General features: G+C 65.7%; 48 protein-coding genes and 5 pseudogenes (2 of these 53 running past the window's edge). 31 read left to right on the top strand and 22 right to left on the bottom strand.

From position 1 onward, the window contains the following. From G205_RS22445 to G205_RS03470, 11 genes are all read left to right on the top strand, one after another. Positions 1-190, top strand: partial view of a sugar ABC transporter substrate-binding protein gene (locus tag G205_RS22445; RefSeq protein WP_235046771.1) — the end only. It extends 503 nt beyond the left edge of the window; only the last 190 of its 693 coding nucleotides appear in the window; the start codon falls outside the window, past its left edge; it ends in the stop codon at positions 188-190. 59 nt (positions 191-249) lie between these two features. After that, entirely contained in the window at positions 250-894 is a 645-nt protein-coding gene (locus G205_RS22450; protein WP_235046763.1) for an ATP-binding cassette domain-containing protein, read from the top strand. Positions 895-917: 23 nt separating this feature from the next. Beyond that, positions 918-1832 carry an ATP-binding cassette domain-containing protein gene (locus tag G205_RS22455; RefSeq protein WP_235046764.1) on the top strand — a complete coding sequence of 305 codons (915 nt, stop codon included), beginning with the start codon at positions 918-920 and terminating at the stop codon, positions 1830-1832. A gap of 37 nt (positions 1833-1869) precedes the next feature. Then, positions 1870-2940 carry an ABC transporter permease gene (locus G205_RS03435; protein ID WP_035751928.1) on the top strand — a complete coding sequence of 357 codons (1071 nt, stop codon included), beginning with the start codon at positions 1870-1872 and terminating at the stop codon, positions 2938-2940. Between the two features lie 45 nt (positions 2941-2985). Then, on the top strand, positions 2986-3936 hold the full coding sequence (locus G205_RS03440; protein ID WP_009356751.1) for an aldo/keto reductase: 951 nt from the start codon (positions 2986-2988) through the stop codon (positions 3934-3936). Positions 3937-3978: 42 nt separating this feature from the next. Next, positions 3979-5631 carry a GMC family oxidoreductase gene (locus G205_RS03445; RefSeq protein ID WP_009356752.1) on the top strand — a complete coding sequence of 551 codons (1653 nt, stop codon included), beginning with the start codon at positions 3979-3981 and terminating at the stop codon, positions 5629-5631. A gap of 38 nt (positions 5632-5669) precedes the next feature. Continuing rightward, a complete protein-coding gene (locus tag G205_RS03450) occupies positions 5670-6383 on the top strand; it encodes a gluconate 2-dehydrogenase subunit 3 family protein (RefSeq protein WP_009356753.1) in 714 nt (237 codons plus the stop codon). A gap of 149 nt (positions 6384-6532) precedes the next feature. Beyond that, entirely contained in the window at positions 6533-7525 is a 993-nt protein-coding gene (locus G205_RS03455) for a LacI family DNA-binding transcriptional regulator (protein ID WP_009356754.1), read from the top strand. A 177-nt stretch (positions 7526-7702) separates the two neighbouring features. Continuing rightward, complete coding sequence (locus G205_RS03460; RefSeq protein WP_009356755.1) at positions 7703-8794, top strand: nitrilase-related carbon-nitrogen hydrolase; 1092 nt, start codon at positions 7703-7705, stop codon at positions 8792-8794. Positions 8795-8997: 203 nt separating this feature from the next. Beyond that, positions 8998-10731 carry an ABC transporter ATP-binding protein gene (locus G205_RS03465; RefSeq protein ID WP_009356756.1) on the top strand — a complete coding sequence of 578 codons (1734 nt, stop codon included), beginning with the start codon at positions 8998-9000 and terminating at the stop codon, positions 10729-10731. Then, positions 10728-12746, top strand: coding sequence for an ABC transporter ATP-binding protein (locus G205_RS03470; RefSeq protein ID WP_009356757.1), 2019 nt, complete (start codon positions 10728-10730; stop codon positions 12744-12746). Before G205_RS03465 ends, G205_RS03470 begins: the two co-directional genes overlap by 4 nt. 81 nt (positions 12747-12827) lie before the next feature. Here G205_RS03470 and G205_RS03475 read toward each other — a convergent pair whose 3' ends face one another. Next, positions 12828-14189, bottom strand: coding sequence for an aspartate aminotransferase family protein (locus tag G205_RS03475; RefSeq protein ID WP_009356758.1), 1362 nt, complete (start codon positions 14187-14189; stop codon positions 12828-12830). 29 nt (positions 14190-14218) lie between these two features. Next, positions 14219-15277, bottom strand: a complete 1059-nt coding sequence (locus tag G205_RS03480; RefSeq protein ID WP_009356759.1) for a phosphotransferase — start codon at positions 15275-15277, stop codon at positions 14219-14221. 254 nt (positions 15278-15531) lie between these two features. Here G205_RS03480 and G205_RS03485 point away from each other — a divergent pair, with 254 nt between their 5' ends. Next, positions 15532-16206 (top strand): haloacid dehalogenase type II, encoded by a 675-nt coding sequence (locus G205_RS03485; protein WP_009356760.1) that lies wholly within the window; start codon positions 15532-15534, stop codon positions 16204-16206. 56 nt (positions 16207-16262) lie between these two features. Here G205_RS03485 and G205_RS03490 read toward each other — a convergent pair whose 3' ends face one another. The 6 genes from G205_RS03490 to G205_RS03510 form a co-directional block, all read right to left on the bottom strand. Further along, positions 16263-16937: a GntR family transcriptional regulator gene (locus tag G205_RS03490; RefSeq protein WP_009356761.1), complete on the bottom strand. Its 675-nt coding sequence runs from the start codon at positions 16935-16937 to the stop codon at positions 16263-16265. A gap of 167 nt (positions 16938-17104) precedes the next feature. Then, the gene (locus G205_RS03495) at positions 17105-18028 is read right to left on the bottom strand and encodes an ABC transporter substrate-binding protein (protein WP_009356762.1); all 924 of its coding nucleotides are present in this window, start codon (positions 18026-18028) and stop codon (positions 17105-17107) included. Between the two features lie 341 nt (positions 18029-18369). Continuing rightward, the gene (locus G205_RS03500) at positions 18370-18900 is read right to left on the bottom strand and encodes a class II aldolase/adducin family protein (protein ID WP_338058366.1); all 531 of its coding nucleotides are present in this window, start codon (positions 18898-18900) and stop codon (positions 18370-18372) included. Then, the gene (locus tag G205_RS22025) at positions 18882-19352 is read right to left on the bottom strand and encodes a nucleotide-binding domain containing protein (RefSeq protein ID WP_009356764.1); all 471 of its coding nucleotides are present in this window, start codon (positions 19350-19352) and stop codon (positions 18882-18884) included. The genes G205_RS03500 and G205_RS22025 overlap by 19 nt, the downstream gene beginning before the upstream one ends. After that, positions 19349-20164, bottom strand: coding sequence for a four-carbon acid sugar kinase family protein (locus tag G205_RS22030; RefSeq protein ID WP_009356765.1), 816 nt, complete (start codon positions 20162-20164; stop codon positions 19349-19351). The genes G205_RS22025 and G205_RS22030 overlap by 4 nt, the downstream gene beginning before the upstream one ends. Before the next feature lie 28 nt (positions 20165-20192). Continuing rightward, positions 20193-20870: an aspartate/glutamate racemase family protein gene (locus G205_RS03510; RefSeq protein WP_009356766.1), complete on the bottom strand. Its 678-nt coding sequence runs from the start codon at positions 20868-20870 to the stop codon at positions 20193-20195. Positions 20871-21264: 394 nt separating this feature from the next. Between G205_RS03510 and G205_RS03515 the strand changes: the two genes are divergently transcribed. Next, on the top strand, positions 21265-21537 hold the full coding sequence (locus G205_RS03515; protein ID WP_009356767.1) for a cupin domain-containing protein: 273 nt from the start codon (positions 21265-21267) through the stop codon (positions 21535-21537). Between the two features lie 82 nt (positions 21538-21619). On the opposite strand, the gene G205_RS03520 is transcribed toward G205_RS03515, so the two are convergent. Beyond that, positions 21620-22522 (bottom strand): LysR substrate-binding domain-containing protein, encoded by a 903-nt coding sequence (locus tag G205_RS03520; protein ID WP_009356768.1) that lies wholly within the window; start codon positions 22520-22522, stop codon positions 21620-21622. A 169-nt stretch (positions 22523-22691) separates the two neighbouring features. Here G205_RS03520 and solA point away from each other — a divergent pair, with 169 nt between their 5' ends. The 6 genes and pseudogenes from solA (at position 22692) to G205_RS03550 (ending at position 32387) form a co-directional block, all read left to right on the top strand. Next, the gene (gene solA / locus G205_RS03525) at positions 22692-23873 is read left to right on the top strand and encodes an N-methyl-L-tryptophan oxidase (protein ID WP_009356769.1); all 1182 of its coding nucleotides are present in this window, start codon (positions 22692-22694) and stop codon (positions 23871-23873) included. A 55-nt stretch (positions 23874-23928) separates the two neighbouring features. After that, entirely contained in the window at positions 23929-24603 is a 675-nt protein-coding gene (locus G205_RS03530; RefSeq protein ID WP_009356770.1) for a haloacid dehalogenase type II, read from the top strand. Between the two features lie 76 nt (positions 24604-24679). Next, positions 24680-25361: pseudogene (locus G205_RS03535) on the top strand (ABC transporter ATP-binding protein); the annotation flags it as partial. A 228-nt stretch (positions 25362-25589) separates the two neighbouring features. Next, entirely contained in the window at positions 25590-27137 is a 1548-nt protein-coding gene (locus G205_RS03540; RefSeq protein ID WP_009356772.1) for a TIR domain-containing protein, read from the top strand. Between the two features lie 346 nt (positions 27138-27483). Next, positions 27484-31125 (top strand): methionine synthase, encoded by a 3642-nt coding sequence (metH, locus tag G205_RS03545; RefSeq protein WP_009356773.1) that lies wholly within the window; start codon positions 27484-27486, stop codon positions 31123-31125. 29 nt (positions 31126-31154) lie between these two features. Next, positions 31155-32387, top strand: coding sequence for a saccharopine dehydrogenase family protein (locus G205_RS03550; protein ID WP_009356774.1), 1233 nt, complete (start codon positions 31155-31157; stop codon positions 32385-32387). A gap of 16 nt (positions 32388-32403) precedes the next feature. On the opposite strand, the pseudogene G205_RS03555 reads toward G205_RS03550, so the two are convergent. From G205_RS03555 to G205_RS03565, 3 genes and pseudogenes are all read right to left on the bottom strand, one after another. After that, positions 32404-33155, bottom strand: a pseudogene (locus G205_RS03555) (alpha/beta fold hydrolase). Positions 33156-33356: 201 nt separating this feature from the next. Then, positions 33357-36223, bottom strand: a pseudogene (locus tag G205_RS03560) (ATP-binding cassette domain-containing protein). Further along, positions 36220-36768 carry a hypothetical protein gene (locus G205_RS03565; RefSeq protein ID WP_009356775.1) on the bottom strand — a complete coding sequence of 183 codons (549 nt, stop codon included), beginning with the start codon at positions 36766-36768 and terminating at the stop codon, positions 36220-36222. Before G205_RS03565 ends, G205_RS03560 begins: the two are co-directional and overlap by 4 nt. A gap of 119 nt (positions 36769-36887) precedes the next feature. Here G205_RS03565 and G205_RS03570 point away from each other — a divergent pair, with 119 nt between their 5' ends. Further along, positions 36888-38183, top strand: coding sequence for a wax ester/triacylglycerol synthase domain-containing protein (locus G205_RS03570; protein ID WP_235046767.1), 1296 nt, complete (start codon positions 36888-36890; stop codon positions 38181-38183). A gap of 93 nt (positions 38184-38276) precedes the next feature. On the opposite strand, the gene G205_RS03575 is transcribed toward G205_RS03570, so the two are convergent. Further along, entirely contained in the window at positions 38277-39872 is a 1596-nt protein-coding gene (locus G205_RS03575; RefSeq protein WP_009356777.1) for a phospholipase D family protein, read from the bottom strand. A 260-nt stretch (positions 39873-40132) separates the two neighbouring features. Here G205_RS03575 and G205_RS03580 point away from each other — a divergent pair, with 260 nt between their 5' ends. The 3 genes from G205_RS03580 to G205_RS03590 all read left to right on the top strand — a co-directional run bounded on the left by G205_RS03580 (position 40133) and on the right by G205_RS03590 (position 42713). After that, the gene (locus G205_RS03580) at positions 40133-40993 is read left to right on the top strand and encodes a phosphatidylinositol-specific phospholipase C/glycerophosphodiester phosphodiesterase family protein (RefSeq protein WP_009356778.1); all 861 of its coding nucleotides are present in this window, start codon (positions 40133-40135) and stop codon (positions 40991-40993) included. Positions 40994-41020: 27 nt separating this feature from the next. Then, positions 41021-42070 carry a metallophosphoesterase family protein gene (locus G205_RS03585; RefSeq protein WP_009356779.1) on the top strand — a complete coding sequence of 350 codons (1050 nt, stop codon included), beginning with the start codon at positions 41021-41023 and terminating at the stop codon, positions 42068-42070. A gap of 169 nt (positions 42071-42239) precedes the next feature. Continuing rightward, positions 42240-42713 (top strand): SRPBCC family protein, encoded by a 474-nt coding sequence (locus G205_RS03590; protein WP_009356780.1) that lies wholly within the window; start codon positions 42240-42242, stop codon positions 42711-42713. 71 nt (positions 42714-42784) lie between these two features. Here G205_RS03590 and G205_RS03595 read toward each other — a convergent pair whose 3' ends face one another. Beyond that, positions 42785-43771, bottom strand: coding sequence for an aldo/keto reductase (locus tag G205_RS03595; protein WP_035751966.1), 987 nt, complete (start codon positions 43769-43771; stop codon positions 42785-42787). Positions 43772-44133: 362 nt separating this feature from the next. Here G205_RS03595 and G205_RS20905 point away from each other — a divergent pair. The 3 genes and pseudogenes from G205_RS20905 to G205_RS20550 form a co-directional block, all read left to right on the top strand. After that, positions 44134-44415 (top strand): annotated as a pseudogene (locus G205_RS20905) (response regulator); the annotation flags it as partial. Then, positions 44319-44915 (top strand): histidine kinase dimerization/phospho-acceptor domain-containing protein, encoded by a 597-nt coding sequence (locus G205_RS20910; protein WP_083874998.1) that lies wholly within the window; start codon positions 44319-44321, stop codon positions 44913-44915. The pseudogene G205_RS20905 and the gene G205_RS20910, both read left to right, overlap by 97 nt. A 12-nt stretch (positions 44916-44927) precedes the next feature. After that, positions 44928-45209 (top strand): annotated as a pseudogene (locus G205_RS20550) (ATP-binding protein); the annotation flags it as partial. A 75-nt stretch (positions 45210-45284) separates the two neighbouring features. Here G205_RS20550 and G205_RS03605 read toward each other — a convergent pair. Together G205_RS03605 and G205_RS03610 are read right to left on the bottom strand one after the other, a co-directional pair. After that, entirely contained in the window at positions 45285-47177 is a 1893-nt protein-coding gene (locus G205_RS03605; RefSeq protein ID WP_009356783.1) for a pectinesterase family protein, read from the bottom strand. Continuing rightward, positions 47177-48544: a pectate lyase family protein gene (locus G205_RS03610; RefSeq protein ID WP_009356784.1), complete on the bottom strand. Its 1368-nt coding sequence runs from the start codon at positions 48542-48544 to the stop codon at positions 47177-47179. Before G205_RS03610 ends, G205_RS03605 begins: the two co-directional genes overlap by 1 nt. Positions 48545-48789: 245 nt before the next feature. Here G205_RS03610 and G205_RS03615 point away from each other — a divergent pair, with 245 nt between their 5' ends. Then, positions 48790-48987 (top strand): hypothetical protein, encoded by a 198-nt coding sequence (locus tag G205_RS03615; RefSeq protein ID WP_009356785.1) that lies wholly within the window; start codon positions 48790-48792, stop codon positions 48985-48987. A 27-nt stretch (positions 48988-49014) separates the two neighbouring features. On the opposite strand, the gene G205_RS03620 is transcribed toward G205_RS03615, so the two are convergent. Together G205_RS03620 and G205_RS03625 are read right to left on the bottom strand one after the other, a co-directional pair. Next, on the bottom strand, positions 49015-49488 hold the full coding sequence (locus G205_RS03620; protein WP_009356786.1) for a GNAT family N-acetyltransferase: 474 nt from the start codon (positions 49486-49488) through the stop codon (positions 49015-49017). A gap of 32 nt (positions 49489-49520) precedes the next feature. Continuing rightward, a complete protein-coding gene (locus G205_RS03625) occupies positions 49521-49880 on the bottom strand; it encodes a VOC family protein (RefSeq protein WP_009356787.1) in 360 nt (119 codons plus the stop codon). A 77-nt stretch (positions 49881-49957) separates the two neighbouring features. Here G205_RS03625 and G205_RS03630 point away from each other — a divergent pair, with 77 nt between their 5' ends. Then, positions 49958-50707, top strand: coding sequence for a GOLPH3/VPS74 family protein (locus G205_RS03630; protein WP_009356788.1), 750 nt, complete (start codon positions 49958-49960; stop codon positions 50705-50707). 3 nt (positions 50708-50710) lie between these two features. Here the strand turns inward: G205_RS03630 and G205_RS23650 are convergent, their stop codons facing one another. The 4 genes from G205_RS23650 to G205_RS03645 form a co-directional block, all read right to left on the bottom strand. After that, entirely contained in the window at positions 50711-51508 is a 798-nt protein-coding gene (locus tag G205_RS23650) for a DUF5671 domain-containing protein (RefSeq protein ID WP_338058368.1), read from the bottom strand. An 8-nt stretch (positions 51509-51516) separates the two neighbouring features. Then, positions 51517-52395 (bottom strand): DUF5671 domain-containing protein, encoded by an 879-nt coding sequence (locus G205_RS23655; RefSeq protein WP_338058369.1) that lies wholly within the window; start codon positions 52393-52395, stop codon positions 51517-51519. Then, positions 52392-52820, bottom strand: a complete 429-nt coding sequence (locus G205_RS03640; protein ID WP_235046768.1) for an LpqB family beta-propeller domain-containing protein — start codon at positions 52818-52820, stop codon at positions 52392-52394. Before G205_RS03640 ends, G205_RS23655 begins: the two co-directional genes overlap by 4 nt. Before the next feature lie 133 nt (positions 52821-52953). Then, complete coding sequence (locus tag G205_RS03645) at positions 52954-54396, bottom strand: hypothetical protein (RefSeq protein WP_235046769.1); 1443 nt, start codon at positions 54394-54396, stop codon at positions 52954-52956. Positions 54397-54675: 279 nt separating this feature from the next. Between G205_RS03645 and G205_RS03650 the strand changes: the two genes are divergently transcribed. From G205_RS03650 to G205_RS03660, 3 genes are all read left to right on the top strand, one after another. Further along, positions 54676-56031: an MFS transporter gene (locus G205_RS03650; RefSeq protein WP_009356791.1), complete on the top strand. Its 1356-nt coding sequence runs from the start codon at positions 54676-54678 to the stop codon at positions 56029-56031. 51 nt (positions 56032-56082) lie between these two features. Next, positions 56083-57336, top strand: coding sequence for a M24 family metallopeptidase (locus G205_RS03655; protein ID WP_009356792.1), 1254 nt, complete (start codon positions 56083-56085; stop codon positions 57334-57336). A gap of 83 nt (positions 57337-57419) precedes the next feature. After that, positions 57420-57671 carry the 5' portion of an IclR family transcriptional regulator gene (locus G205_RS03660; RefSeq protein WP_009356793.1) on the top strand. It continues 573 nt past the right edge of the window, so the window shows 252 of its 825 coding nt (coding positions 1-252); the start codon lies at positions 57420-57422; its stop codon lies beyond the right edge, outside the window.

Consider the following 57671-nt stretch of genomic DNA (forward strand, 5'->3'; position numbering starts at 1 on the left):
GCAGGCTGATGCGTCCAACCAGCCGTGGGACCAGGGAGCCGCCGCAGTGCGGATGGCACTTGCCGCCTACAACGGCGATCAGGCCCAGTGCCCGGACAAGACGAACTACATCGAGACGACGGTGATCACGCCCGCCGAGGCGCCGGAGTACTACGTCCCAACGGACACCTACGTCCGCGCAAAAAACTGAGCTCCCTGGCCGGCCCTGCCCGTGGCCGGCCGTTCCACCCAGAGCCCTATATAAGGAGCATGATGCTCGCCCATAACCCGGTCTCGCCTTCCTCCGCAGCGGCGGAGGCAGTGCGAGACAACCACGACGGCGCTCCGGAGCTGCAGCTCGACAGCGTCACCAAGTCCTATCCTGGCGTCCAGGCGCTTAAGGGAGTCAGCTTCAGCGTCTCCCGCGGATCCATTCACGCACTTGCCGGGCAGAACGGCGCCGGCAAGTCGACGCTCGTAAAAATCCTCTCCGGAGCGGAATCCCCGGACGGCGGGACCATCCGCCTCGGCGGCGAGCTTCAGCGTTTCCGTGACCCCATGGACGCACAGCGCGCCGGGATCCACACCATCTACCAGGAACTCTCGCTCGTGCCGTCCCTCTCGGTAGCCGAGAACATCTTCCTCGGCCAGTTGCCCAGGAGAGCGGGGGCCTCGGTCGACTGGCAGCGTATGCAGGCCGAAGCCCGGACCGCGCTCGACCGGGTAGGGTTCGATCTCGATGTCCGCCGCCCCGTAGCAAGCTACTCCACAGCGGAACAACAAGCCGTGGAGTTGGCCAAGGCCCTGCACAAGGACGCACGGTCCTGCTCCTGGATGAACCCACCTCCACGTTGCCCCTGCCCGATGTTGAGCGGCTGTTCACCGTCCTCCGCTCTCTGTCCGAACAAGGCGTGACGCTGTTATACATTTCGCACCGCATGGACGAGCTGTTTTCGCTCTGCGACGCCGTGACAGTGCTGCGCGATGGCGTAAACGCCGCGGATCTGAAGACAGCAAACTCCAGGCCCGCCGACGTCGTCACGGCAATGGTCGGGAAGAGCCTTGAAGGGTCCATTGCTGAAGCTGCCCTCCGTGGGGAACGCTCGCCCAGCCTCGGCGCCGGAGCAAAGGAGAGCATCATCCTCTCCGCCCGCGACCTCTCCGAGCAGGGGTACGTGGACAAGGTGTCGTTCGAGCTGCGTGAAGGCGAGGTACTCGGCATCTCGGGGCTCATCGGCAGCGGCCAGTCAGAGCTGGCTGGCCTGATCGCGGGTGCGCGGAGGCGGACTTCCGGTGAAATCCGCGTCGATGGAAAAGCGGTGGACTTCCGCGCCCCCCGTGACGCGATCCACCGCGGGATCGGACTGCTGCCGCAGGACCGCAAGGCAGCGGGCTTCATCCCGGACATGGGCGTCGCCGGCAACATCACGCTGGCCAGCCTGCCCCAATTCAGCCGGCTGAGCGTGATCCAGTCACGGCGGGAACGTGCTGTGGCCGGGGATATGGTGGCCCGGCTCGGCATGAAGGTATCCGGAGTGCATCAGCCCCTCAAGACACTGAGCGGGGGAACCCAGCAGAAAGCCATCCTGGCCCGTTGGCTTGTCCGCCAGTCACGCATCCTCGTGTGCGACGAACCAACCCGTGGCGTGGACGTTGGGGCGAAGGAAGACATGTACGAGCTCATCCGCGAGTTCGCGCAGGCCGGAGGAACCGTCGTCGTCGCGAGCTCAGAGATCACGGAGGCGATGATGTGCGACCGCGTCCTCGTGATGGCGCGCGGCCAGGTCGTCGCCGAACTCGACCATGACGAGATCGACCCGTCCGGCAACGCCATCCTTGAGCGCTTCGCCTGACGGCCCCGTCAAACAGTTTCTATTCAGGAGAACTACCATGTCCCGGACCTTGTCGTCCCTGCCACCAACGAGTGGCACCCCTTCCCCGTCCCCATCGCCATCAGCCGGCATCGGCTCCCGCCTGCGGGGCAGCGCCCTCCGCGCCCTGCCAAAGAGCTACCTGATCCTTGTGCTCCTCGCGATCATCGCGGTGGGCTACTACGTCTCCGACGACTTCCTGACGTTCCGCAATGCTGAAAACGTGATCACTGCCGCCTCGATCGTCGTCGTGCTGGCGATCGGCCAATACTTCGTCATCCTGACCGGCGGCATCGACCTCTCCGTAGGCTCGATCCTGGCGATGTCCACGGTACTTACGGCACTGACCCTGCAGTCCGGGATGCCCGCCGGCGCGTCCGTCGTGTTCGTGCTTGCCTGCTGCGCTGCCGCCGGACTGATCAACGGCATCCTCGTCGTTTGGTTGAACATCCCTCCGTTCATTGCGACGCTCGCCATGATGAGCGCCGTCAAGGGCTTCAGCTACATCATCCAGTCAACAAGCCTGATCGAGATCAAGGACCAGTGGATCATTGAGGCCTTCTCCCGCGGAAGCTTCCTCGGTATTCGCAACCCCGTCCTGATCTTCATCATTGTGGCCGTGATCGCGGCGCTCGTGGCCAAGTACAGCACATTCGGCCGCTCGCTTTACGCGATTGGCGGCAATCCTGAAGCCTCGCGGCTTTCGGGCCTGCCTGTGGCGCGGAACCTGATCATCACCTACACAATCTCCGGCGTGCTCGCCGGCCTGGCAGGCCTGGTCGCCGCCGCCCAGCTGCGGCAGGGAAGCTCACTCATCGGCGTAGGTTACGAACTCGACGCCATCGCAGCCGTCGTCGTGGGCGGTGCCTCCCTCATGGGCGGCAAGGGCGATCCGCTGAACGCTGTGATCGGGGTGTTCATCCTGACCACCATCATCAACATCATGAACCTCGTCGGGATCTCCTCCGAGCCGCAGCTGGTCATCAAGGGCGCCGTGATCATCCTCGCCGTCTTCCTCTCCAGCGCGGGCGGCGTCCAGAGGATCTCCGGCTTCTTCGCCAAACATTTCCGGCGCACCCAGCCCGCATAACCACTGACTCATCGTCAACCCATTCAGCTTCAGAAAGCAGGAATCATGTCCACTCGCCCCTTCGGACGCACCGGCCTGACCGTCTCCGATATCTGTGTCGGCACCAGTGCGCTCGGCAGCTTTCCCGCCCAGTATGGTTACGAGGTCGATGAAGACACCGCCGTCGCCACGATCCACCGCGTCTTCGACGGGCCCTTCACGTTCATTGACACGTCGAATGAGTACGGCGGCGGTGCAAGTGAAGAGCGGATTGGCCGGGCCATCGCCGAGCGTGGTGGCATCCCCGAGGGATACGTCGTCGCCACGAAGGTCGATCCGCTTCCCGGCAGCACCGACTTCTCCGGGGACCGCGTGCGCCGGTCCGTCGAGGAGAGCCTCGAGCGCCTCGGGCTCGATAAACTCCAGCTCGTCTACCTGCATGACCCCGAGAAGATCTCCTTCGAAGAGGGGGTGGCCAAGGGAGGCCCGCTGGAAGCCCTCATCGATCTCCGGGACCAGGGTGTCATCCAGCACTTGGGCGTCGCCGGGGGCCCGATCGATCTGGAGCTGCAGTACCTCGCGACGGATGCGTTCGACGCCGTCATCAGCCACAACCGCTACACCCTCGTCGAACAGACCGCCGAGCCGCTCCTGGAGGACGCGGCCCGCCGCGGAGTCGCCTTCGTCAACGCCGCCCCGTTCGGCGGCGGGATGCTCGTCAAGGGGCCGAGGGCCGTCCCGCGGTACTGCTACGCGCCGGTGGACCAGGCGACAATCGACCGGGTCCTGCGCATGGAAGAACTGTGCGGCCAGCACGGCGTCCCGCTCGCCGCAGCTGCCCTGCAATTCTCGGTCCGTGATGACCGGGTGGCGTCCACCATCGTTGGGATGTCCCAGCCGAGCCGGGTCGAGGAAACCGTCCGACTGCTCAACCATGACATCCCCGAGGAACTGTGGGACCAGCTCCTGCCTCTTGCACGCGAGGGCCGGAACGGCATTGAAGCCGTGACTGTCTGACTGCCGGGGCGAGTCGCAGGAATTACGAAAGGAAACGAAGCAATGACCAGGAAGAAGCAGCCTGAGCCGGTAGATGTCGTCATCGTTGGTGCAGGCGCCGGCGGAGCCACCGCGGCAAAGGTGCTGTCGGAGGCCGGCCTGAAGGTAGTGGGCCTCGAGCGTGGGCCCTGGCTGAAGCCCGAGCACGCCTCGGGCGACGAACTCAAGTTCCTCAACCGGAACTTCATCTGGCAGGACCCGAAGACCAAACCGCGGACCTACCGCCCGAACGACAAGGTAGAGGCGGAAATCACCAACTTTTCCGCCACGCCGCAGGTCGTCGGCGGAGGCACCACCCACTGGGGTGGCATGGTTCCGCGCATGGCCGAGAGCGATTTCAAGCTGCGCAGCCTGCACGGCGATGTTCCGGGCGCAAGCCTGGTCGACTGGCCCATCTCCTATGACGAACTGGAGCCGTACTACACACGCGTTGAATGGGAGTTCGGCACGTCCGGTCTTGCCGGAGCGAACAAGTGGGAAGCGTGGCGCAGCCGCGGCTACCCCACCAAACCATCACCGCTGAGCCAGATTGGACGGACCTTCGCCACCGCGATGTCCAAGCTGGGTCATGGCACGTTCCCCATGCCGCAGGGCATGGTCACCGAACCCTACCGGGGGCGCCAGCCGTTCAGTGAGAACGGCTTCTGGCAGCAGTACCCGGACCCGGGAAGCGGCAAGTCATCCACGCTGATCAGTTTCATCCCGGACGCCATTGCGACCGGGCGCTACGACCTCCGCTCCGACTGCTATGTCAGCGAGATTCTCGTCGGCAAGGACGGCCGCGCCACCGGTGTCCGCTACCAGGACGAGGACGGCGACGAATTCGTCCAGCACGCGAAAGCGGTGATCGTCTGTGGCGGCGGCATCGAAACCCCGCGCCTGCTGCTCATGTCGAAGTCAGGGCTCTTCCCGGACGGCCTCGGCAACGGCAGCGGCATGGTGGGCAAGAACGCGACCTTCCATCAGTACTCATTCTCGGTGGGTTTGTTCGACCGTGAGGTCAGCGACCCGTTGTATGGGTGGGCGGGCCATTACATGAGCCTGTGTTCGTTCGACTTCTACGAGACGGACGAGAGCCGCGGCCACATCCTGGGGTCACTGATCTTCCCGTCCATGATCGGCCACCCGGTGAACTGGAGCTTCCCCGGCCGGCCTACCTGGGGCCAGGCAGCCAAGGACGCCGACCGCGAGTTTTTCAACCACAGCATGAAGATCGGTGTCCTCCTGCACGACCTGCCGGTGGAGGACAACCGCGTGGACCTTGACCCGAATGTCAAAGACGCATGGGGCCTGCCGGTAGCCCGGATTACGCACACTCCCCACTCCAACGACTTTGCCCAGGAACGCTGGCAGGTTGCCAAGAACGGGGAGATCCTCGAGGCTGCCGGGGCGAAGAAGGTCATTCCGGTCAACATGGAACGGATCACCGGCAACACCTCGCATGAACTGGGCACCGCCCGGATGGGCAATGATGCGGCGACGTCCGTCGTCGACCGCTGGTGCCGCTCGCACGAAGTACCCAACCTGTACGTTTTCGACGCGAGCTTCTTCCCCACGGCGACCGGTATCAACCCGGCCCTGACGATCATGGCGAATGCCTGGCGGTGCTCTGACCGCATCCTCCAAGTGGACCGCCATGGCTGGTCCGAAAACTGATTCGCACTTCACACAGGACACGAAAGGACAGATGTCATATGGGACAGGCTGAATGGGCTACGGTACCCATCTCAACGCGCGACGTCGACGGGCCGGTCTTCTTCACCGAGCACGAGTGGAACACCATCGAAGCGGCGTCGGCCCGGATTATCCCCACCGACCACCACCCGGGTGCACGTGAGGCCAGAGTGGTGCGCTTCATTGACCGGATGCTTGCGGGAACGCAGTTCATCTTCCCGGCTGCGGACGGCAACGGGTTCCTCCGGATGGAGGGCCGCGACGAGGCCGCATGGCAGGAGCGCATCAAGCAGCGCCGGGAGTTTTACCGCGAGGGCGTCGTGGAGTTGGACCGGTTGGCGAAAGAGCGTGCCGACGTCGAGTTCCTCGAACTGACGGAAGAAGACCAGGACGCAGTGCTTGAGACGCTGTCGGGTGCGGCGAAGCCACATGCTTTCTCGCTGGAGCACTCCGAGGTTGGCCTTGGGGGTGCGCCGGCAGGAAACCAGCCGGTCAACGAGGACTTCCTGGAGTTCTTCCCGCTGCTGGTGCTCAACACCCGGCAGGGGTTTTACGGCGACCCGGTGTACGGCGGGAACGAGAACCGCGTCGGTTGGGGTGTCATCGGCTTCGACGGGCCCCCGTCGCTGGCTTCAACCATGGACGGCAGCTACACCACCCGCAAGTACATGGTGGAGGGGGCCGAATGGCCGTACGACCAGCATCCCGAAGTCCTGCGGTACCGGCGTCCGTGACAGCTGGCGCGCCGACTGACGGCGCGTTCCGGGGCTCCTCGAGGGTAGCCGGGGATAATGGAGTGGTGTCCACGTCTCCCGCGCCTTCAGAAGCCCGCAACACCAATGGGCGCGGGGAGCGGCTGGCCTCCAGGTCAAAGGCTCCCCGGATGTCCGACGTTGCGCGGCTCGCCGGGGTGTCCCAGCAGACGGTGTCACGGGTTGTCAGGGGAGCGACCAATGTGGATCCGGACATACGCCAACGCGTCGAGCACGCAATAGCGCAACTCCGGTACCGCCGGAATCCCGCAGCCGCCGCGCTCGCCAGCAACCGGACCATGACGATCGGTGTTGTCAGCTTCGAACTGTCGGTCCTGGGCCCAACGGTGGCCCTGTACGGTATTTCGGAGGAAGCCCGGCAACATGGCTACGCGACGCGTTTAGTCACGCTGGCCAGTCTCGAACGGCGGGATATCCGGGCTGCCTTCGAGTCCATCAATTCGGACACGGTAGACGGCATCATCGTGCTCGCGCCCCTGTTGGATGCGATCACGGTGCTCGAGGACCTCGACATCGGTGTCCCCGTGGTGACCTTCCAGCAAGGATCGCACCCAAGCCCCACAAGCGTTTCCGTTGACGAAGTGCGGGGCGCCCGGATGGTGGTGCGCCACTTGCTGGACCTCGGGCACGAAACAGTGTGGCACGTCCAAGGCCCGCCCGGATGGATGGCAACATCCGCCCGGGTCCAGGGATGGGCGGCGGAACTGGGGGCGGCTGGACGCTTCGTTCCAGCGCCGCTCGCAACGACCGATTGGTCCGCCGCGGAGGGATACCGCGCGGGACGTGAACTCGCCGCCAGGAAGGACGTCACGGCGGTCTTTGCCGCCAACGACCCCTTCGCGCTCGGAGTAATCAAGGCCATGGACGACGCCGGACGCAACGTACCGGGGGACGTCAGCGTGGTGGGGTTCGACGACGTCAAGGAAGCACCTTTCTTTCGGCCGGCACTGACGACCGTAAAGCTTGATTTCGAAGCCATCGGCCACATCGCCGTTGGCCGCATCCTCGCCATGATCAAAGAGGAAGCGGAGGGGGACATCCCCCTGCTTGAACCGCATCTGATACTCCGCGATACCACAGCGTCGCCGCGTAGCCGGCGCTGATACCGGGCGCGCCTGCCCACCATACCAGGGGCTGAACTCCCGGCCCCGGGACCCCAAGGGCTCCTGGCCCGTTTCTGAAAATCAATGACCTTCAGGTCTTGCAATTCCCTACCTAACCGGAATACCGTGAGTTAGCGCTAACTCAGGTACTCAAAGAAGAGAAAAGAGAGAAAAACAATGGTCGATCCATTTGTCGTCGTTGCGGTCTCGCCGCGGACAATCAATGTGAAGAATCCCGGTGACGGCGTAGCCAACGTCAAGCGCATCAACGAATTCATCGACACGGCTGTCATGGTCGGCCGCTGGGAGGGTTCTCCGGTCAAGCTGGTTGTCCTGCCGGAAATGGCAATCCAGGGCATGATCGCCAACACGCCTGGTAACCGCGAAAAGGAGCGCCACTTTGCCGTGACGATCCCTGGTCCTGAGACGGACGAGCTGGCGAAGAAGGCCGTGGAGCTCAATACCTACATCGCTGCTGAGCTGTACATGGTGAAGGATGAGGATTTCCCGGACCGCCACTTCAATGTCGCCTTTATCATCGATCCGCAGGGCGAAATTATCTACAAGCGTTACAAGGCCACCAGTGATGCCTACGAGGGCGGCATGCTTGGCAACATGAACCCGCACGACGTGTGGGACGAGTGGATTGAAAAGAAGGGCAATGGCAATGCAATGGACGCCATTTTCCCTGTCGCGAAGACCGAGATCGGCAACATCGGGTACGCCATCTGCCACGAGGGTGTCTACCCCGAGGTGCCGCGTGGGCTGGCGATGAACGGCGCCGAAATCATTATCCGGGGCACCCTGATCGAGCCGGCCGTGCAGAACGGCATGTGGGAACTGCAGAACCGGGCGCACGCCATGTTCAACTCGGCGTATGTTGTCGCGCCGAACCTGGGGCCGGAAGTCCGTGAGGACGGGAGCATGCAGGACCTGTTTGGCGGTCAGTCCATGATCGTCGGTCCGCGGGGCCAGATCCTGACAAAGCAGCAGGGCTGGACGTCGGGTGACTCGTTCGTCTGCACCACGATCGACATCGAGGCGCTGCGCCGGGCCCGTGTCTCGAACGGCCTGTACAACCAGTTCAAGGACGTGCGTACAGAGCAGTATCGGGTTATCTACGACACCCCGATCTACCCGAAGAACCAGTACCTCGATGCCCCTCCCGGTGAGGACTGGCTGGCCCGGGAAGACTCAACCCGTGCTGCCAACATCGAGAAACTCATCGAGCGCGGAGTACTGACACCTCCGTCGGGCTACAAGGCCTAGATGGGGTGATTGGCCGGGGTGCGCTCTTCGCGCACCCCGGCCAATTCATGTCCTGGAATTGGTGAAGGAGGCTTGGGCATCCAAATACGCCCTGCGTGAACCGTCCCAACTTCCCGCCCCGGGCACGGCTTCACGCCCAGCCAGCAGTCGTAAACTGACCCTCGCACCACGTTTGTGGACAGTCCGTCAGCCGGGAGCCGCCCATGCTCTGGAAACTGCTTATTGAATACCTGCGGCCGCACCGCAAGCTGCTGGCCGCCGTCGTGGTTTTCCAGCTGGCGCAGTCCATCGCGTCGCTGTACCTGCCCACCCTGAACGCGGACATCATCGACGACGGCGTGGCCACCGGGGACACCGGCGTCATCCTCCGGCTCGGTGCACTGATGCTCGGCATCACGCTGCTGCAGATCGCCTGCGCCATCATCGCCGTCTACTTCGCCGCGAAGGCCGCCATGGGCGTGGGCCGGGACCTCCGGAACGCCATCTTCACCAGGGTGGGGGAGTTCTCCGAGCAGGAGGTCACCAGGTTTGGCGCGCCCAGCCTCATCACACGGTCCACCAACGACGTTCAGCAGGTCCAGCAGCTGGTCCTGATGTCCGCCACCATGCTGGTCACCGCCCCCATGCTCAGCATCGGCGGCGTGATCATGGCCATCCGGCAGGACGTGCAGCTGTCTTGGCTGATCGCCGTCGCCGTCCCGGTGCTGCTCATCGCCGTCGGCCTGATCACCGCCCGGATGGTGCCGCTGTTCCGCAAGATGCAGAAGCGGATCGACACCGTGAACCGGGTCCTCCGCGAGCAGCTCACCGGCATCCGCGTGGTCCGCGCCTTCGTCCGCGAGGACATCGAGACCGCGCGCTTCGCCTCCGCCAACGAGGACGTCACGGACACCGCCCTGCGCGCCGGCCGGCTCATGGCGCTCGCATTCCCCGTGGTGATGCTGGTCCTGAACGTCTCCAGCGTGGCCGTGATCTGGTTCGGCGCGTTCCGCATCCAGGACGGCTCCATGCAGGTGGGCACGCTGATCGCCTTCCTCAGCTACCTGCTGCAGATCCTGATGTCCGTCATGATGGCCACGTTCATGGCCGTGATGATCCCGCGCGCGGCCGTCTCCGGCGACCGGATCGGCGAGGTGCTGCGGACCGAATCCAGCGTCCGCCCGCCGCAGCGCCCCGTCACCACAAGAGTCCGCAACGGCGAGCTGGAAATGCGCGACGTCGGATTCGCCTACCCGGGTGCCGACCAGCCGGTCCTCACCGGCATCAGCTTCACCGCCAAGGCAGGGCAGACGACCGCGATCATCGGCAGCACCGGCTCCGGCAAGACCACCCTGGTGAACCTCATGCCCCGGCTGTTCGACGCCACCACCGGCTCGGTGCGGATCGACGGCGTGGACGTCCGCGAGCTGCACCCGGACCTGCTCTGGGGGCACATCGGCCTGGTCCCGCAGCGGCCCTACCTGTTCAGCGGCACCGTCCGCAGCAACCTGCTCTACGGCAAACCGGACGCCACCGAGGACGAGCTCTGGACCGCCCTGGAAATCGCCCAGGCCAAGGAGTTTGTGGAGCGGATGGACGAGGGGCTGGACGCGCCCATCAGCCAGGGCGGCACCAATGTCTCCGGCGGGCAGCGGCAGCGGCTGGCCATTGCCCGGGCCCTGGTGAAGCGGCCCGAGCTGTACATCTTCGACGATTCCTTCTCGTCGCTGGACACCGGCACCGATGCCCGGCTCCGGCAGGCCCTCAAGCGCAGCACCGCCGGCGCCACGCTGGTGATCATCGCGCAGCGCGTGTCCAGCATCGTGGACGCGGACCAGATTTTAGTGCTCGACGACGGCAGGATCGTGGGGCGCGGAACGCACAGTGAGCTGCTGGAGACGTCCGAAACCTACCGCGAGATCGTGTCCTCCCAGCTGGCGGCGGAGGAGACGGTATGAGCCGCCAGACCTCTCCCGGACCCGGCACCAAAGCCGCGCCCGCCTCCGCACCAGGAGGCACCGCCGTCGTACGCATCCCGCGTCCGGCAGGCGGCCCGGGGCGCGGCGGACCGTTCGCGGGGATGAACGTCCCGGCGGAGAAGGCGATGAACTTCTGGCCGTCCGCCAAGCGGCTGCTGGGGAAGCTGCGGCCGGAGCGGGCGTGGCTGCTGATGGTGTTCGTGACGGCGGTGGCCGGGGTGGCGCTGTCCGTGATCGGGCCGCGGCTGCTGGGGGAGGGCACCAACCTGATCTTCGCCGGCGTCGTTTCCCGCGAGCTGCCGGCCGGGGCGAGCAAGGAGCAGGTGATCGCGCAGCTGCGCGCCTCCGGGGAGGGGCAGCGCGCGGACATGCTCAGCGCCATGAACCTGGTGCCGGGGCAGGGGATCGACTTCGCTGCGCTGGGGAGCGTGCTGACCTGGGCGCTGGTGCTGTATGTGCTGTCGTCGGCGTTCATGTGGGTTCAGGCGTATGTGCTGAACGGGGTGGTGCAGCGGACGGTGTTCGGGCTGCGCGGGGAGATCGAGGCGAAGATCCACCGGCTGCCGCTGCGGTACTTCGACTCGATCCAGCGCGGCGAGCTGCTCAGCCGGGTCACGAACGACGTGGACAACATTTCGCAGAGCCTGCAGCAGACCATCAGCCAGGCGGTCACGTCCGTGCTGACGGTGCTGGGCGTGCTGGTGATGATGGTGATCCTTTCGCCCACGCTGGCGCTGATTGCGCTGGTGACCATTCCGCTGACGCTGGGGATTACGGCGCTGATCGCCAAGCGCTCGCAGAAACTGTTCGTGGCGCAGTGGAAGCACACGGGGGAGCTGAACGGGCAGATCGAGGAGACGTACACCGGGCATGCTCTGGTGAAGGTGTTCGGCCGGCAGCAGGAGGTGGGGGAGCGGTTCCGGCAGAAGAATGCGGAGCTGTATGACGCCAGTTTCGGGGCGCAGTTCATTTCCGGGCTGATCATGCCGGCCATGACGTTCATCGGGAACCTGGTGTACGTGGGGATCGCCGTGGTGGGCGGCCTGCAGGTGGCGTCCGGGGCGATGCAGCTGGGCGACGTGCAGGCGTTCATCCAGTACTCCCGGCAGTTCACCATGCCGCTGGCGCAGCTGGGGTCCATGGCGAACGTGCTGCAGTCCGTGGTGGCCTCGGCGGAGCGGGTGTTCGAGCTGCTGGATGAAGAGGAGGAATCTGCGGAGCCTGCTGCTTCTGTTGGGCCGGTGTTCGGGCGGGGGCGGCTGGTTTTCGAGGACGTGTCCTTCTCGTATTCGACGGACAAGCCGCTGATTTCTTCTCTTTCTCTGGTTGCGGAGCCGGGGCAGACCGTGGCGATTGTGGGGCCCACCGGGGCCGGCAAGACCACGCTGGTGAACCTGATGATGCGGTTCTACGAGCTGGATGCGGGGCGGATAACGCTCGACGGCGTGGACGTCACCTCGGTGCCGCGGCGCGAGCTGCGCTCGCGGATGGGGATGGTGCTGCAGGATACGTGGCTGTTCGGCGGGACCATCCGGGACAACATCGCGTACGGGCGGCCTTCGGCTACCGAGGACGAGATTCTCGAAGCGGCCCGGGCGACGTACGTGGACCGGTTTGTGCGGTCACTGCCCGAGGGGTACGACACGGTGCTGGAGGACGAGGGCGGCAACGTGTCCGCGGGGGAGAAGCAGCTCCTGACCATTGCGCGGGCGTTCCTGGCCCGGCCTTCAGTGCTGATCCTGGATGAGGCGACGTCTTCGGTGGATACCCGGACGGAGGTGCTGGTGCAAAAGGCGATGAGTGCCCTGCGGTCCGACCGGACTTCTTTTGTGATCGCCCACCGCCTGTCCACGATCCGCGACGCCGACCTCATTCTGGTGATGGAGGCCGGCCAAATCGTGGAGCAGGGCACGCACGCCACACTGCTCGCTGCGGGCGGGGCGTATGCCCGGCTGTACGAGGCACAGTTCGCGGCTCCTGTGGCGGAGGTTTGACCGGCGGGGGTACCGCCCGGTGGGCGGCACCCCCGCGGTGGCATCGACGCCAGGATGTCATGCGCTTTCCGGAACCGGCGTCTAGCGCAGCCTCTTGAAGGCGCGGCCGATTCCGTCCAGGAGGCGGTCGGCGTCGTTGCTGGAGAAGGGCATTGGCGGCCGGAGTTTCAGGACGTTTCCTTGGGCTCCGCAGGCGGAGATGAGGATCCGGTCTTCGCGGAGGGCGTTCACGATGCCGGCGGCGGCGTCGCCGTCGGGTGTGAGCGAGGACCGGTCGGTGACGAGGTCAACGCCGATGAAGAAGCCGCTGCCGCGGACTTCCGCGACCTGGTCCAAGTCCTGGGCGAGGTCCTCCAGTCCGGTGATGATCTGCTCGCCCACCTTCAAGGCGTTGTCGATCAGGGATTCCTCGCGGATCACGTCCAGGACGGCCTGGGCGGCTGCGACGGCCACCGAGTTGCCGCCGAATGTGTTGAAGTAGCGGATGTTCCTGCCGAACTCCACGAGCAGTTCCGGTTTGAAGATGGCTGCAGCAACGGGGATGCCGTTACCCATGGGTTTGCCGATGGTGACGATGTCCGGGACGATTCCGTGGCGCTGGAAGCCCCACCATTCCTGGCCGGTCCGGCCGAAGCCTGGCTGCACTTCATCGGCGATGTACAGGCCGCCGGCGGCGTGAACCTCTTCGATGATCGGCCGGAGGAAGCCCGCCGGGCCGGCGAAGACGCCGTCGGAGGAGAAGATGCTGTCGGCGATGAAGGCCGCCAGCCCGATGCCGTGCCGGTGGAGGTCAGCGATGGCTGCACGGACCTGGTTCCGGAGGTGGTCCTCGAGGGAACGTTGATCCGACGAGTAGCGCAGGGCGTCCGGGGCGTCGATGACGCGCACGTTCGCGCCAAGGGGCACGCCGATACCCAGGGACGGCGAGAAGGAGGCGACCTCCGCCGTCAGGCCGTGGTACGCGCCGGAGGTGACGATGATGCCCTGGTTTCCGGTGGCGTACTTTGCCACGCGCATGGCGAGGTCGTTGGCCTCGGACCCGGTGCAGGTGAACATGACATGGCCAAGCTCGGCGGGAAACGTGGACAGGAGGTCCTCGGAGTAATCAAGGATGGATTCCTGGACGTAACGGGTGTTCGTGTTCAGCGTCTGCATCTGTTCGTGGACAGCGGCGATGACCTTAGGGTGGCAGTGGCCCACCGAGGGGACGTTGTTGTAGACGTCCAGGTACTCATTTCCGTCCCGGTCGAATAGTTTGACGCCCTCGCCCCGGAGAACTTCCAGGGGTGTGTCGTAGAAGAGCCGGTACCCGGGCCCGAGGCTCTGGTCCCGGCGTCGAATGTTCTTCTGGATCTCGTCCGGGAGCTCATCGATGCGGGTGGGGTCAAAGCCGTTGACCATGGCCTTGGAAGGCTTGCGGATGCTCTGGATTGTATTGCTCATCATTTCTCCTTGACGGCTGGCGGGTCTGATCAGGGTGTGAAAGGGCAGTTCGGTGCAGGGGCTGCGCCGGTGGAGGCGAGCCGGTCCCAGTCCGGTTTCGAGTGGGAGAGGAGATAGTCGCGCCTTTGGGGCAGATGGCTTGCCCGCCACTGCGTAATCAGTGCCCGCAGCAGGAGGCGGGCCTGGGCCGAGACCACCAGGGCTTCAAACTCCTGTCCCGGCAGCGGGCTGACGCTTTGGTATCCGTCCAGGACGGAGAGTGCGCGCTCCCAGGGGTTTCGGGGATCTGCCCCCAACAGGTTGGCCATGGTCACGCTGACGTCGAAGATCACCGGGGTTCGCACCACGTCGCCGAAATCGATAATGCCCGTCACGTAGGCCGGACTGTTGGGGTCGACGAGGACATTGAACGGGCTGAAGTCCCCGTGGACAACCTGCGAGGGAAGGGTGTCCAGGTGTGGAACTACTGTGGCGTCGAACTGGTCAAAAACGTCCTCGGCCAGGGAGCGCTTTTCCCTGTCATCCAGATAGCCAAGAAGCGGCCGCATCCTATGGAAGTGCTTAAGGTCCCAGAGGAGCAATCGGTCTGCCCGCGGATGGTCAAAGTCCTGCAGGGCAAGGCCCACGCGGGCGAGGCTTGAGCCCACCAGCTGGAACTGGCCGGCAGACGCATCGTGTTTGGCCAGTAACTCTCCCGGCATGAAGCGCATCACCCGAAGCACCCTGTCGAAGGGCCCGGTAGGCGCCGGGATGAGGACTTCCGCGGCTCCGCCAAGGCTCCTGACAAGGCGTTGGACCGGCAGGTCAGGGGCGGTCCGCTCAAGGTGGACCATGCACGCTGTCTGCAGTTGGACAATCCCCGGGTCCTCCTCAGGTGAGGAAACCTTCACCAGAAAGGTTTCGTCTCGGCCTTGGAGGCGGAACGTCTCGTCCTTTTCAGTGGGAATCCGCACGAGTTTCCCCTGCAGCCCATAAGAGCTCTCGAGGAGTCGCTTCACGGTCGAGTCAGTGAGCTGCGACTGCTCCGCCAGGAGTCCGCTTTCTGCAACCACGGCATCGAAAAACTCGGAGTCGGTGCGGACGTCCATGGCTCTGGGCTCCTGTCGGTTGGAAGGGGATGTCGAAGTAAATGCTCTACTGTTCAACAGTTCTGCAAAGCAGTATGGCATGCTTGTTGAGTCTCCGCAACGGAATGTCCAGCAGAACTACTGTTGAACTGTTGACAATTTTGCGTGCTGAGTTTTAAAGTCGTTCTATGAGCGGGCTCCCCTTGGAGGACCGCATTGAATATCATTCATCCGCCCTGTGCAGGGCCGCCTCCATCTCAACGAACGGACAAAGCATGGCTGACAACAACTCCCGGCCGAAGTACATCTCCTTCGATATCTACGGCACGCTGATCAACTGGGACACGGATTCGACGACCCGCCGCCTGCTCGCGGGCCGGCTGCCAGAGGAGCAGTGGCCGGCGTTCAAGAAGGTCTTCCGCGGGTACCGGTTCGACGGGGTCCTCGGCGATTACAAGCCCTACGAGGAGATCCTCCAGAATTCCTTTGACCGCGTTTGCAGGTTCTTTGGCATTGGCCCCACTCCCGGCGCCGGCGCGGAGTTCGCTGAGACCGTCCGCGGCTTCGCTGCCCACGATGACGTGCCGGCCCCGCTGAAGCTTATGGGCGACAACTACAAGCTGGTGGCCCTGTCCAACGCGGACGACAGCTTCCTGGACATCAGCATCCCCAAGCTGGGTGCGAACTTCCATGCCGTGCTGACTGCTGAGCAGGCGCAGGCGTACAAACCGCGCTACCAGGCGTTCGAATACATGCTGGACACCTTGAACGCCAAGCCGGAGGACTTCCTGCACATTGCCTCACACACCCGCTACGACATGCATCCGATGCACGACATGGGCTTCCGCAACCTCTGGGTGCTGGACCGTGGGTATGACCCCATCACCGGCGGCTATGACTACAAGTCGGTCAAGTCCCTGGATGAGATCAACCGGCATCTCGGCCTCTAGTTCCAGCCGACCAGAACACAAGAGTAAAGACCGCGGCCCCAAGGCCGCGGTCTTTTTTATGTTGTTGAATGCCTCTTCGCGATAACGTCGCGGATCGATTCGCGGTACTGGATGATCGTGTCCGAGATGACCTTTTCCGCCAGGGCGGGGTCGCGGGAGTCAAGCGCGTCCACGATGTTCTGGTGCTCTGCTTCGAGTGAGTCCGGGTCCTCGTATTCGTGGTGCTCAATCGAAAGCACAAACATGAAGTACCGCAGTTCGGTCACCAGTTGCTGGTAGAACGTCCTCAACTTCTGGCTTCCGAGGATTCCCACGATGGCGCTGTGGACTGCAAGGTCCTTTTCGACAATTTTGAAAGGGTCTCCACTTTTCAGCACTGCCCGGAACTCCTCCATGGCGGCGTGCACCTCATCGAGGGACGTGCTCTCGGAGATGCTCCGCGCGGCCGTGGTTTCCAGATGGTAGCGGGCGTTGTAGACGTCCATGATTTCCGCGTCCGTGGGGTCCCAGACGATGGCTCCCTGGTTTGCCCGGTGGCGGATAAGGCCGCCTGCCTGGACGATACGGACCGCCTCGCGGACCGTATTCCTGGAGAGGCCGAGGTTCTCGGCGAGAAGGCTCTCCCGCAGGCGTTCACCGGGCTTGAGTCCACCGCTGAGGATCATGGCTGTGAGCCCGTCCGCAACCTGCTGCACGGTGGACGAGTGCACTATCTTGATCTGCTCAACCATGCGTCTCATCGTACAGGTGTGGTCAACTGTAGGGCAGTGGATCATCTCGGAGTAATTTCAGAGTCGTTGCCCGTCGAGGAGCCTGCTCCGAACACGCCAACGGGTCCGGAGCCAAAGCCGTGGCTTCAACTCCGGACCCGTCCCGCTTGGGGCGGCTGCTAGCCCCCTTAGCGGATAGCGGCTTCAGAAATCGCGGATTCGCCCAATCCCCAGTACTCAAGGGATTCCTTGTACTCCGGGCTCTCAAGGACCGACTGGATGGCTGCCTGCAGGGCCGGCGTCAAGGGTGATCCCTTCTTCAGCCCCATGGCAACGTTGGTATTCGTCCGGGTATCCATCCTGGGCTGCAGGATGGCGAAGTGGTCGGGCTGCTGGGCGTCGGCCCACGCCAGGCCGCTCGCGTCGTAGAAGACGCCGTCGATCCGTTTCGAGTCAAGCTGTGTCAGAGCTTCCTGGACGTTGGGCAGGGTGATGGCGTTGATGGCCGGCTGCCCCTTTTCCTCGCACGTCCACTTGGAAACGTTGGGCAGGTGCTTGAGCTGCTGCGTGGAGCCCTTGGTCACGCCGATGTTCCTGCCGCAAAGGGTGTCGTTGGTCAGGTTGAGGGGATTGCCTTTCGGTACCGCCACGGCCGAGCCGCCCTTGAGGTAGTTGATCATGTCCATGACCTTCAGGCGCTCCTCCGTGGCGGACATGGTGGTGGCAGTGAAGTCGAAACGGCCGCCGTCGATGCCGGGGACGATCGTGTCGAACGCCGTGTTTTCGAACTTCAGCTTCAGCCCCAGCTTTTTTGCCACCAGGCGGGCCAGATCCGGATTCACTCCAATGGGTGTTGAGTTGTCTTCTGCTAGGAAGGTCATGGGCGGGGAACTCAGATCCATCGCGACCGTAAGTTCGCCCTTGGCCTTGTAGGACTCAGGCAGCAGGGCAACCGCCTCCGCATCCGGTTGGACATTTTCTGAGATGTCACGGGTGTTTTGCGTCTTGGGAATGTCTGTTGCCTCGGTGCCCGTGGCCGCGCCGCCACAAGCGCTCAGGGTTAGCAGGACTGCGAGCCCGGCGGCCACCGTCTGGATCTTGTTTTTGGCCATTATGTGCTTCCCTTCAATGGGTTCAGCGGCAAGTGCCGGCTGAAGGTGAAGTTTCTATCTATGCCTGCCGCTCGCAACATCGAGCGGCATCACGAGGGTGGCAATCCCTGCTTCGCGCGGGATGTGATTCAGCTCTCGTTCCAGTCACTAATAAAACTCCGCTTCACCACAATTGTCAACAGTAGAACAGTTGAGCTTTGGGGGTCGAGGGCACGATTGTTTCTGCTGCTAGAAGCGAGTGGCACAAAGGGCGGCCACCTGGGCGGGCTGAAGGGGGCGGGTGGCGTGGCCATTCAGGAGAAAGAACAGGCGTGCCGTTTCCTCCACTTCCTCAACAGCGTTCACTGCCTGTGCCAGGGTCGGCGCGGAGACGATGGTCCGTGGTTTGCCAGCAGCAGGGCGCGGCTGGATGCTGCAGCTTCCTGGGCCGCCCCGGCCAACCCCTGGTCTCCGGGTGCGAAGTACGGCAGCCGGACCAGCCGTCCCACACTCATAACGAAGTAGGCCGTGAGGGGTGGCAGGACGTCATCGTCGTCCAGGCCGTCCAGACATGAAAGGGCGGTGGCGTAGGTCGAGTGCAGATGGACGGCGGCGTGGTCCTGCGGGCGCACCCGATACATGGCCAGGTGCAGGAAAGCCTCCTTGGACGGCCGTGCTCCGGACAGGTGCTCGCCGGCGTCGGAGACCAGTGCCAGGTCGTCTGTTCGAAGTTCCCCCAGGGAAGCGTTGGTGGGGGTGACCAGTATGCCGCCTTCCACGCGTGCACTGAGGTTTCCGGATGTGCCCCGGGTCAAGCCTCTTTGATGCAGGGACCTGGCCAGCCGGACGAGTTCGTTGCGGCTCTCCGAGTGGTTCATCGGTTGTGGTCCCATGCGTCGAGGAAGAGTTCCGGGGTTCCAAGGTTCCCCGATTTGAGCAGGATGGACAGCCCGGGGCTGGTCTCCGTTGCCAGCCAAGGCACGCCCGGGGAGACTTCCCTGCCCACGCGGGCGGTGGTGATGCCAAGTCTGCGCACAACGGCGCCGGACGTCTCCCCGCCGGCCACAATCAGCTGCCGGCAACCAGAGGCGACAAGTCCTTCCGCGATCGTGGACAGGCTGCTTTCGGTAATCTCGGCAGCCCGGGCCTTACCCAGCTGTTTCTGCGTCCGCGCTACCTCCTCCGGGGTGGCCGTGGAATGGATCAGGATGGGGCCGTCCGGAATGTTCTCCCGCGCGAATTGCAGCGCCTCGGCCACCACATTTTGCCCTGCTGCGATGATGGCGGGGTCCACGACGAAGCAGGGGCGCAGCCGCCGGAAGGTGTCGATCTGGACGTTGGTCATCTCAGAGCAGCTGCCGGCAATGACCGCTGCCGGTCCCGTTGGCCGGGAGGCAGGAGCCGGTTCCGGTTGGCCGCTGATCCCCCGGGCAGCAGCCAGGCCTCCGACGAGCCTGATCCACCCGTGACAAGCGGGTGGTCAAGTACGGCGGCGCCCAGTACGGCCAGGTGGCCGTCGTTGAGAGTATCGACGACGGCGTATCCCGCTTTCGCGCTCAGGTTCTGGAACCGTGATCGAACGGCTGCCACGCCCGCCTCTATGGAGCTGTAGCCGACGCTGCCCACGGGGGTTGCCGTCTGGGCCTGCAGCAGCCGGAGCACATTGGAATCTGTCATCGGCGTGAGCGGGTGGTGGCGCATGGATGATTCCTGCAGGAGATCCGTTCCCGCGAACAGCACACCGTTGTACACGGTCCGCCCCAGCGCGGGGGTCCCGGGGGCGACCACCGTGATCTGGCCGTCCGGGACGAACTCGCTTCGCAGGGCGTCCGCCACGGGGCCGATATTGCCCTCCGAGGTCGAGTCGAACGTCGAGCAGTATTTGAAGTAAAGCTGCCGGACGCCCCGTGATGAGAGGGCGTGTGCCGCGGCACGGGACTGATCCACAGCTTCCGCGGCGGGCAGGCTGCGGGTCTTCAGCGAGACGACGATGCAATCAACATCGTGCAGCTGCATGGCTGGATCGGGGACGCCGAAGGTCTGGACCACGCGCATCCCGGCATTCACAAGGGTGCCGGCCACGTCGGAGGCGCCCGTGTAGTCGTCTGCGATAACTCCCAGCCAGGGGGCAAGGGCTTTCGTTGGGGTGTTGGGCATGGCTGGTTCCTTTCCGGGTGGGCGGTAGTCAGGAGTCTTTGCGGCGGAGAACAGTGCTGAGCTGGGTCATCCCTGAAGCCGGGGAAGTTAGGACGGCGGGTCCGCCGGGCTCGCCCTGGGTTTGTTCGATAACGCGGGCCATGGACGCCTGGGCAAGAACGACGACGTCGGACGCCCCGGCCAATTCTCCGAAAGCCTCGAGCACCAGCTTGTCGTGCAGTGCGCGGTCGCCTGCCCGGAGGGCGTCGAAAGCGCCCTCGGCTTTCCTTGCGCTGATGAGGGGCCGTTTGTCCTGCCGTTGGGCTGCTTCCTGGACGAGGCGGGTGGTTGGCCCGAGGGTCGCCGAAAGGGTTGCGAGCACGCCGATCCTGTGTCCGGACGCGACGGCGAGATCGGCCATCGGAGCGTCAATCCGGAGCACGGGGATCGAGACGAAGTCGCGGGCGGCTGTGGCCGCTTCGCCAATTGATGAGCAGCTCACCAGCAATGCCTGTGCGCCCGATTCCTCGGCGTAGCGCGCGTAGTCGACCAGCCGCCGTCGGACATGTCCGGGCGTTGTTCCCCTGCCAATGGTGTCCCGGAGCAGGGACTCGTCCACGTAGTGCAGCACATTCAGTCCTGGTACTACGTCCGCGGCGAGGGGTTCCATTTCCGTCACCAGGCCGGGAACAGTGTGCAGCATGGCAAGCACCGGAGTGTGATTCATGTGGTTTCTCCCTTGTTGAACGCCGTTGCCCCGCTTTCGGGTTTCGCCTCTCAAGGGCAACAACCTGGACTGCGCTCGGCGTCAGACCAGCGTATGGGACAAGAAGTGTTGGACTATCGGTGTCACTGATAACTCATTTTTTCGACAAGGGAAAGAAGTGGGCCTGTTGCTGAACGCGATAGATAAGAAATTTCCTCATAGCCCTATCGTCAATTGTTGACAATTGCTACTCTGGGCTGCGTGCCTTTCCAACGAGGGGGAGGTGCAGCGGTACTACGGGCACAGCCCAAGAAGGAGCAGCTATGGTCAAGGCGACCGTAATGAACGACGCAACAACAGCAGACCCGGGCGAGCACCAGCCAAGGAAACGTCAACTACGCCCGGCCAGACCGAAGTGTCCTACCGGCTCTGGGCAAGGGAGGATCTCAGGACGGGCATCTGGGAGGTTACCCCGGGCGAATTTAAGAGCACCCGTCCCGGCTACGACGAGATCTGCCAGATCCTCAGCGGAAGCGGAACCATCACCGAACCGGACGGCAGCAGCTTTGAGATCGGCCCCGGCACCCTTTTCGTGACTCCCGCCGGCTGGGAGGGGCACTGGACCATCCGCGAGACTGTCCGCAAGATGTGGGTTGTCAAGAACGTCCCCGCAGATGCGGAGCAGTAAGCACTGAGGCTGGGGAAGGGGGGCCTGGAGCAGCGACAGCTGCCCCGGGCCCTCCTTCTTTGTGCCCCATAGTGCCTGGTTGCTACGAACCGATCCTCGCCGTCAAGCCTTGCTGCAGATGCTCCAGCGCCGCGGTGATCCGTCGGGGTGTCCTGACCGTGGCGGGATAGAGGGCGAAAATATCGGCGCTCGGAGTCGGGATATCGGGGAGGACCTGCTGCAGGACTCCCTGCCGGATCAGCGGATCGACGTGCCAGGTAGACCGCATGACCAGCCCAAGGCCCCGGACGCACCAGTCGGTGACCACATCGCCGTCGTCGCTGATCATGCTGCCCTTGACGTCAACGTACTCCTGCTCCTTTTCGCCGAACCGCCACAGGGAGTAGTCGGCGTTGTTTTCGCGCAGGACAATGCAGTTGTGCCGCTCCAGGTCCCTGATGGTGGTCAGCGGCGGGGCGCTTTCCAGGTAGCTGGGCGCTGCGCACACGATCCTTCGGTTCCGCGCCAGCAGTTTCGCCTTGAGCCTGGAGTCTGACAGTCCTCCCACCCGGATGGCGATGTCGAAGCTCGTGCCGGAGATGTTCAAGGGCAGTGGTGAAAGTTCCAGGTCCACCTGGATCAGCGGGTGCTGCCGGGCGAAGTCGGCCAGCAGCGGCGCGATGTGCGTGCGGCCGATGCCCGGGCTGGAGCGAACGGCGATGCGTCCCCTGAGCTCCACCTGCTGCACGGACAAGGCCTCTTCGAGATCGGATTTCTGCTGCAGGATGGCCAGGGCGCCTGCCGCATAAAGTTGCCCCTCCTCGGTGAGTGTGAGCCTGCGCGTGCTGCGCCGGACGAGCGGTACCCCCAGCCGTGACTCTAGGGCGGTCAGGCGTTTGCTGACCGCTGACACGGACTTTCCCCAGTTCCTGGCCGCTTCCGTCAGGCTCTGCGAGCGGGAAATTTGTTCGAAGAAATCCAAATCATCGATCGAGCTGAGATCCATGGCTGCTTCTTTCCTTCTTGGCAACAATGCATTGTCTCATGGGTCCTTATTCAGTGGTTTCTTGTGTCGTACGCTGATTTGACGGAAAGCACGGCCCCGCGGAGAAGCCCTGCAGAGGCAGGCTCCGGAATCTGGAAATGGCGTGCACCAAGGAAAGCAGGATGGAACCATGGCACTCGAAACGGACGTCGTCGTCGTCGGTGTGGGCTCGGTGGGAAGTATGGCGAGCTGGCAGCTCGCCGCACGAGGTGTGCGGGTCATTGGAGTGGACCGGTTCTCGATACCGGGCCCCTTTTCCGCCTATGCCGGGGAGTCGCGGATTTTCCGCAAGGTGTACGCGGAGGGCGGGCATTACACGCCTCTGCTGCAGCGGTCGCAGGACCTCTGGCGCGAGCTGGAAAAGGTCAGCGGCACCGAGCTGCTCAAGACCACGGGCGCTGTCACGATCTACGACGAGCACAATCCGCGGCTGGGACCACTTCTCGCAGCCGGGAAGGACAACGGCCTGGACTTTGAGTTTCTTCGGGGCGAGGAAGCCAGGGTGAAGTATCCCGAGCATGTCATCAGGGACACGGATGTCACCATCCTTGACCCTGAGGGTGGCTATCTCTGGTCGGAGAAGGCCGTGACCGCCGCCTTGGCGGAGGCAACCCGCCTGGGTGCCCGGTTCCTGGGGAACCGCAAAGCGCAGAGCGTGGAGCAGCACGGGGACGGGTACATCGTCCGTACCGACCAGGAAGAAATCATTGCTTCCAAGGTGGTCATTGCGCAGGGCAACGGTGCGGGAGCGGTGTGCAAGGAACTGGGTGTCCATCTGTCCGTGCGGCCGCAGATCCTGACCTGGTTCCCGGCGAAGGATCCGGCTGTGTTCTGCCGGAAGGATATGCCGGTCTTCCTGCGGAGGGCGGAGGAGGACGGCAGGCCGGACAGGGCGCAGTTCTATGGATTCCCGACAGCTGACGGCTGGACGGTGAAGGCCGTTGCGAGCGTATACCTCGATGAGGTGGAGTCCATGGAGAAGCCTCCCTCCTGGGACCCCCAGCACCTGGATACCATCCGGGCCTGGGTGCGGGAGTTCCTTCCCGGCCTGGTGCCGGAACCCTTGCGCGTGGCGGTGTGCGCCGACGGCCATTTGCCTGATGCCACCGCACTGTTCGGGGAAGTGCCGGGCATGGACGGGGTTGTCGTGGCGGCTGGCTTCTCCGGCCACGGTTTCAAGATGGCCTCCGGGCTGGGGGCTATTGCCGCAGAGCTCGTGCTGGACGGCACGACGGGGACCGACGTCAGCTTCATGAATCCCGCGAGGTTCCTCGGACCCGACGCACGGCTCACCTCACTGGCTTTGAGCTAAGAACTCCCTCATCTGCAGCACCAAAAACACAAGACAAATCAGGAACGGATCAATCATGGCAAACACCAGCTTCCGGCCGAAGTACATCTCCTACGATGTCTACGGCACGCTGATCAACTTCACGATATACCCCACCACCCAGCGACTGCTGGCCGGCCGCATCCCGGATGAGCAGTGGCTGGCCTTCAAGAAGGTTTTCCGCGCCTACCGGTTCGATGAGGTCAATGGCGACTACAAACCTTACGAGCAGATCCTTCAGGATGCCTTTGACCGCGCCTGCAAACGGTTCGGCATCGGCCCGACCCCCGGCGCGGGCGCAGAGCTCGCCGAGGCTGTCAGCAGTGCCGTCGCCCACGAGGACGTGCCGGCGGCGCTGAAGCTCCAGGGCGACAACTACAAGCTGGTGGCCCTGTCCAACGCGGACGACAGCTTCCTGGACATCAGCATTCCCAAGCTCGGCGCGGAGTGGCACGCCGTGTTCACCGCTGAGCAGGCGGGCGCCTACAAGCCGCGCCTCCAGGCGTTCGAGTACATGCTGGACCAGCTCAACGCGGCCCCGGAGGACTTCCTGCATGTCTCCTCGCACCCGCTGTACGACCACATCCCGATGTACAACATCGGCTTCCGGGACCTCGTCATGCTGGACCGGGCCGCCGAACCCTTCGCTGAGGGCTACAACATCACCTTGGTGAAGTCCCTGGACGAGCTGAACAAGCAGCTCGGTCTCTAAAGCCGGCTTCGCGATAATCAACGGCTGCTGAGGGACGGCGCACCTGTTACTGCAGGCGCCGTCACTCAGTAGCCGTTTTTTCGTGGCGGAGCCGGGGCCGACGGTCGCTCGCGATCGTGGGGCGCACCGGAGCGGGGAAGACCACGCTGGTGAACCTGATGATGCGGTTCTACGAGCTGGATGCGGGGCGGATAACGCTCGACGGCGTGGACGTCACCTCGGTGCCGCGGCGCGAGCTGCGCTCGCGGATGGGGATGGTGCTGCAGGATACGTGGCTGTTCGGCGGGACCATCCGGGACAACATCGCGTACGGCCGGCCCGGCGTCACCGAATCCGAGATCCTCGAGGCCGCCCGGGCGACGTACGTGGACCGGTTCGTGCGGTCCCTGCCGGACGGCTATGACACGGTGCTGGATGACGAGGGCGCGAATGTGTCTGCGGGGGAGAAGCAGCTGCTGACGATCGCGCGGGCGTTCATGGCCCGGCCGTCGGTGCTGATCCTGGATGAGGCGACGTCTTCGGTGGATACCCGGACTGAAGTGCTGGTGCAGAAGGCGATGAGTGCGCTGCGGTCTGACCGGACGTCTTTTGTGATCGCGCACCGCCTGTCGACCATTCGCGACGCCGACCTCATCCTGGTGATGGAGGCCGGCCAGATCGTGGAGCAGGGCACGCACGCCACACTGCTGGCCGCGGGCGGGGCTTACGCGCGGCTGTACGAGGCCCAGTGCGCGGCTCCTGTGGCGGAGGACCTCTAGGGGCATTTTGGGTGCTGGAGAGGGATGAAACAGTTCACGGATTTCTATTGAACGCACGAGAAGTTCCGGGGCGCGAGTTAGCAGACGCTCGACGTAGAAAGCAGGGTGGGCTCCGGATGATCACATAATTCCTCCCCTGAGACCTGTAATGTAAATCCACATGCGCTTCGGCGATGAAGTTGGGTGCCGAAACAGATGACTAGAAGAAATTTTCCATGGGGGGAAGCTTTGAAACACAAACTCGACGAAGTATTCAACGAAGCGGGGTTGCCTGCTCTGACCTACGTTCCTCCCGCCGAGGCTCAGCAGCTCAAAGGCTCCTTGTTTACTAGGGGCAAGCACGTCACCCTAGTTGGCCCTTCCGGAAGCGGCAAGTCCACGGTTGCCAATAGCACTTTGAAAGCGCTTGACCTAGACGAGAATAAGGTACACGCCTTTTCAGGCCGTAACTACGCTGAAAGTACTAGCATCCTGGAGGTACTCGGACAGGAGTTCCGCGTTGCTCCAACTACGGAAGAGATCTTGCCCTGGCTCAAACTTTACGACCTGGTAATGATCGACGATGTTCATCATCTTTCTTTAGGCGCGCGAACGGAGTTGGCCAAATTTCTTAAGCTTTGGCATGAGGTTGGAATCCGATTCTTCATGATTGGGATTGCAAAAACCAGCGAGGAAATTCTTGGTCTTGACCCTGAACTGGCGATACGGAACGACACGTGGCACTTGGAGTCTCAGTCGACCGAGTTTATGGAGAAACTGCTTAAGAAGGGCGAAGCAGCTTTGAATATTCGGCTGGACGACGAGAGTAGGAGCACCGCGATAGCGGCGGCACAAGGTTCTCCGTCCATTTTTCAAGCCATATGTCGAATCGCCTGTGTCGAAGCGGATGTCTTTTGGACAGGCGAAACCCTGGTGGATGTCCGAGTCGAGCTACCACTCATCAGGAACGCGGTGGTCAAACAGTATGATGGCCGCTATCTTACGAAGATCGTCAGTCTGGCTCGTGGGCGACGTCAAGCCCGCTCGGTTTATGACACCTACTACGAAATCGTTCACTTTGTAGCACGGAGTGGCAAGCAACAGATTTCGCAGGACGAGCTGTATCACAACGTTGTCGGCAGCGCTGAGGCTAGCGCTAAGGATGGTCTCAGGAACAGCTTTTATCGCGCGATGAAAGCACTGCCCGAAGTCATTCGAGAACATGAGCTCTCAGACATTCTTATTTTCGAGAACGGCACTCTCACTATTGATGACCCCGTCTTCAGGTTTTACCTCGACCACCTTGATTTTTCGAGGGTTCGTTCGCAGGTTAACATCCGGCGTCTTGGTTATGAGTACGACGTGGCCGTCTCATTCGCCGGAAGTGACCGCGCCACGGTGAAGAAGCTCGTTGACACTTTGAAGGAACGAGGCATGGAGGTGTTCTACGACTTCGACTCGCAGGCGATCCTCTGGGGCAAGGATCTGCGCGTCGAACTCGGACGCGTCTACAGTGAAGATGCTCAATTTATGGTGGTGTGTCTTTCGGATGCTTATCCCGAAAGCGACTGGCCTGCTTTTGAATTCGAAATTGGGAAGAACGCCGCCCACAAGCGCACAGGTGACTATCTCCTCCCCCTCATCGTCGGACCGACGCGACCAGCCATCATCGGTCTACCAGCTTCGACGGGCCATATAGACCTCGCCCACAGAAGCATTGAAGAAGTAGCAGACCTGCTGCAGGAAAAACTTGCCACTCTACCCCCGCTGCGGTCCGAGGTGTCGGCATCAGTCTGAGCTTTTCACAGACCCTGTAGTCCGCTGGCTAGAAAGTAAGGGAGCCCCTCCAGGCCTGCTGAGTATTTCTGGCTTCGGAGAGGGGCCTTTGCTAGTTTGCAATTACATTTCCGCGCTAACCCAAACTCCTGCCCCCAATACGGCGCACAGGGGCAGGAGTTTGGTGAGGAGGGATTCGCGATGATGCCGTGAGGCGGATTCGGTATTTGACCAGACATACGCTTACCCGTGCGCCAGATGCACTCTTCGGTTCGTGCCGTGAGGGCCTCTCGGACAGCCCCCCACCCCGCCGTAGTACACAGAAACACTAAGCAATGTACTTGGCCCCGCCGCGTAACCTTGTTTGATGCCCCGTTTTGCGCTCGACATCGAATCCGTGCCCCGCCCTGCCCGCGCGCAGGAGCTCCTTGACGCCGTGAACCACAGCGTGGTCATCGTCGACGGCGCCATGGGCACCATGCTGCAGGGCCGGGACCTCACCCTCGAAACAGACTTCCAAGGCCTCGAAGGCTGCAACGAGATCCTCAACGACACCCGGCCGGACGTCATCGCCGACATCCACGACGCCTACTTCGCCACCGGCATCGACGCCGTGGAAACCAACACCTTCGGCGCCAACTGGTCCAACCTCTCCGACTACGGCATCGATGACCGCATCGCCGAGCTCGCCCTGAAGGGCGCGAAGATCGCCCGCGAACGTGCCGAAGCGGCAGAAGCAACGGACGGCCGCATGCGCTGGGTCCTCGGTTCGATGGGCCCGGGCACCAAGCTCCCCAGCCTCGGCCACACCAGCTACGACTACCTCAAGCAGACCTTCGCCCTGCAGGCCGAGGGCCTCATCGACGGCGGCGCCGACGCGTTCCTCATCGAGACCAGCCAGGACCTCCTGCAGACCAAAGCCGCGGTCAACGGCTGCAAGCAGGCCATCGTCTCCAAGGGAGTCCGCCTTCCCATCTTCGTCGAGGTCACCGTCGAGACCACCGGCACCATGCTCATGGGCTCCGAAATCGGCGCCGCGCTCACCGCGCTGGAGCCGCTCGGCGTCGACGCCATCGGCCTGAACTGCGCCACCGGCCCGGACGAGATGAGCGAGCACCTCCGCCACCTCTCCAAGCAGTCCTCCGTCGCCATCGCCTGCATGCCCAACGCCGGCCTGCCCGTCCTCGGCGCCAACGGCGCGCACTACCCGCTCTCACCCACCGAGCTCGCCACCGCGCACGAGCAGTTCGTCCGCGAATTCGGCCTGGGCCTGGTGGGCGGCTGCTGCGGTACGACGCCGGAGCACATGGCCGCCGTCGTCGAACGCCTTGCCCCCTTCCGCGCCCAGGCGACGAAGGCCGACAAGACCCAGCCCGCCCGCGTCCCCACCGAGCGCGAAGCCGGCATCGCCTCCCTCTACCAGCACGTGAACTTCGACCAGGAGTCCGCCTACCTGGCCATCGGTGAGCGCACCAACGCCAACGGCTCCAAGGCCTTCCGCCAGGCCATGCTCGAAGAGCGCTGGGACGACTGCGTGGACATCGCCCGCGAACAGATCCGCGTCGGCGCGCACCTGCTGGACGTCTGCGTGGACTACGTGGGGCGCGACGGCGTCGCGGACGTCAAGGAGATCGTCTCCCGTTTCGCGTCGGCCTCCACCCTCCCGCTCGTCATCGACTCCACTGAGCCGCCCGTCCTGCAGGCCGGCCTGGAACTCATCGGCGGCCGCCCGGTGGTCAACTCCGTCAACTACGAGGACGGCGACGGCCCCAACAGCCGCTTCGCCCGCATCATGCCGCTGGTCAAGGAACACGGCACCGCCGTCATCGCCCTGACCATCGACGAGCAGGGCCAGGCCCGCACCACCGACGGCAAGGTGGCCATCGCCTCCCGCCTCGTCGACGCCCTGGTGGGCGAATGGGGCATGCGCGTCGAGGACATCATCGTTGACGCCCTGACCTTCCCCGTCGCCACCGGCCAGGAGGAGACCCGCCGGGACGGCATCGAAACCATTGAGGCCATCCGGCAGATCACCGCCAAATACCCCGGTATCAACACCACCCTTGGTGTCTCCAACGTCTCCTTCGGCCTGAACCCGGCCGCGCGCATCGTCCTGAACTCCGTCTTCCTCCACGAGGCTACCGAAGCGGGCCTGACCAGCGGCATCATCGACGCCGCCAAGATCGTCCCGCTCGCCTCGATCCCGGAAGACCAGCGCAAGGTGGCCCTGGACCTGGTCTGGGACCGCCGCGAATACGACGCCGACGGCAACACTACTTACGATCCGCTGGCCATCATGCTCGACATGTTCGCCGGCGTCGACACCGCAGCCCTCAAGGACCAGCGCGCCGCCGAACTCGCCGCGCTGCCCACGGGCGCGCGGCTGGAGCGGCGCATCATCGACGGCGAAGGCAAGGGCCTCGAGGAGGACCTGGACCTGGCCCGCAGCGAGGGGCTGACCCCGCTCGGCATCATCAACGACCACCTGCTCGAGGGCATGAAGGTGGTGGGCGAACGCTTCGGCGCCGGTGAGATGCAGCTGCCGTTCGTGCTGCAGTCCGCCGAGGTGATGAAGAACGCCGTCGCCCTGCTCGAGCCGCACATGGAGAAGTCCGACTCCTCCGGCAAGGGCACCATGGTGATCGCCACCGTCCGCGGCGACGTGCACGATATCGGCAAGAACCTGGTGGACATCATCCTCACCAACAACGGCTACAAGGTAGTCAACATCGGCATCAAGCAGGGCATCGCCGAGATCATCGCCGCGGCCGAGGAACACAACGCGGACGTGATCGGCATGTCCGGGCTGCTGGTGAAGTCCACCGTGGTGATGAAGGAGAACCTCGCCGAGCTGCAGTCCCGCGGCATGGCCAAGAAGTGGCCGGTGATCCTCGGCGGCGCCGCCCTGACCCGCGCCTACGTGGAGCAGGACCTGGCGGAGCAGTTCGACGGCGTGGTCCGGTACGCCAAGGACGCCTTCGAGGGCCTGGCCCTCATGGAGCCGCTGGTGCGCGTGGCCCGCGGCGAATCCCCGGACGACGTCGGCCTGCCGCCGCTGAAGAAGCGCATCCACAAGGGCGGCGCCAAGTTCACCGTCACCGAGCCGGAGGCAATGCCCGGCCGGTCCGACGTCGCCGCCGACAACCCCGTGCCCGCCCCGCCGTTCTGGGGCACCCGCATTGTGCGCGGCGTCGCCCTCCACGATTTCGCCGCGTTCCTTGACGAGCGCGCCACCTTCATGGGCCAGTGGGGCCTCAAGCCCGGCCGCGGCGAGGACGGCGCCTCCTACGAGGAACTGGTGGAACGCGAGGGCCGGCCGCGCCTGCGCTACTGGCTGGACCGCATCCTCGCCGAAGGCATGCTCGACGCGTCCGTCGCCTACGGCTACTTCCCCGTCGTCTCCGAAGGGGAGCAGGTGGTGGTCCTCCACCACGGTGAGGACCGCGACGGCGTCCTCGGCACCGCGGGCCTGCTCGCACCCGACGGCGGTTCAGGCGGCCCGATCGGCACCGACCGGCTCCGCTTCGACTTCCCGCGCCAGCGCCGCGACCGGCACCTGTGCCTCGCAGACTTCGTGAAGTCCCGCGAGTCCGGCCAGATCGACGTGCTGCCGGTGCAGCTGGTCACCGCCGGTTCGAAGATCGACGAGTTCACGGCCAAGATGTTCGAGGCCAACCAGTACCGCGACTACTACGAGCTCAACGGCCTGGTCATGCAGCTCACCGAGGCGCTGGCCGAGTTCTGGCATGCGCGTATCCGCAAGGAACTGGGCTTCGCCGCCGAGGAACCCAAGGACACGGCAGGGTACTTCAAGCTCGACTACCGCGGTGCCCGGTTCTCGCTCGGCTACCCCGCGTGCCCGGACATGGAGGACCGCCGCAAGGTCACCGAGCTCCTGAAGCCGGAGCGGATGGGCGTCATCCTCAGCGACGAACTGATGCTGCACCCCGAGCAGTCCACCGACGCGTTCGTGTTCCACCACCCGGAGGCGAAGTACTTCAAGGTGTGAGTGCCATGCCGCTGTGAAAGGCTGCAGTCATGGACACCACATCTCGGGAACATGACCTCGTTCTCTACGGAGCAACCGGTTTCGTTGGCCGACTGATCGCCGGCTACGTTGCGGAGCATGCACCGGCCGGGCTGCGGGTTGGACTCGCGGGCCGGTCCACGTCCAGGCTCGAGGCGGTTCGGTCGGAGTTGCCGGCCGCGGCGCGCGGATGGGCCCTCATCGAGGCCGACTCGGAGGACGCGGACTCAATCGCCGCCCTGGCTGCGGGCACACGCGTGCTCTTCTCCACCGTCGGCCCGTACGCGAAACACGGACTGCCCGTCGTCGAGGCCTGCGCACGGGCGGGTACCCACTACGCCGACCTCGCCGGTGAGGTGTCATTCATCCGGGAGGCGATCGACCGCTACGACGTTCTGGCCAGGACGAGCGGGGCCAGGATCGTGCACTCCTGCGGCTATGACTCCGTCCCGTCCGACCTTGCCGTACTGCTGCTTCATCAGGCTGCAGAGGCCGATGGCGCCGGCGGTTTGGCCGAGGTCCAACTCGTTGCCAGGGCCAAGGGCGGCATCAGCGGAGGCACGCTCGAATCGATGCGCGGACAGCTCGATGCGATGCGGTCGAGCACTGCCCTGAGGTCCTTAACCGCGGACCCCTATGCCCTAAGCCCCGACCGCACGCGGGAGCCGACAACGCCACAGCCTCCTGACGCCGGTCCTGTGCGCCGTTCCGCTGACGGCACCTGGACCGCGCCTTTCATCATGGCGCAGTTCAACACCCGGATAGTGCGCCGCAGCAACGCCTTGCAGGGCTGGGCTTACGGCCGCTCCCTTCAGTACGGCGAGGTGTTGGGGGTGGCCCCCGGAGCGGCAGGAGCGGTCGCCGCCAGGGCAATGGCAGCCGGGCTCCGGGCATTCACGGCCGCGATGGCATTCCCGCCAACCCGGAGGGTGCTCGACCGCTGTCTTCCGGCACCGGGTACGGGTCCGAGCATCAGCACGCAGCGCGCGGGCTGGTTCCACTCCCAGGTAACCGCCTGCACCGAGGACGGCCAGCGTTACCAGGCGATTGCTGCCGGCCCCGGTGATCCCGGCTATGCCGCCACCGCCGTGATGGCAGGGGAGACTGCACTCGCTCTTGCCCTCGACGGTGACCGGCTGCCGACCGCCAAAGGGTCACTGACACCGGCCACTGCACTGGGCAACGTGCTCATAGAGCGACTCCGTGCGGCCGGCCACACCTACCAGGTAACCAAAGTCGCCTGAACGATGCTGGCGCCCGTCACGAGCGGGTATCAAGGTAGTGCAGAATGGCCCGGGCCGTCTCCTCCGGGGCGCTGACGTGGGGGCAGTGGCCGGTGGCCTGAAGCTGCACCAGGGTGCTGTGTTCCAGATTCTTGTGCAGGTAGGCGCCCACTTCCGGCGGGGCAAGCCGATCGTCGGAACACTGCAGAATCAGGCAGCTGGTCCGCACCTTTTTCAGTTCAGGGCGGGTGTCGGAAAAGAACGTTACCCCGGCGAAGTGCCGTGCGATGGCCGGATTTGTCCGGCAGAAACTGGCACGCAGATCCTCTGCCAATTCCGGCTCCTGGGGGTTGCCCATAACCATGGGCGCAAGGCCGCGGCCCAGGCGAAATAGTTGCTGTCCAGGGATGCGAGCAGGCCTTCGATGTCTTCCCGCGAAAACCCGCCCACGTAGCCGTCGTACGGGTCATCCGTATGGCGGGGTGAAGGAGCGAGCAGGACCAGCTGGGAGAAACGGTTGGGGTCCCGCACCGCGGCGATCACGCCGATCATCGTGCTGACGCTGTGGCCCACCAGGATGACGTCCTCAAGTTCAAGGGCGGCGCAAATCTCCAGCAGGTCTGAGGCGTAACCATTCAGGGACCCGTACTTCTCCCAGTCATACGCGCTGATATCGGAGTGTCCCGCACCAACATGGTCAAAAAGCACCAGCCGGTAATTATCAGCGAAGTAAGGCAGCAGCTTCCGCCACATTGCCTGGTCGCAGCCAAAACCGTGGGCAAACATCATCACGGGTCCGTCATCCCGGCCCGTTATGGTGACATTGTTCCGGCCGATGACGGCAGCAGCTGCTTCGATCACGTTCTCCCTGACCCTCCGTAGGGTGGCATCCTGTCCAAGACTATCCACGGGAAATAGCGAGTCCTAGGGAACAGCACACTATGACGTTCACCAGGGACTGTTCTTGCATACACAGCCCAGCTACTGTTTTCACGCCCCGAGTTGAAGCGGGTCCCTGTCCTGGACGTGTTGGGCCTTCACAGCCTGTGCGCCCAAGTTCGAGACCGGCTTCACCCGCCGGAACGCGGCCAGCACGGCCCGCCCGATCACGGTGATGCCGATGATCGTGGTGACCGCGCGCAGGGTGTCCCAGCCTGCCGTCGACGTCACTAGCGAGTACAGCAGGAAGCTGGAAAGGTTGGTGCTGAGCGGCGCCCCGGGCTGGTAGGAGATGCCGGTTCCGGCACCGACGGCGAACGGCCAGAACCACAGGTTGGTCAGCAGACCGAACAGGTAGGACGCCACTGCCCCGTAACCGCACAGCATCCACAACTCCGCCTTCCCGCGCACCCGGCGGGGGAGCAGGCCGGCCCCGGCACCCACCCACGCGCACGCGAAGATCTGGAACGGCGTCCACGGCCCGATCCCGCCCCACAGCACGCTTGAGACGGCGATGGTCGCGGCGCCCAGCAGCAGGCCGAACCGGGCACCGAACGCGCGCCCGGCCAGGATCAGCAGGATAAAGACCGCCTCCACGCCCCCGACACCGGTGCTCGCCACGCGCACCGCCGAGCCGACGGCAGCCAGGACGCCGAGCAGCGCAACCATGTGTGCCGACCGCACCGAGCCGTCCAGGGAAACGACGACGGCGACGGCGGCCAGGGGTGCGATCGCCAGCGCCGCGTACGGGACGGCCGCGGCGGCATCCTGCGGAAGGGCCGTGGCAAGCAGCGGCCAGCAGAAGGCGCCGAGCGCCAGCAGGTTGGCCGCAGCGAGGACCGGAAGCTCGACGGCGCGCGGCAGCCGGATGCGGCGCGGTTTCACGGCGCCGGGGAGATCGGTCCGCCGGTCTGTGAACTGTGGTGCCGCGATCGGTGCCGGGGCGGCGCTGGCTGCAACGGCCGGGGCCGCTTCGGCGGCGGGTACGACGCCGTCGCGCATTGGCAGGATCCGGGCGCCGAGACGCTGCGCGAAATCGTGGTCGTGGGTGGCAATCAGGACGGCTGCACCCGCGTCGGCTGCAGCCCGCAGTGCTGCGGCGACCGCCGTGCGCGCCGCAGGGTCCAGCCCGCGGGTGGGTTCGTCGATCAGGAGCACCTGCGGATCGTCCATTGTCTGCAGCGTGATGGCGAGGATCCGGCGTTCACCGGCGGAAAGGTCCCGGGGGTGCTCGTGCCCGATGGGGATGGTCACGTCGCCCCGCAGCCGGGCCAGGCGGGACGCCGCAAAGCCAGGCGCGGGCTTGCCGCCGTTCTTCCGGCGCGCAAGGCGGCGCTCAGCAGCGCGGAGCTCGCCGGCGACGGTGTCCCGGGTGAAAAGGTCGTCCGAGGCGTCCGGCACCAGGGCCACCCGGCCGCCGTCGGACGTGATGTTCCCGCTGATCCCGTCACCTGCCTTGCCGTCGCGCGCCTTGTTATAACGCAGGGCAAGCGCCACCAGCAGGGACGACTTTCCGGCACCGTTCGGCCCCACCAGGGCCACCACTTCGCCGCGGTGCAGGGTGAGGAATGCGTCGCGCACCAGCGGCTGGCCCTTGCGGTGCACCGCGAGGTCCGCCGCCGTCAGCACGGGTGCGTCCTGCGCCGGCTCGGCCGGGGACGGGCGGACATCAGCCGCCCGCGGCGAAGCGGACGGCGCGGCGCCGGGGACCCCTGCAGTTGGAACCAATGCGCCGTCGTCGATGGTCCACCACGAGTCGGCGACGGGGAGGAGCGGCTCCGCACGGTGCTCCGCGACGATGACGCAGACGCCGGCGTCACGGGCGAGGGCGTGGAGCACGGCGGTGACGCATGCGCGGGCTGTCGTGTCCAGGTCGGCCAGTGGCTCGTCCGCCAGGAGCAGGGCGGGATGTTCGACGACGGCGGCGGCAATGGCCACGAGCGTCGCCTCACCCGCCGAGAGGGTGCTGAGGTTCCGGTCCAGCAGCGCGGTCACCCCGACGCTCTCCGCGACCTCCCGCACCCGCGCCTTGGACGCGTCGGAGGGCACGCCGCGCAGTTCAAGGGCGAGGGAGATCTCGTCCCGGACCCGGGTGCTGGCGAACGCGGCGCGCGGGTTTTGCAGGACGACGCCGACCAGGCGTGCGGTATCGCGCGGGGGAGTGGCGGCGCGGTCGGCCCCGGCCACGCGCACGGTGCCGGCGACAGCGCCGCCGTCGGCATGGGAAAGGAGACCGGCGATGCCGCGGAGGATGGTCGACTTGCCGGAGCCCGTCGGCCCGGTGATGACATTGATGGACCCGGGCGCTGGCGCGAACCCGGCCACGTCCACCTGCGCGTCACCGATGCGGAAATGCGCGTCCCGGATCAGGACGGGTTCTGCGGTGCCGCGTGCGGCTGGTGGGACGCCCGGCTGCCGAAGCCGCGCAGCTCCAGGGCGGCGGCGACCCGGCCGGCGTGCTCGAGGGTGCGTTCAAGGATGGGGACGAGGGCGCGGGGCCCGAAGCGTTCGCCCCGCAACCGGAAGGCCAGGCGGACGGAGTGCACGGCGTCGGCGAGGGCGGGGAGCGCAGCCCAGGCCACCACTAGCATCCGGGCGATGCCCTGCATCGGGCCGCCGCGGGCCAGGTGGACGAAGCCGCGGGCCACGTCCACGAAGGAGTTGAGGATGCCGAAGCCCAGGATGATGCCGGCGATCGGCAGGGCGGAGAGGACCGCCTCCCACAGGCCGGATCCGGTGACCGGGCCGAAGAGCACCACATGCGCGTACGGCGCGGGCAGCCGCACCGGCGGCAGGTCGAGCAGGACCGGAGTGCCCCTGCTGGCGCCGTTGAAGAGGACGCGGTAGATGACCCGCGCCGCGATGAAGATGGCGGCCAAGGCCACCCCAGCACGTAGCGGCGCGGGTCGGAAGGTCATGCCTTGGGTGCGGCCGGTTCGCCGTCCACCGTGTAGAGCAGTTCCAGGCTCTCGCCCGGGTTGAGCTTGAGGCTGTCCAGGCCTTCTTGCGCGTAACCCCACGTGCCGGCGGCGGGCTTCACCCAGAGGGCCCAATAAGAGACAGTGTTTTTGTCATCGCACGCTTCGCGGAGAGTGCCACCCTTGTGCTTGATGTCGAAGTCCTCAGCAGGCACACCGTTGACACGGCACGCGAAGCTCGTGGGGTACTTAGCGGTGCCCTCGGTCTTGATGTCGGCCTCGTCGAGAATCTCGGAAGCGACGGTGGGCTCGGTGACGTCCACGCAGGTGGAGGTGTTGGCGGCATCCTGCTTCAGGGCGCCGGAATCAACGATGACCTGCACGCCGTCGCAGTTCTCAGAGGCTGCGGCGGACGACGCTGCGGCCGTGGTGGCCGGTGCGGAGGCGGCGGGCTGCTCGGCGGCCGGCGCGGAACAGGCGGCGAGGGAAAACAGGAGACCTGCGGCGGCGAGGGAGCTCGCGGCGGCGGTGCGGATATTAGTCAAAGTCACCTGTCAAGGGTAGGCCGTTGCCCCACAGGATCCGGAGGCCGTCTCTTTGTGTGACGCCAGGTTTTCGCGGAAACCACCTGACAGGCCGGGTACTCCAACGTTAGCGTCGAGGCATGCATTCAGCGACGCAAAGACTGGCTCCTGCTGATGAGGCGAACCTGGTGCTCGACCACGCCGGCCAGGTCAACGTGTTCCTCGTCGCCGGCCTGCTTGCGCCGGGCGGGTTCTTGGCTCCGGACGGGACGCTGGATTTGGCGGGGCTCAGGGCGGTCCTTCGTGAACGGATCGCAGAGTTGCCGGCGCTCAGCAAGAAAGTAGCCAAGGTGGGCCGCCGGCACCACTGGGTCGATTGCACACCCGACGTCGAGCATCACGTCCGCCTTGTGGAGCCCGTGGACGGTCTTGCAGGGCTTCAGGACAGATGCGCCGAGCTCATGGGCCAGCCGCTCGCAGCGGACCGTCCGATGTGGGAGATCCTGGTGGTGCCCGGAGCTGCTGAGAGGGGACTCGGCGTCGTGCTGCGAATCCATCACGCCGTGGCTGACGGGATGACGGCGGCGGTCATCGTGCAGCGGCTCTTCGATCCCGGCGAACCGCGGGAGAGAGCAGGGAATGAGCAGCATAACAGCGGGCCAGCGGAGATACCGCGGGACCCTCTGCTGCGGGATCCACGCCGTGCACTGCGTCGGCTGAGGACGGGTCTGCGCCGAATCCGCAAGACCTTGTGGGGCAACGGCGTGGGCCGCACGGTGCTGCTCGGTGAGCGCAGCGCGCACCACGGCGTCGCTTTTCTGCAGGCAGACATCGAAGCTCTGGAGACGGCAGTGCGTCCACGGGGTGCCACGATAAACGACGCACTGCTCTCAGCGTCCGCTTCCGGCTTCCGAGCGCTCTTGATGGCTGCCGAAGAGCCGATTCCCGCGTGGCTGCCGGTGTCAGAGCCGGTGGCGCTGCGCCGCCGCGGGACTGCCGGGAACCAAGTGGGAATCATGCTTGTGCGGCTGCCGCTCGGCGAGCCCGACCCGGACGAACGCTTGCGACTCATCTCAGCGCAGACCCGCGAGGAGAAGCCGCGGGCAAGGGACCAAGGCACCCTGGAGTTCATGCGCGGTCCGGTGGGCGCTCGCATCATGGACCGCCTCGCGCGGCGGCAGCATCTGGTGGGCGGGTTCGTCACCAACGTGCCAGGTCCGGAAGGCACTTTCCGGCTCGCTGGCGCTCCGGTCGCAGCGCTCTGGCCGGTTGCGGTCCTCGCTGGCAACGTGCGGCTCGGCGTCGCGGCGGTCTCCTACGGCGGCAATCTCTGTTGTGGAATCCACTTCGACGCATCTAACGTGCCGGGCGACGTTTTTGTGTCTGCCATGGGCGAGGAGCTGGCGCGTCTTGGGAGGGCGCCGTCAGGTCCCTGATCGTTGAACCATGACAGATGGAAGATGAACGACGGCGGGAGGCCCGCCGTCGTTCATCTTTCCTCGCCGCGGACGAGCGAACGCCGACGGACCCTAGAACTTGGTGGTGCCGCGCAGTTTCCGGGGCCGGCCGTCCGGATCCACCAGGAAGCGGTTGGCAGGAGCTGCCCAGAGGCGCTGCAGGCTTGACACGGGATCTGTGGTGTGGTGCCGCGCATGTCCGGCGGGCCGCGGCGTCCGGCTGCCGGCCTGGTGCCAGCCGTCCAGGGCATCGGCGGCGGCCTTCCACAGGGCGAGTCCGTCCGCCGGGTCCTGGAACCGGGGGTCATCCTCGTCGAGGCCCAGGTGCTCGGCCCAGAGCTGGCGCCTTACCCTGTGGGCCAGCGAAGCGGATGCGTCCGGCGTTTCCTGCCGGCCGGCGCTGGTGTCGATGACCGCGCAGGTCAGCTCGCTGTCTGTGGTCCAGGACCGGCGGTTGAAGTTGTCCGAGCCGCAGGTGAACCAGGTGTCGTCGATGATGCAGATCTTGGCATGGACGTAAATGGGTGTCCCGGCCCTGTTTTCGAGGTTGAAGACGCCGAACCTGTCGGGGGCCGCGCGACGGATGGTTTCGATGGCATGCAGCTGCCCCAGCCGCTTGGGCGGACCTCCCAGCGGGCCGTCGGAGTCCGGGTAGCGCGGCACCACGGCGATCACGTTGAGCCCGGGGTTCTGCTTGAGGGCGCCTGCGATTCCCGCCGCGACCTCCGCCGACCACAGGTACTGGTCCTCGATATAGATCAGCGAACGGGCCAGGGAAAATGCCTTCGTGTAGGCCTGGGCCACGCTGCGCTCGCCGCCCGGGGCGAACGGGAACGGCGGATGCTTCACCCCGTAGGTGCGCAGCAGCTGCACGGCATGCGGGCCGGCCGGTGGCGGCGGCGGCGCGGTGTCCGGCAGCGGCTGCGGGTGCCGGGGCATGTCGGCCAGGCGCTGCAGCAGCATCCGGTACGGCGTGCGCCGGTCCAGGGGATGGGGGTCGTTCCACCGTTCCGCGAACAGTTCCAGCACATCAGCCACCACCGGGCCGCGGAGTTCGACGGCGGCGTCGTGCCAGGGCGGTTGCTTCCCGTACCGGGGGTCCATGTCCACCGCCTGCGGATCGCCCATGTGGTCGGCGTCGTCCCGGCGGCTGTGGGACAGGTCGATGCCGCCCACGAACGCCACGTCGCGTGAAGGGTCCGTCCGGCTGCGGATCACGAACAGTTTCTGGTGGTGGCAGCCGAAGACGCGGACCCGCTGGTCCAGCAGGACCTCGCCGCCGGCGTCGTTGATCTGGCGGCTGAGGAGCTCGTTGGACCGGTTGCTCATCGGGGCCTGGATACGTTCCCCATGGGACCGCCACACCAGGCCGCGCACTTCCACTCCGATCCGGGCCAGCCGGGTCAGCAGCTCACCGATGGCGGGCCCGTCCGCCTTGAGCCGCTCGTCGCCGTCCCCGCGCCAGTCGGTAAACCAGACACGGTCGCCCGCCTGGAGCGCGGACAGCTCCTCGTACAGCCGGGCGAAGTAGGTGGCCCCGTGAATCAGGGGCCGCACCAGGTTGCCCTCTGACCACGCCGGTGTCTCGGCAGGGCCGGCATGCACACCGGTGGCCGAATGCTCCCGCTCAGCGCCACTCAAGAACCAGTAACCGGCTGTACTGTCCACCCGATGCTCCCTCCGGGGCCCGAGGCGCCCCCGTTGTCCGCCCTCATTAGTAGCCTACGACGGTGCGGATCAATGTCACCGGGGCCGGGCGATTCTTCTGGGCCAGGCTGCCATGGGCACAGATAAGGACGCTTGGTGTTCACGGCGGCGAAACCCTTGCGACCCTGCCTGTTCTTTCACCAGCGGAATTCTCATAAGGCACCCCGGCGCCATCCCCTTGCCGGGCTGCGGACAATCCACGCTGCCACCAGGAGTACCCCGTGTTCGTGAAAAGCACCCTCGCCGCCGTCGCCTTCCTTGCCTCCCTGGCGGGAACCGCCGTGGCACCCGCCCAAGCCGAGGCAACCAAGCCCGCTCCCGTCGTCGTCGGCCAGCCCCTGGCCCAGGCGCACGCCCACAATGACTATGAGCATGACCGCCCGCTGATGGACGCTCTGGAGCATGGCTTCACCAGTGTCGAGGCGGACGTGTGGCTGGTGGACGGCGAACTGCTGGTGGCCCACGACCTGGAGGACGTGAAGCCCGGCGTCACGCTCGAGAGCCTCTACCTGGAACCGCTCCAGGACCTGGTCCGCAGCCAGCCCGGGCACAGCGTGTACCGGCACTGGGACGGCAGCCTGCAGCTCCTGATCGACATCAAGAGCGAGGGCGAGGCCACCTACGCCGCCATCGAGGAAGAGCTCGCCGAGCACCGCGACATCATGAGCCGCTACACGAACGGCACCACCAAGACCGGCCCGGTCACCGCGGTCATCAGCGGCAACCGCCCGCTGGCCACCATGCAGGCGCAGGACAAGCGCTTCAGCTTCTACGACGGCCGCTCCGCGGACCTCACGTCCGGCAAGCCCGCGGATCTGATGCCGCTCGTCAGCGACAACTGGACCCGGCTCTTCACCTGGCAGGGCGTCGGACCGATGCCCGAGGTTGAGCGCGCCAGGCTGCACGCCTACGTGGCCGAGGCGCACGCCAACGGTTACCGCGTCCGCTTCTGGGCCACCCCGGACCAGCCTGGCACTGCCCGCGAAGCGCTCTGGAGCGAGCTCGCCGACGCCGGCGTGGACCACATCAACACCGATGACCTCGCAGGGCTCCAGCAGTTCCTCACCGCCCGCGCCGCCTAACCCCACCCCAGAACCAGGACCATCCCCATGCCTTCAAAGACCATAAAAACCACGACGGCGGCACTCGCCCTGGCGTTCGGCCTCCTTGCCGCCCAGCCGGCCACTGCCGCGGACGACACCCCCACTGACAACAGCAAGGACGCCTTCACCTTCGGCGTCATCGGCGACATCCCCTACGGCGACGCCGAGATCGCCAAATTCCCCTCCCGTATCCAGGACATCAACGCCGACCGCGACCTGGGGTTCGTAGCACACGTGGGCGATATCAAGAACGGCTCATCCGTCTGCTCGGACGGGTACTTCTCCTACATCCGCGCCCAGTTCGACACGTTTGAGCACCCGCTGGTCTTCACCCCCGGCGACAACGAATGGGTGGACTGCCACCGCACCAACAACGGCGCCTACAACCCGCTGGAGCGGCTGGACAAGCTGCGGGAAGTCTTCTTCGACGAGCCCGGAAAGACCCTCGGCGCCACCATGCCGGTCAAGACCCAGGAGGACCTCGGGCTCCCCGAGAACGTCCGGTTTACCCAGAACCGCGTGGCCTTCTCGGTGCTCAACATCCAGGGCAGCAACAACTCCCTGCAGCCCTGGACCGGCCTGGGCGAAACCGCTGCCACGCCCGAGCAGCTGGCCGAGGTGGAGCACCGGACCGATGCCGTCCTGGTCCAGATCCGCGAAACGTTCGCCGACGCCGAGCGCCGCAATGACCGCGCCGTGGTCCTGATGACCCAGGCGGACATGTTCGATCCGTCGCTGCTCGCCGCGGCCACCGCCAGCCCGGAAATCATGTCCGGCTTCCGCGACATCGTGGCCGCCATCGTGGAGGAGACCAACAACTTCGACGCCCCGGTCTACCTGATCAACGGCGACAGCCACGTCTTCGCTGAGAACCAGCCGCTGGCCGGGGGCTCGCCCTGGCTGGAGGTGTATGGCCAGCCCGTCGCGGATGACCTGCAGCGGGTCACCGTGGACGGCTCCGCCAACGCCACCAACTACGTCCGGTTCAGCGTCGCCGGCAACAGCGCGGCCGGTTCCGGGGTCCTGAGCTGGGAAAAGATCCCCTTCAGCTCGTGAGGCCTGGCACCTAGGTAGGGTACGACGGCGGGTGCCCACCCGCCGTCGTCTGGGGTCTGGACACTGGCGGCGGCCGGATTTATGGTGCAAATGTGGCGGCTGCCTGACTGGCAGGAAGGCACATGCTGCCAGTCCGCTGTTGCTGCCGCCCGTCAAAAGGAGGAAGCAGATGGAACACGTCGAAGAGACAGTGGAAGTCGATGTCCCGGTGCGGACCGCGTACAACCAGTGGACCCAGTTCGAATCCTTTCCGCAGTTCATGTCCGGGGTGGAATCCGTAACCCAGCTGACCGACAGGACGAACCACTGGGTGACCAAGGTGGGTGGTGTCAAGCGGGAATTCGATACCGAAATCGTCGACCAGGAACCTGACGACCGCATCGCCTGGCGCAGCACGGACGGCAAGTCCCATGCCGGCATCATCAGGTTCACGCCGGTGGACGCCAACCACACGAAAGTCAGGGTCCACTTCGAATGGGCGCCGGAGACGGTCACTGAAAAAGCAGGCGCGGCGCTGAAGATCGACGAGATGCAGGTAAAGGCCGACATGCGCAAGTTCAAGGCCTTCATTGAATCGCGCGGCACCGAAACCGGCGGCTGGCGCGGCGAAGTCAAGGACACCGGGCCCATGGGGCAGCCCTAGAAGCCGGCAATCAACCCAAAGGAAGCGGACGACGGCGGGTGCCCACCCGCCGTCGTCCGCTTCCTGGAGCGTCACCGTCCGACGAGCCCCATGTGCAGGTCGTTGTAGCGGTTGCCCTGCACACCGATCCGGCTGGCGACGGCATCGAGATCTGCCACTTCATCGGCGGACAGCGCAACGGCGGTGGCCGCTGCGTTCTCCTCGACGCGTTCGCGGCGGCGCGTACCGGGGATCGGCACAATCCAGGGCTGCTGGGCCAGGAGCCACGCCAGCGCGATCTGTCCCGGCGTGGCGTTCTTGGCCGCCGCGAGGCCCGCGACATGCTCAACCAGTGCCAGGTTGGCGGCGCGGTTTTCAGCGGTGAAGCGGGGGATGGTGCTGCGGATGTCGCCGTCGGCAAACGGTGTGGACGTGTCCACGGTTCCGGTGAGGAAGCCCTTGCCAAGGGGGCTGAACGGAACGAACCCGATCCCGAGTTCGGCCAGGGTGGGCAGCACTTCCGGCTCCGGATCCCGCGTCCACAGCGAGTACTCGCTCTGCACGGCGGTCACCGGGAAGACGGCGTGGGCCGCCCGGATGGTCGCGGCCGATGCCTCGGACAGCCCGAAGTGGCGGACCTTGCCGGCCTGGACGAGTTCTCCCACCGTGCCGGCCACTTCCTCAATGGGCACGTTGGGGTCCACCCGGTGCTGGTAGAAGAGATCCAGGGTGTCCACCCGAAGCCGGCGGAGTGACTCGTCCGCCACCCGCCTGATCCGCTCGGGCGAACTGTCCAGCCCCACGGATTTCCCGTCCTCGATCCGCCACCCGAACTTGGTGGCAATGACCACCTCGTCGCGGACCGGGGCGAGCGCTTCGCCCACCAGTTCCTCATTGACGAAGGGCCCGTACACCTCGGCTGTGTCAAAGAAGTTGATGCCCATCGTGACGGCGTCGCGGAGTACGCCGATCATGGCCTGCCGGTCTGCGGGGTTCGGGCCGTAGCTCTGGGACATCCCCATGCAGCCCAAACCAATAGCGGAAACCTGCAGTCCTTGCCCCAGTGTCCGTGTATGCATGACTTCTCCCTTGCTGATGGCTGTCCGTGCCGGCACAGGCCTGCCCGGCCTTCTACCAGTCAACGGGTTCCGGCGCGGGTTAGGGAGTGTCTGTTGAAACCTGTTTTGGCAGGGCCACCCTTGGCAAGCAATCCGTGACCGCCGGATCCGTGGAAACCTGCCCGTCTTTGCCCGTCTTTGCCCGTCCGGGTAAGCCTTTCCCGTGGGACTATAGGTCCAGCGGGCCGCCGGGTGGCCCGTCATGACGATGTATGGCCGGGGGCATCATGGCGGTTAATTCGAGCTGGAGTGCGACGGGACGTCTGTCGCCCGACGCGGCAGCCGGGAAGAATCCCGGCGTGCCGGACGATTCCCGGGACGCCATGACGGTGCTGGTGGCCGACGACGACGCAGGATCGCTGCTGGTGGCGAAGGCCGCCGTCGAGAAATACGGGCACCAGTGCATCGTGGCCGCGGATGGCGAGACGGCGTGGCAGCTGTTCCAGGAGCGGCGCCCCCAGGTGGTAGTCAGCGACCTGGTGATGCCGGGGCTCAACGGGTTTGACCTGTGCCGCGCCATCCGGGCCTCGGAAGCAAGTTCCTACACGTACGTGGTGCTGCTGACCTCCCATGGCGCCCAGGAAGACGTGCTGGAAGGCATGCGGGCCGGAGCGGACGACTACATCAGCAAGCCGCTGGACCCCTTTGTCCTCCACACGCGCCTGCTGGCCGCCCGGCGTGTCACGGCAGTCCACCACGCCCTGGCCGACGCCTGGACGCGGCCAGGGGAAGCAACGAACGGCTCGCCGAATTCACCGGGCGGGTCAGCCACGACCTCCGGAATCCGCTCACATCCATCCTGGGCTACGTGGAGCTGGGTGCCACGGACGCGGAATCGGGCCACCCGGAGGAAGCAGCCGAGTACCTGGAAATCGTGGGCGGCAGCGCGCGGCGGATGCTGTCCATGGTGGAGGAGCTGCTGGGATACGCGTCCATCGGCGGTTCGCTGTCCAGGGAACGGCTTTCATTGGCAAACCTCGTGCAGAAGGTCACGCAGGACCTGCGGCTGGGCCTGGAGGACGCCGGCGCAGTGGTGCACTGTGAGGACTTCGTTTTCCACGCTGACGAAAACCAGTTGCGCGTGGCCCTGCAGAACCTGATCTAGAACGCCGTCGCCTACCGCCGTCCAGCGGTGCCCCCGGTCATCACCGTCTCCGGACAGGGTGCCGGAGCGGGCGCCGTCGTCCGGGTGCAGGACAACGGCAAGGGCATCGACGCCGGCGACCGGCGCAAGGTGGTTGAACCGCTGGTCCGCCTGCACCGCGACGGCGATCCCGCCGGCACGGGGCTTGGCTTGGCCACCTGCGCCCGGATCGCCGCCGCGCACGGGGGAAGGCTGGAGGTTGCACCCGGCCCCGGCGGCGGGACCACCGTCAGCATCTACCTCGGATCACCGTAGGGCGCACCTTTTCAGCCGGCCAGGCTCACGGGGGAACGGACGACGGCGGGAGGTCCCGCCGTCGTCCGCCCCGGCTTAGGCGGGTGCCCCGGACGGCACCCCGGTCGGCGCTGTTGTGGTGTCCGCCGCGGTGCCGGCGAGCTGCGGTGCCCAGCCGTCCGTGCCCTGCAGGTAGGCCCGGACCGTGTAGTTGTCCGCCTCCGCCGCGGGGAGCTGCGGGCGGTCCGCTGTCACCTGCGCGCCGGGGCCACGGTTGGTGAGTTCGTGGAACCGGGCCTCCCGCCAGGAGAAGCCGCTCATGTCCGTCCACGGCGTCCCCGAGACATGGGCCCCCAGCCAGGAGTCCCTGATCAGGACCTGCGCAACCGCCCGGGGGTCGCCGCCCGGGTGCCACGGCCTGCCCAGGTGGACGCTGCTGGCGGCGGCATCCGAGACGAGCCGGCACTGGTCAAAGAGGTAGCCGTACTTGATGGACAGGTCCTGGCTTCCGGCCGTGACATACCCGTTGTTCGTCGCCGAGCCGCGGTCCAGGGACTTGATCTCGCAACCGCTGAAAACGCCTGTGCCGCGTCCGAAGATGAAGTCCACGTCCCCTTCCACGTAGCACTTGTCGAAGTAGAAGCGCGCCGGGACGCCCGTGCCCGGCGAGTTGACCAGCAGGGTGTCCTGGTTGCCCAGCATCCTGACGTTGGACAGCACCGACCGGTCGGCCGTGATGTGCAGCGCCACCGCCTGCCGGTCCTTCATCCCCATGTTGGCGGCCTCGTCGAAGTCGTTGCTGATGGTCAGGTTCCTGGCCTCGAAGTCGGGGCCGTCGATCCGGACTGAGGCACTGCCGGAGGTGCCGTAGTTTCCGGTGCCGTCCGGCTTGGGGGTGCCGGAGGCGTTGTTGAAGACCAGCACCACGTCCTCCGGCCTGCCGCCCTGGCCGATGAACGAAATCCGCGGCTTGCTGCTGGGCACCCGGACCATCTCCCGGTAGTTGCCCGGCTGGATCCGGATCACCGTCCGCTGGGTGCTGTTGGACGGAACGGAGTCGACGGCGGCCTGTACGGTCGCGAACGTCCGGCCCCGCCCGACGTCGAGCATCACCGGGAGGTCAACCGGGCGTTCGGCGGGCCAGTACATGCCCAGCAGAGGATCGGTGCCGGCGTCGATGTTCAGGAAGTAGCCCGGCGGGACGATCTCCTTCGCCTGGAGTTCGCGGGCCACCAGCTTGGCCACGGCCAGGGCACCGGCGGCCTGGAAGTGCGTGTTGTCCTCCGAACCCTGCGGATACTGCGGGTGCTCGCCCGGCGCCAGGAAGAGGAAGTGTTCCTTGGTGCCCTCCGGTCCCAGCCGCTGCCACAGCTGCTTGGACGACGCCGTCAGGTCCACCAGCGGGGTGCCGGTGGAGGCCGCAAGGTCCCGCACCGCCTGCGGGTAGGCGCCGTGCGAATCCTGGGCGGTCCCGAAGGAATCGAACCGGCGGCGTTCCACGCTGGTGACCAGCACGGGCTTGCCTCCGCGCGCCCTGGCGCCGTCGACATACCGGGTCAGGTACTCCTTGTAGGTGCTGTCCGGGAGCGTGCCCCGGGCCGGGTCCGCCACCTTCTCGTCGTTGTGGCCGAAGGAAATCAGCAGGTAGTCGCCCGGCTGCATCAGCGCCAGCACCCGGTCCAGCAGGCCGGCGTCGGCAAAGCTCTTTGAGGAGGCGCCGGACCAGGCATAGTCGAAGACGGTGGCCTGCGGCCCCAGCAGAAGCGGCAGCGCCTGTCCCCAGCCCGCGCGGGGGCGCTCGGACTGCTGGTACGCCGACGACGTCGAGTCCCCGACGACGAAGATCACCGGCTGTGTCCGCGGCCTGGCAGGGTCGGGGCTGGTGCGGGGGATCGCGTTGGCTATGCCAGTGCCGGAGAGGGCCATGGCCCCCGCTGTCAGTGCCAGGGATGTGAGGATGGTGCGGCGGGTGGGCACAATGGCGGCCATCAGTGTCCGCCTCCTGCCGTGAAGACCGGTCCGGTGGAGTCTTGGAGCAGGGCCGGCACGGCCTGCGCCGGGTGGACCTGGGTGCGCAGCGTCGGGGTCCAGGACGTGTCCTCGGCCAGTTGGTCCACGGGTGCCGCAGCGGCGTTGTAGGCGGCGCGAAGGTCGGTGATCTTCCCGTTGACGGCGTTCCCGATAGTGGTGATCGCCGTGCCCTTGAAGCGGGTGATGATGTCCGCGGCGTCGATCCCGGCCGGCAGCGTGAAGGCGTTCGCCTCGGCGTGGAGGTGCGAATCGAAGCCTGCGCCCAGCGTGTAGCCGTAGGTCACGGTGCTGTCCGCGTTCACCTTGAAGTGGTTGTTGTACACGTCCACCTGGCCGAACCGGACCCGCGGGGCGCGCTGGCCCACGTTCTCGAAGACGTTGTGGTGGATGGTGACGCGCAGCTTGCCCGGGTCCCCGCGGCCCGGTGAATCGGTGGAGCCGATCAGGAGCAGCTTGTCATGGTCCGCGAAGCGGTTGAAGGACATGGTCACCAGGTCCGAGCCGTTGGTGACGTCCACGGCGCCGTCGTGCACCTGGTAAGGGCGGCCGAAGTAGAGCGGCTGGGAACTGTCCAGGTTGGGGGCATCGGTGAATTCGGAGTGGTCGATCCAGACGTTGGTGGCCCGGTTGATGACCTGGAGCATGTCGTACTCGCTGTTCCAGTTGCCGTCCGCCCCGTCGGTTGGATCCCAGGCCGGGAAGCAGTCGTGCGCATCCCGCACCGTGAGGTTGCGGACGATCACGTTGCTGGCACCGTTGATGCGGAGGGCGGCGCCGGTGATGGTGCTGTCCGGCGTGGCACCCACGATCGTGGTGTTGCTGGGAATGTCCACCCGGATGTTCAAGGCTTGCTTGCCGGCGGCTGCCCGCCTGGCACTCTCCTGCGTCCCTTCGGGTTCCTGGCTGCGGCCGTAGGTTGCCGGGTCGTAGTCCTGGAGGTACTGCTGCAGGCTGTAGCCGGTGCCTTCGGCGTAGTTTTCGCACGTCACCGCTGAACCATCCGCAGCGGTGTTGGCATCGATGGTTCCATGGATCCGCACAATCTTCGGCGCGGTTCCGGCCGCCGCGAAGGCCGCCAGCAGCTCAGCCTTGGTGGAAACGTCGTAGACGTGGGCGTCCGTTGCCGCGGAACCTCCGGTGGTGCCCGCCCCGGCCGAGGCCCAGCCGTTTCCCGCGGCAAGAACCTGGCGCTCCAGCGGCGTCTGGGCCGTCTGGGCTGCAGGATCCGCCAGGGGGTTGGGCGAAGCGCCTGCCGGCGCTGACACCAGCAGCGCTCCGGCCACTGCCACGGCTGCGGACATGGATAAGGTGGTGCGTTTTTGCATGTTCTCTCTTCCGTCATTGGAATGAACTTCGCGCCCCTGCCGGCGGCTGCTATGACGCCGGTGCTTGTTAGCGCTGACAAGGACCCTATCGAGAAACCGCTTTCTCGGCAATGGTCAACTTACCTTCTTGTGACGAAATGGGAAGATCGATGTCCGGATTCTCCGGGCGGTGCTCCATAATCGGGGCAGTGCCGGTCCGTCTGCCGGCTTCCCTACCCCCACCTCACAACGCAGGACACCGCCCTATGGACAGTTCAGGTTTCATCGCACTCTTCCTCGCCGGAAAGGACGGCACGGCCCAGAGCGCCCTGCCGCACGCCCCACGGCAGCGCCGGACGCCCAAGCCTGAATTGTCACGCTGGGAGGCCACCCGCGGTCACGCCGCCAGTGCACTCCACCGCCTTGCCTGGGCCATCGAGCCCGATACGGACCGCATCTCCTGACCGGTCCCCGGCCATCAGTGGGCTCCGCTAGAGCCGGAGCTCCATGAACACGCTGTTGGGATCCAGCGAGTAGTCCGCAAAAGGCGGGCATTCCGTGAAGCCGTGCCGCTCATACAGGCGCCGCGCGGGAGCGAAGTAGTCCTCGGTTCCGGTCTCGAGGCAGACGCGTCCAAGGTTCCGGTTCCGGGCGTCCTCGAGGATGTGCCGGAGCATCAGGGTGGCCACGCCCCGTCCGCGTGCGCCCGCGGCGGTGCGCATGGACTTGATCTCGCCGTGCCGGACCGCGCCGGGTGCGGCTCCCAGGAGCTTGAGGGCACCGCACCCCAGCAGGGTGCCGTCCTCGCGCGCTGTCCAGAACGTGATGGACGGGTCGGACAGCGCGGAGTGGTCCAGTGCGTGGACGCTCTCAGCCGGGGAGGTGGCGAACATGTCCGCCAGGTGCTCGCTCAGGAGCCGGTGGACATCAGGGCGTGCGGGATCGTCCCGGTCAATCGAAATCATCGCCTCCAATGTACCGGCAGCCGCCCGGGCGATTACCCCGCGCTCTTGTCGATCACGCAGAAGCGGTTCCCGTCGGGGTCCTCCAGGACAAGGAAGTCCGGGTCCTCCGGGTACAGGTCCCAGTCCACCCGCCGGGCTCCGAGCGAGACCAGCCGCTCCACCTCCGCAGTTTGGTCATCCGCGTAGAGGTCCAGGTGGACGCGCGGGTGCTCCTGGACCGGCGTCTCGCTGCGCATCAGCGAGAGCTGGGCTCCAGGGCCCGACGCCGGGGCAAGGGTCACCCACGTGTCGTCACCGGGTTCGCGGGGGACATAGCCGAGGGCAGCGTGCCAGAAATCCGTGGCGCGGGCGACGTCATTGACGCCGAGGACAAGGGTGCCGATGGTCAACATCTGCCCAGCCTAAACCCGCCGGACAGAACCTGTCTGCGGCCATTGTGGGAGCCGCCGGCCGGGAGCACCATGGTCATATGGACGCCCAAACACCCGGAACCGTAGAGCTGAACCTGCCCCAGGCCTTCCTCCTGCTGGCCACGAACGATCAAGACGGCAAACTCGAAGTGCCGGTGTTCGCGCTCCGGACCACCCTGGCCGGGGCCATCCTCGCCGAGCTGGACATGGTCGGCGCCATCCGGCTGCAGGGAAAGCATGTCCGTGCCACCGGCGCCACCCCCGCCACCGATTTCCAGCACGAGCTGGACCTCATCCGCCACAAGTCACGGCCGCACACGCCCAAGGCCTGGGTGTCCATGCTGGAGGGCCGGGCGGAAGTGCAGCGGGTCTACGAGGGAATGGTGTCCCGGGGCATCGTGGAGCACGTGGGGGAGAAGCACCTTGGCGTCTTCCAGACCGTGCGGTACCCGGAGAAGGACCACGCTCCTGAAGCGGCACTCGTGAAAAAGCTGGAAGCCGCGCTCAGCGATACGTCGGCGCCTCCCCAGGTGCCGGAGTCCCCGGAAGCTGTCGGCGCGTCCTCTGATGCCGGCGTTCCTGACGCTGGCGCTGCCGCTGCCGCTGCGAAGCCTGCAGCCAAGGCACACGAAGCCAGGACCCTGGCCCTGATCGCGCTGCTTGAGGCGGCCGGGCTGCTTCCCAAGCTCTTCCCGGCGGCGGACCGGGTATGGGCCGACGAACTGGCCAAGGACTACTGGCCGGCCCGCGCTGTGGAGGACGAGCTGCGCATGATCAGGCTCGCGGAGGAAGAAGCCGCAAACCTGTAACCCTCAGCCGCCCCTGCCCTCCAGCGGAATCACGTCCACGCGGGCATCGGCACCGAGGATCACCAGGACGTGCCGCGCCGTGACGCCCTTCAGGGCCTGTTCAAGCCGGCCCATGCCCTCTCCGGTGGCAGCAAAGGTGCCCTGGCCCGGCGGGGCCGCCCCGCCGTCGTCGGCCCGCCGCCACACCGTGACCCTCGCACCTCCGGTGAGCTCAGTGAGAGCCTTTTCGACCGCCTCGGAACCGGAACCAGCCACCAGGGTGACCTGGTCGATTACCCGCTTGCGGACGGAACCGGCTGCGGCGAGAAGGGCCCGGTCGTGCCGCCACAGTGCGAAGTGGTACCCGGCCACCAGCCCGGCGGCCACCAGGAGCCCGAGCGGTCCGCGGATCCGGTCAACCACGCTGCCGCCGGACACCCCGCCCAACAGGAACTCGAAGACCCGGTAGGCGATCACCAGGAGGGCGATCAGTGCCACCACGGCGCTCACGCCGAAGAACGCAATGAGGTAGATCCGCCTTCCTGGCGGAATCGCATCAGCGCTCCGCGGTTGTTTGTCCGGTTTCCACGCCAGCCACCACACCGGGCCACCCACTGCCAGTGAACTGATGCCGCCCAGGAGCAGGGTCCGCTCCGTGCCGCCGGCCAGCGGCGATACTGCTGCGGCCAGGAGCGCGTTGATGATCACGCCAACCCCTGAGGCTGCCGCGGCCAGGGCCACAGCCGAGGTGACCAGGAGGCTCGCGCGCCGGTTTTCAGCGGACCGCTGCACGGCCACCGCCCGGTGGTAGCGCCACACCACGGCCCCGATCAGGCCGAAGCCAGGGCTGTTGCCAGGGGCTCCAGGATTTCGCCGGTCGAATCTGTGGGGTCAAACGCCAGCCTCAGGAGGACAAACAGCACAACAGCGCTTCCACCCAGCGCGGTGATTCCGGCCGCGAAGATTCCGACGACGATGGTGCTGACGTCAACCAGGCCGGTCCGCATCCTGCGTCCGTCCTCGTGAATCCAGTGCCACCACCAGACCGCGCCTCCGCCCGCTGCCCACACAACAGACCGGAGCACCGCATGCCACCACAGAGCTGTCCCGGTGAGCGAAAAGCTGCCGCGGATGGGGGCATCGAACAGGCCGCCCAGCGCGGTGATCGCTGCAATGGCGCCCACCACCAGGCCAAAAAAGGTTCCGATGGTGGTGCGGATGTCGGTCAGGTGCGGGGCCCCTTTGGCCGGATGCCGCCACATCCAGCGGTGCCACACCCAGACGGCGGTCCAGACCAGGCCATTGGCCAGCGGGGGCGCCCACTGGGCCCGTGCGGAACCGATCCAGGAGGCCGCAAATTCCAGCAGCGACGTGGTGGCGATGATCAGCGAGACTGCATACATTCCGGCCAGGTACAGGCCCCAGCCGGTTGCCGTGCGCTCCGCCTCGTCCAGCCTGCGCCACAGAAACCACCACAGGAGCAGGGCCAGCGGTCCGCCGATCAGGGTGAACGCAAGCCCGCTGGCGAGGCCCTGCGCATCGGTGGCGGCCAGAACGGACCCGGACTCGAACAGGCGTTCCAGCAGCCCGCTGGCGCCGGAGGCCGCGATCACCACCAGGGCAAACAGGAGGGCATATTGGATCAGCCGGCGCAATGTCACCTGGGCGTGGGACAGTGACGAGGTTCCCGGCTGCACCTGGAGGTTCATGGCCTTACCGGCGTTCCAGTGCAGGCAAGCAGGGTGTACGGGGCCGCAGCGATCTTCCACGCTCCGCCGGATTTCACCAGAGCGAAGGAATCCTCCGATTCGTATTCGGACGGGCCGAACGGTCCGCCGTCGGAAGACTGGACGATCGAGACCGTGACGGTGGCCGATTCCTGCCTTTCGTTGGTGTCCACCAGGACCACCCTCTCGGGACGGGGCATGCCGATGAACTTCTCGATGCACTGGTCCCGGGCTTCGTCTGTCAGGTAGGTGCCGGCAGCTGCGGTGTCACCGTCGATCACTGCCGCGCTGTACCGCTGGACCACGCCGGCGGGACTGTTCTCGTCCAGAGGCTTCGGATCACCCCGCAGGAACACCACAGCCAGCGCAACGGCCACCAGCACGCCGATGACACCGAGCAGAACCACGAGGATCCGGTCAGGTTTTCCCGCTGCACCATCATGCCGCAAGTATGGGTCATGGAATGCGCATTGGATGGTGCTTAAGGCCCCAATTTGGTCACCTTCTGACCCCGTCGGAGACGCTTTGGGGCAGCAGGTCTTAGACCCCGGCGCGGGAGAAGACGTTCCCGAAGAAAGCGGCAAGGCCGTCGGCTTTGGCCTGCGTCTCCGCCTGGCTGAGGGTCCTGCTCTCCGCCTCGACGGACAGCGTTCCCCTGCGTGCGCCGCTGCGGACGTGCCATTCGCCGGTGCCGTCCGGCAGTTGGTAGGCGAGGGCGTAGCTGGAGTCCGCGGCAGGGCCCGGGCTCAGTTGGATGACCGGGGACCACTGCCGGCTGGCGCCCCCGGGTACCTCTTCCTGGATGCCGGCACAGCTGCGAACCCCTTCAGCCCGGGCGTCGAAGGGGTAGGGCCGGGACGCCGCCCCGGGCATGCTGACGACGGCGAAATCGCTGTAGTCAATCTTGCCGGGACCCTGGATCTGCCCCTGCCCCATCACCGCGCCGGACAGGGACCCGAAGTACGCCTCGTCGCTGAAGGTGCACGGGGCCTCGGGCTCCCTGGATGAAGTGCCGGGAGTAATACCCGGGGGCGGCCCGAGGACGGAGGCCCCGCCCAGGGTGGCGGGCTCGCCGTTCGGGCCCGTGATGCCCTTGAACAACTCCACCAACTGTTCGGCCGTCAAGGAATTCGCCGGGACCGGTACAACAGACGGCGCGCCCTTGCCCGCCTCTGTGATGAGGTCCTTCGCCAGCGCTGCCATGGAGTGCAGTGCCGGCTGGGCGTCGGCGTCGGAGTCGAGCCCGGCGACGGCGAGGGTCAGTGTGATGGAGAGCGTTCCGGCCAGTGCCCGCAGCCCCACGGAGCCGTAGTCGCCTGGTCCTTTCGGCTCGGGGGACTGCCTGTAGCCGTACTGCCGTTCCGCCACCGGGGGAGCGGCCAGCAGTTGTACGGCGTAGGCCGAGGGCCGTCCGGACTCGGTCGTAACCAGGCCAAAGTGGCTGCACCGGGAAACAAGGTCTTCCGGATAGCCGAAGTCTGCCTTCGCGATGCCTTCTGCGCTTCGAAGCGTGATCATGATGGTGCTTGCCGGTCCCTGCTGCCCGCCGGCCACAGGGATGCCCCCTTCTGCGAAACTTACTGCCTTGTCCGCCCAGCGGACAAACGGGTTTTCGGGGACGAACGCCAGGCATTCCCCGGGGGTGGTCTCCGTGCTGACCGACGGAAACGAACCGCTCGCAGCGCCGCTGCGCAGGCGGGTGGGATCTTGGGCTGCGGCCATCGGCAGGTTGCGGGCCTGGGCAACACCGATGATGATGGCCGCCAGTTCGGCATCGGTGAACGGCTGAGACGGCCACCCGCCCGTGCCTGCAGGCGGGGGCGATGAGGACGCAGGCAGCGGGGTGTTCGAGGGGCTGGCCCCGGGAGCCGGGCCTCCGGCCGAGCATCCTGCCAGGACCATTGCGCCCGCGACGGCGGCCAGCACCAGCGGGAGGCGCTTCGGTTTTCGTGCTGTTGCGGGTTTTCGTGCTGTTGCGCCCATGCGGCAAGTGTGGGCCCGCCCGGGCCGGCCTGGCTTGTGCCTTTCGGCCCCTTTCCCGAACTCCACCGTCGAAGGGGCTGTGACGGCAACCTTGTTGCTTTTGCTGCAACGCCCAGTCCCAGGCTCGCGAGAGGCGCATAGGCCCCCTCCTCGCCGCTGGTGACACGGAAATCGAGAAATTAAAAGCTGTTGCTACCTCTTGACTGTGCTTCACGTCACCATCTATGTTGAAACAACCAAGTTGCAATGAATGCAACTCCAACTCTTCCTGGTGGTTCCATGAGTAACGAATCAACCCCAACCGGGTCGGGGATCCTTGCCGCTGACGCCAAGGACCCTTCCCGCAACCTGGATTCCCCGGTGAGCAGGGACACGCGCCGCCGGGTCATCACAGCCAGCTTCATCGGCAATTTCGTCGAGTGGTTCGACTACGCCGTCTATGGCTATCTCGCAGTGACCATCGCGACGGTCTTCTTCCCTGAGTCTGATCCGCAGACCGGCCTCCTGCTGACCTTCGCACTGTTCGCGATTTCATTCCTGGTCCGCCCGCTGGGCGGGTTTGTCTGGGGGCATATTGGCGACAAGGTGGGGCGGCGGACAGCCCTCTCACTGTCCATCCTGATCATGTCCGGAGCGACGTTCTGCATTGCCCTGATCCCCGGCTACGACACAATCGGCATCTGGGCGCCCGTCCTGCTCCTGATCATCAGGGTTGTCCAAGGCTTCTCCGCGTCCGGTGAATACGCCGGAGCATCAGCCTTCCTGGTGGAGTACGCGCCGGCAGGCAAACGCGGCCTCTACGCTGCGGTAGTACCGGGCAGCACCGCCGCCGGCTTGCTCCTCGGGTCACTGATCGCCGGGCTGCTCACAACCCTGCTGTCCGCCGAAGCACTGCAGAGCTGGGGCTGGCGGCTGCCGTTCCTGCTGGCAGCCCCGATGGGCCTCATCGGCCGGTACATCCGGACCAAGCTTGAGGACACCCCCGCATTCCGCGAGCTGGCCGCCGAGGACCATGCCGACAAGACGCCCGTCTCCAGCCTCTTCCGCAACCACTGGCGGCAGCTGCTGCAGGCCGTCGGCGCGGTGCTGCTCAACGCGGTCGGCTTCTACGTGATCCTCAGCTACATGCCCACGTACCTGTCCTCGGAGCTGGGCCTGGGTGAAACCGAATCCTTCCTGGCAACAACCATCGCGCTGGTCACCTACATCGGCTTCATCTTCCTCACGGGCATGCTCTCGGACCGGTACGGACGCAAGAAGGTGCTCATCAGCGCATCAATCACCTTCATCGTCCTCACCGTCCCCGCCTTCGCGCTGCTGGGCACCGGAAACTTCCTGGTCATCGTCCTGGTCCAGGTCCTCCTCGGCGCCATGCTCACCCTGAACGACGGCACCCTGCCCAGCTTCCTGGCGGAAATGTTCCCCACCCGCGTCCGCTACAGCGGCTTCGCCGTGAGCTTCAACCTGTCCAACGCCCTCTTCGGCGGCACTGCACCCTTCATGGCAACGCTGCTCATTGCGGCCACCGCCAGCGACCTGGCTCCCGCCTGGTATCTCGTTGCAGCCGCCGTCGTCTCCCTGGTGGCCGTGGCCCTCTCCAGGGAAACCGGCAAAGAGCCCCTGCGGCACGAATAGCTTTCCTCCAAACCAACACGCACCAAACGCACGATAGAAAGGCAACACCCCATGACCATCACCACCGACAACGCCTCCTCCATCGCCGAACTCGAGCGGCTCAAGGTCCTCCACAACGGCACCAAGGGCAAGCTCACGTTCTCTGATGCAGAGTTCGAACGCCGCCTGGGCGGCCTCCGCCAGATCATGGCCGCCAAGGACCTGGACGCGGTCATCCTCACCAGCTACCACGGCATCAAGTACTACTCCGACTTCCTCTACACCACGTTCGGCCGCAACTACGCCCTGGTGGTCACCGCCAACGACTCGGTGACGGTCACGGCCAACATCGACGCCGGCATGCCGTGGCGCACCTCGTACGGCGAGAACATCGTGTACACCGACTGGCGCCGCGACAACTTCTACTTCGGCCTGCAGGAGGCGCTGCGCCAGCGCGGCGTCAAGGCAAACCGGCTCGGCGTCGAGGACGACTTCCTGCCGGGCCTGACCCGCGAGAAGATCGCCGCCGCCTTCCCGGGCGCCGAACTCCTGGACGTCTCCCAGGACGCCATGCGCCAGCGCATGTTCAAGTCCGCCGAGGAGATCGAGGTCATCAAGCACGGCGCCCGCATCGGCGACCTCGGCGGCGAGGCCATCCGCGCCGCGATCCGCGAGGGCGTCACCGAGTACGAGGTGGCCCTCATCGGCACCGAGGCCATGGTGCACGAGATCGCCAGGACCTTCCCGGACCGGGAAGTCCGCGACACCTGGGTCTGGTTCCAGTCCGGCATCAACACCGACGGTGCCCACAACTGGGCCACCACCCGGAAGCTGCAGCAGGGCGACATCCTCTCCCTGAACTGCTTCCCGATGACCTCCGGCTACTACACGGCCCTGGAGCGCACGCTCTTCCTCGGCCAGCCGGACGAGCGCTCACTGGAGCTGTGGAACATCAACGTCGAGGTCCACAAGCGCGGCCTGGAACTCATCAAGCCCGGCGCCGTGTGCAAGGACATCGCCGCCGAACTGAACGAGATCTACATCAGCCACGGCCTGCTGGCCAACCGCACCTTCGGCTACGGCCACTCCTTCGGCGTCCTCAGCCACTACTACGGCCGCGAAGCAGGACTCGAGCTCCGCGAGGATATCGATACTGTCCTGGAGCCCGGCATGGTGGTTTCCATGGAACCGATGATCACGGTCCTGGACGGCCAGCCCGGCGCCGGCGGCTACCGCGAGCACGACATCCTGGTGGTGGGCGAGGACAGCGTGGAGAACATCACCAAGTTCCCGTTCGGCCCCGAGCACAACATCATCGGCGCATAGGCGCCCAGCACCCAGGCGGCGCCGCGGTCATCGCGGCGCCGCTTTCGGCGTCCCGGCGAAGATAAGGAAAGATGATGCCTACCATGACTCCAGCAGCAGCCAAAGAAACCGACGTCAACGGCACCAACGGTAGTGCGGACACCAAAGGCGCGTCCGTCGTCGTCAATGCCATCGCCGTGCTGCGCACCTTCACCGCGGACGAGCCGCTGCTGGGCGTCACCGAAATCGCCAACCGCGTGGGCATGCACAAGAGTTCTGTCTCCCGGATCCTGGCCACCCTTGAACAGGAAAACCTGGTGGAACGCGACCCGGAAACCCGGCGCTTCCGCCTGGGC

Source organism: Arthrobacter nitrophenolicus (assembly GCF_000332815.1).
GTDB classification, from domain to species: Bacteria; Actinomycetota; Actinomycetes; order Actinomycetales; family Micrococcaceae; genus Arthrobacter; species Arthrobacter nitrophenolicus.

Coding starts and splice junctions, on each gene's coding strand:
- G205_RS03645 (WP_235046769.1), bottom strand. CDS start 54,396: ATGGGCGCAACAGCACGAAAACCCGCAACAGCACGAAAACCGAAGCGC.
- G205_RS22030 (WP_009356765.1), bottom strand. CDS start 20,164: ATGCCCAACACCCCAACGAAAGCCCTTGCCCCCTGGCTGGGAGTTATC.
- G205_RS03435 (WP_035751928.1), top strand. CDS start 1,870: ATGTCCCGGACCTTGTCGTCCCTGCCACCAACGAGTGGCACCCCTTCC.
- G205_RS03570 (WP_235046767.1), top strand. CDS start 36,888: ATGCATTCAGCGACGCAAAGACTGGCTCCTGCTGATGAGGCGAACCTG.
- G205_RS03445 (WP_009356752.1), top strand. CDS start 3,979: ATGACCAGGAAGAAGCAGCCTGAGCCGGTAGATGTCGTCATCGTTGGT.
- solA (WP_009356769.1), top strand. CDS start 22,692: ATGGCACTCGAAACGGACGTCGTCGTCGTCGGTGTGGGCTCGGTGGGA.
- G205_RS03590 (WP_009356780.1), top strand. CDS start 42,240: ATGGAACACGTCGAAGAGACAGTGGAAGTCGATGTCCCGGTGCGGACC.
- G205_RS22455 (WP_235046764.1), top strand. CDS start 918: ATGGACGAGCTGTTTTCGCTCTGCGACGCCGTGACAGTGCTGCGCGAT.
- G205_RS03455 (WP_009356754.1), top strand. CDS start 6,533: ATGTCCGACGTTGCGCGGCTCGCCGGGGTGTCCCAGCAGACGGTGTCA.
- G205_RS03630 (WP_009356788.1), top strand. CDS start 49,958: ATGGACGCCCAAACACCCGGAACCGTAGAGCTGAACCTGCCCCAGGCC.
- G205_RS03625 (WP_009356787.1), bottom strand. CDS start 49,880: ATGTTGACCATCGGCACCCTTGTCCTCGGCGTCAATGACGTCGCCCGC.
- G205_RS03605 (WP_009356783.1), bottom strand. CDS start 47,177: ATGGCCGCCATTGTGCCCACCCGCCGCACCATCCTCACATCCCTGGCA.
- metH (WP_009356773.1), top strand. CDS start 27,484: ATGCCCCGTTTTGCGCTCGACATCGAATCCGTGCCCCGCCCTGCCCGC.
- G205_RS03595 (WP_035751966.1), bottom strand. CDS start 43,771: ATGCATACACGGACACTGGGGCAAGGACTGCAGGTTTCCGCTATTGGT.
- G205_RS03615 (WP_009356785.1), top strand. CDS start 48,790: ATGGACAGTTCAGGTTTCATCGCACTCTTCCTCGCCGGAAAGGACGGC.
- G205_RS03655 (WP_009356792.1), top strand. CDS start 56,083: ATGACCATCACCACCGACAACGCCTCCTCCATCGCCGAACTCGAGCGG.
- G205_RS03460 (WP_009356755.1), top strand. CDS start 7,703: ATGGTCGATCCATTTGTCGTCGTTGCGGTCTCGCCGCGGACAATCAAT.
- G205_RS03610 (WP_009356784.1), bottom strand. CDS start 48,544: ATGCAAAAACGCACCACCTTATCCATGTCCGCAGCCGTGGCAGTGGCC.
- G205_RS03495 (WP_009356762.1), bottom strand. CDS start 18,028: ATGGCCAAAAACAAGATCCAGACGGTGGCCGCCGGGCTCGCAGTCCTG.
- G205_RS03480 (WP_009356759.1), bottom strand. CDS start 15,277: ATGGACGTCCGCACCGACTCCGAGTTTTTCGATGCCGTGGTTGCAGAA.
- G205_RS03485 (WP_009356760.1), top strand. CDS start 15,532: ATGGCTGACAACAACTCCCGGCCGAAGTACATCTCCTTCGATATCTAC.
- G205_RS03450 (WP_009356753.1), top strand. CDS start 5,670: ATGGGACAGGCTGAATGGGCTACGGTACCCATCTCAACGCGCGACGTC.
- G205_RS23655 (WP_338058369.1), bottom strand. CDS start 52,395: ATGAACCTCCAGGTGCAGCCGGGAACCTCGTCACTGTCCCACGCCCAG.
- G205_RS03490 (WP_009356761.1), bottom strand. CDS start 16,937: ATGGTTGAGCAGATCAAGATAGTGCACTCGTCCACCGTGCAGCAGGTT.
- G205_RS03650 (WP_009356791.1), top strand. CDS start 54,676: ATGAGTAACGAATCAACCCCAACCGGGTCGGGGATCCTTGCCGCTGAC.
- G205_RS03510 (WP_009356766.1), bottom strand. CDS start 20,870: ATGAATCACACTCCGGTGCTTGCCATGCTGCACACTGTTCCCGGCCTG.
- G205_RS03470 (WP_009356757.1), top strand. CDS start 10,728: ATGAGCCGCCAGACCTCTCCCGGACCCGGCACCAAAGCCGCGCCCGCC.
- G205_RS03585 (WP_009356779.1), top strand. CDS start 41,021: ATGCCTTCAAAGACCATAAAAACCACGACGGCGGCACTCGCCCTGGCG.
- G205_RS03550 (WP_009356774.1), top strand. CDS start 31,155: ATGGACACCACATCTCGGGAACATGACCTCGTTCTCTACGGAGCAACC.
- G205_RS03520 (WP_009356768.1), bottom strand. CDS start 22,522: ATGGATCTCAGCTCGATCGATGATTTGGATTTCTTCGAACAAATTTCC.
- G205_RS03440 (WP_009356751.1), top strand. CDS start 2,986: ATGTCCACTCGCCCCTTCGGACGCACCGGCCTGACCGTCTCCGATATC.
- G205_RS03500 (WP_338058366.1), bottom strand. CDS start 18,900: ATGGGACCACAACCGATGAACCACTCGGAGAGCCGCAACGAACTCGTC.
- G205_RS03465 (WP_009356756.1), top strand. CDS start 8,998: ATGCTCTGGAAACTGCTTATTGAATACCTGCGGCCGCACCGCAAGCTG.
- G205_RS03620 (WP_009356786.1), bottom strand. CDS start 49,488: ATGATTTCGATTGACCGGGACGATCCCGCACGCCCTGATGTCCACCGG.
- G205_RS03530 (WP_009356770.1), top strand. CDS start 23,929: ATGGCAAACACCAGCTTCCGGCCGAAGTACATCTCCTACGATGTCTAC.
- G205_RS22450 (WP_235046763.1), top strand. CDS start 250: ATGATGCTCGCCCATAACCCGGTCTCGCCTTCCTCCGCAGCGGCGGAG.
- G205_RS03475 (WP_009356758.1), bottom strand. CDS start 14,189: ATGAGCAATACAATCCAGAGCATCCGCAAGCCTTCCAAGGCCATGGTC.
- G205_RS22025 (WP_009356764.1), bottom strand. CDS start 19,352: ATGACCAACGTCCAGATCGACACCTTCCGGCGGCTGCGCCCCTGCTTC.